The sequence below is a fragment of the Streptomyces coffeae genome (assembly GCF_016741875.1).
In the GTDB taxonomy this organism is placed as follows: domain Bacteria; phylum Actinomycetota; class Actinomycetes; order Streptomycetales; family Streptomycetaceae; genus Streptomyces; species Streptomyces coffeae.
In genome coordinates this window covers 1-57,671 of the sequence record NZ_JAERRF010000007.1, presented here as the reverse complement: position 1 = coordinate 57,671, position 57,671 = coordinate 1, and the positions used below count along the sequence as shown (strand labels likewise).

The following is a 57,671-nucleotide window of genomic DNA, read 5'->3' as shown; positions in this document are numbered from 1 at the left end:
CACCCAGCCGGGAGTGGGCCGTGCAGCAGGCACGGAATGTCGCCGCCGACCTCGGCGTCCGCACCGAGTCCCTGCGGTTCCTCCTGCGCGACCGCGACGGCAAGTACGGGTCGGCCTTCGACGCCGTCTTCCAGGCCGAAGACATGGACGTACCACTCAGCGCACCCCGGGCTCCCCGGATGAACGCACATTGCGAGCGGGTAATCGGCACCATCCGGCGCGAAGCGCTGGATCACGTCCTGATCATGAACGAAGCCCACGCCCGGCACGTTCTGGCCGACTTCCAACGGCTCTACAACACCCATCGGCCCCATCGGTCCCGGAATCAACGGCCGCCCGATGCCCAGGATCAACCCGCCACCGTGCACGACCCGGGCAGCCGCAGGCTCTTGCGCACCCGCGTCCTCGGCGGCACCCTCAACGAGTACCGCTACACCGCTTGATGATGGCCGCGAACAGCGTCTCACCAGGCGTGTCCTGTGTCCCACCGCCCTGCGATCGCACCTGCGAGGGCGGGATCAGCCGCTTCGCGAACCCCCACAGTCCGTCCGGAACAATCCAACTTCACGTACCCGCCCCATGAACGGCCCGACGAGCACCTCACCGCATAGGCCACGGTCTAAGATCTCGTTGGCAGGCAGGCAGGCAGGCAGCGAGAGTTGAGCTCGATTCCGCACCGGTTGCCCTGCCAAGTGTTCTCGACAAGGAACTGCCGGGGAACTTCCGACTCAGGTCACTTCTGACTCAGGTCGCCAGGGCCGGGCGGTCGGCCCCACGGCGCCTCCAGCGTCGTACGCAGGGCGTCGACCTGCTCCCGGCCGATCCGCTCGGCGAGCTGCTCCTCCAGTCGCTCGAGGATGGTGCTGGCCTGGCGGTGTGCGCGTTCTCCTTCACGGGTGCGCCGGATCAGCCGCTGTCGGGCGGAGGCGGGGTGGGGAGCTTGTGCGAGCAGGCCGGCGGCGACCAGGCCGTGCACTGCCTGGTGCGCGGTCTGCCGGGTGACGCCCATGTGCCGGGCCAGCTCCGCCACCGTGCTGCCCTGGTCGTCCAGCACGGCGAAGAGCTGCACCTGCGTCGGGGACACCGGTGCGGCTCCGGCTGCTTCCAGGGCTGTCAGCAGCCCTTCGTCGAACCAGCGCCGGGCATCACCGAGCAGCTGGGGGAGGTTGCGGCGGGTGGAGTGCATCTGTTCCTCACGACGGCGGACGGCGGGGGATCGGGCTCGCCTCCGTGGCTTGCTCACCCTCACTCTTCCGTGTCAGGCTACCTGACATTCCGCTGGCCTGACCCGCCGGAAGTCGATCCGAGGAGCTCGCATGACCATCGAGTACGCCACCCGCTACCGCCGCGCCTCACGCATACCGGCGGAGCCGGGCAAGCCCTACTTCATCGAGAAGGGCGAGGGGGACCGCGCCCACCTCTTCGGCGACCTGATCACCATCTACGCCGGCGGCGAGCAGACCGAGAACACCTTCAATTTCTTCACGGTCGAAGGCCCCAAGGGCGACCTCATCCCGGCCCATCTGCACCCTGACACCCACGAGGTCTTCTACGTCGCCCAGGGCGCGGTGCGGCTGTTCGTCGAGGACACCGAAGGCAACCAGCAGGAGAAGCTGCTCACCCCCGGCGACTTCGGCTTCGTACCCAAGAACTGCCCGCACGCCTACCGCATGGAGCGGCATCACAGCCAGGTCGTCGGCGTCGCCGCCGGCCCCGGCGGCACCTTCGAGCGGTTCTTCGAGAACCTCGGCGCGCCGGCCGAGCGGCTCGGCCTTCCGCACGAGCCCGTCGTCCCCGAGGCCGCCAAGTTCACATCTGTCCCCGATCGGTACGACGTACGCTTCCTGTCCGGCCACCAGTGGCGGACCCGATGACGGCCACCGAGCCGTCGCTGAGGGATCTGATGACCACGCCCCATCCCGACCACGCTGCCCTGCCACGGCGGCGTTGAGTGGCATGAGTGAGCCGCCCGGTGTGCGCGAATTGCGCGGCGTGCCTTACAGCGAAGCCGAAGACAGCCGCCCCCTCAAACTTGACCTGTGACTGTCCGAGACCGACCAGGCGACGCGGCCCGTTCCCCTGGCGCTGTCCGGCCTCTCGAAGTCCGCTGCCGACCGCATCATCGATCACCTCGGCGCCGGACGATCCAAAGCTACCGCTACTCCACCAACGACCAGGCCGTCATCGACGCCGACACCCGCTTGGCTGTTGTGGTCGGACAGCCGCTTCCAGGCAAACATCGATGCCGGCGCCGCGAGATACTTGGCGGACTACTCAACGAGTACCACACCCTGCCACCCCGGCTGCCTCACCATCCACAGAAAACGCCCAGCTCAGCAGCCTGATCGGAATATTGACACCCTTCACGGCCCGCATAGCGCTGAACGTCGGCCCGGTAGTGGGCATTCAGGGCTTGCCATGCACGGAAACGGCATACTTCCCGTCGGTGTATGGTTCGCGGGACCACGTCGCGTACCTGGCTTCCATGGTGAGTCCCACCGCACGGCAGTGCGCGTCGTAGTCGTCCAGCGTGTAACCGCGGTCCAGGGCGAAACCCGCGACGAGACGGCCCGCCGGACGCACGTGGGCCGCCGCCCCAGCCACCAGGGCCGGTTCCGTTCCCGGCGGGGTGAACAGGGGGACATTGCCCGCCAGCACCACGACATCGAAGGACAACCCCAGGTCGAGGTTGATCAGATCCTGCTGGTACCAGCGGATCTGCGGGGCCAGCCGCCGGGCAGTGGCGAGCATCGACTCGTCGATGTCCACACCCGCCACCTCGATCCCGTGACGGACCAACTCGATGGCCACCCGGCCGGTGCCGCAACCCGCATCGAGGACCGTCGTGGGCCCGAAGGAGCGAACCAGCGCGGCTTCACCGTGGATGTCCCCTCCTCTGGCGGCGATGCGGTCAAACCGCGACTGGTACTCGTCACCGTTCCACCTCATGCGGCCAGAGTGTCACATGCATGGGTGCGCGCGACGATACGGGCAGCGAACGCCTCCGACCGCTCCCGGAACCCGCCTGAGGAAGCTACGGTCAGCCCGTCTCCCCTCGATGGACACATCGCCGGATTCGCTCACACCCAGCTCGCCGCAGGCCGCGGCCAAGTGACCGTCTACCGGTGCCTGGCCACCCTCTCCAGCGCCCTGGGCGACGCCGTCCGCCAGCACCGCCTCACCCACAACCCCGCACGCCCCGCCGTCCTCCCCCGACCACCCACCGCCGAGCGACGGATCTGGACAGCCGAGGAAGCAACCCGCTTCCTGCGCTACTGCCACCACACCGACCCACTCATCGCCGACCTGTGCGAACTCCTCATCGGCACCGGCATGCGCAAAGAAGAAGCCCTCGCCCTCCACTGGCACGACGTGCACCTCAACGAACAGGTGCTCTACGTCCGTTACACCCTCTCAGCCATCAACAACGCCCGCCTGGTCATCACCTCACCGAAGACACGCAGCAGCAAGAACTGGGTCGCCATATCCCCGCGCGTGGCAGCCGGCGCCTGGTGGTCACAGGGCCCCCGGGATCGGGGAAGACCCTGCTGGCGCTCGAGCTGGCCGTACGACTGCTGGAGGACCGCGAGGCCGAGGATCCCGTACCGTTCAAAATCTCGCTGGCCACCTGGGACACGGCTGTTCCCTTCGCCGACTGGCTGGTGGAAGAGCTCTCCCGATTGCCGGGATGCCCCCAGTCGCTCGCCGCCATGCTCGTGCATGACAGATCGGTCCTCCCCGTCCTCGACGGTTTGGACGAGATGGTGGATGAGAATGACACGAACCAACGTTCCCGGGCAGCCCTTACAGCGCTCAACCAGGCGGAGCGCGGCGAAGCTCTCGTGCTCACCTGCCGCGGGGACGCGTACGACGCCATGCGAGCGTCGCGCTGCTGGCTGCAGGACTGTGCTCCGGTCGAGCTTCATGACGTTCCGCCACACCACGCTCGTGAGTACCTGGAAGGCCGAGCACACGACGCCGGGCTATGGCGCGATGTGCTGCGCGATATCGATCGGCGGCGGTCGGGTGTACTGGCCATGACGCTGACCACTCCCTGGCTGTTGACCATGGTGTCCACCGTCGCCGAAGCCGACAGGGACACGGCCTTCCTCCAGCCGTTCCTCGATCAACTGGCGCGGCCGGCCACTGTCTCGGCGTTCGAACGCGAGCTGCTCTCACGCTACCTGTCTTCTGTCACCTCGCTGCATGCTCTTCCGGGCGGACGGCATTACGACCACGGTGATGTCCACCGCTGGTCGTCGCGGCTCGCCGACTACCTGCGGGAGACGGGCGGGCGCGTCTTCGGCGGACGGCTGATGTCCGGCAGGGAGATCACCCTTCACGAGCTGTGGCCCGTTGCAGGAAGTCGTCTGCCGCGGGTGGTCACCGCTGCGCTCACGGTGGCCCTGTGGGTCCCGGTCTTCATCTCCCTGGGAGTGTGCCTGGACCGGCAGAGTTTCTTTCCGCAGCCGGGTGCCGGGATTCTTCTGCTGCTGTCGTTATTACCCTTGGCCGCTGTGCTCAGCAGTCTCGGCCACTGGCCCCAGCCCCGGCGCGTCATTCTCGGCAATCTCGTCACCGCTCGCGGCGCCGGCCGTGTCGCCTGCGCGGCAGGGCTGGGGACAGTGCTGGCAGTGAACGCAGCGGCGGTCTTCTCTGCCGGGTTCGGCTGGATGTACGGCGTGGGATTCGCCCTGGTCTTCGGTCTCGGTCTGGCGGTGTCCGTGCGCTCGGACATCCACCTCAAGGCAGCCGTGTCGGCAGCCCTTGCCGTGGGACTGGCCGGAGGTGCCGCTGCGGGGGCAGCGCTCCAGGGCTTCGGCGCGTTCGCCGGCCTGGTAGCGGGGCTCGCCGGAGGAGCACTGGCGCTGGCTGTGGCAGTACATGTGGGAATCGCTCTGGCCCGCAGAAGGGGAGGCGGCCTCCCCGACCAGGATGAACCCGGGCTCCCGACTCCCGACAGTGCGCTGCACAACGATGTCGTGGCGGGTGTTGTCGCGGGAGCGATCACAGGGGTCATCGCGTTGATCGTGGCCTGGCGCGCGTCGTGGATGTCCGTCCCGCTGCCTCTTGCGGTCGTCGTGGGTGCCTCGGCCTTCCTCGCCGCCGGCCCCGGATTCACCTCGGCTGTGTCACGACGCTACGTGGCCCTGCTCCTGTGCACCAGGGGGCATCTTCCCTGGCGCCTTGCCCGTTTCCTACGGTGGGCGCGTACCGCAGGCATCATGCGCATCGCCTCCACGGCATACCAGTTCCGCCACGACCGCCTACTCCAATGGCTCGGACGGTGAGGGGTCAAGAACACAGCGAGCGCATCGCACCGATTCCCGCGATCACGCTCGGCCTCGCCCAGTGTGGTTCACACTGTGCGGACTTGTTGCCATACCTTCGGCTGACGATCAGACCGGCTTCCCGGAGAGCCGAAATCTGTCGGCTGGCGGTGGAAGGCAGGATTCTCATGCGGCGGGCGATGTCGGTGGTGGCACCCGGAGTCTCGGCGATGGTGTGCAGGAGTCGAGCTCTTGCTGTACCGAGCACGGCGGACAGGCTCGCATCGCCCCGGTGCGTCCCGGCCTCGGGAAGTGCCCAGTTGGCGTCGTTGATTTCTAGGAACAGCGTTTATCGACGGATTCCGGAGGCAGTTGGTGATCAACCGGTTCTGGAAGATCGAGGAAAAATGACAGCGCTGCCGTGCCCCAACGTGGACGGCCGGCCCCTGTCAGGGCGGCTGGCCGTCGAAGCAGGTAGGACCCGTCCAGCGGATCAAGGTGGGCGGTGCGGATTGCCCCTGTCCCCGTCCAATGCCGCCTTGCGAGAGACGAAGTGGAGCTGCCGTCACCGCCGACCGCTGTCCCGTTGTCCCTCAAGGCCGTCGAGGAGGTCGTCGAGGGCCTTGTCGAGGGCTTCGGAGTTGGCCGGGGTGAACCATGTGGTGCGGATGCGCTCATTGCTTCCGTTCGGGGTTTCGTGGTCGGCCGCGAGCTGATGCAGGGAGCGGGTCTGGTCGCCCAGGGCGCGGCCGACGCCCTGGAAGAGGCCGCGAACGTAGCTGTCTGCATTGTCGGAGGCGATGCCGTGGCCGATGGCCCACGATGTGAGGGTGGCGAGATAGGCGTAGTGGGTGGTCAGCGTTCCCGTCAGCGCGGAGAAGGCATTGAAGGCCGTCTCGTCCTCGGCCGGGAGCACCCCGCCCAAGCGCTCGAAGAGGGAGTTCGCCGCCGAGTGCGACGGGTACGTCACCGTGACGGAGCGGCGTTCGCGTACGGCGGGCAGGGGGATCGCCCGTACCACCGGGGCATCGGTGGCCAGCGTCTGGCGCAGATCGTCGATGCCGACGCCGGCCATCACATTGACCACCAGTTTGCCGCCGTCCACCCGCAAGCCGGCGAGTGCTTCGTGCCGGTCCTGACGGCTCACGGCGATGATCACCATCTCGGAATGGTCCACCACCTCCTGATTGTCGGCGCACACCCGCACGCTCTCAAAGCGCTCGGACAGTTCCGCGACCGTGCCCGCTCCCCGAGGGGAGAGGAACACCTCCGGAGACTTGTCGTCCCCGTCGCACAGGCCCGTCACGATGGCCCGGCCGATCTCGCCCACTCCGATGATGCCGATGCGCTTCACTGCGTCTACCTCCATGGTGCGTGGTGGTCCTAGCCCAAACCGGTCCGGGTCAGTGACGATGAGTCGGTACTGCTCGGGTCCGTGTCGCGGGAACCGCGATGTCGGTCCCGCCTGAGCTGGGTATCGGGGCCTGCAAGCAGGAACCCTGGGTATTCCGGACCCAGCCGACGCTAGTCGAATACCCGATCGACTCGATTGCGAGTTTTTGCGCCAAAACGCAATAATCTTGCATGCCCGAACCGCAGCCATCCCGCCTGGACGAGATCGACGCGCAACTCCTGGATCTCCTCCAGCGCGACGCCGAACGTACCCTGCACGAACTCGGCGAACGAGTCGGGCCCTCACCGAGCGCCGTCCAGCGGCGGATCGCCCGCTTCCGCAAGGACGGCCTCATCACCAGGCAGGTCGCCGTCCTCGACCCGCACCGCTTCGGCCCCACGTCCTGGCCGCGGTCCTGGTGACCCTCAACCAGGAATCGTTCGGGCACCACCGCGCCTTCGCCGAACGGATGCGCTCCGACCCGCAGGTCCAGCAGTGTTACCAGGTCGCGGGAGCGTGGGACTATGTGGTCGTCCTGGCCGCGCGGAGCATGCGCGAATGCAGCCGCCTCGGCAACCGCCTGTTCAACTCGGACGACAACATCAGGCGTTACGAAACCCTGCTGGTGTTCGACACCATCAAGACCGGCCTGACTCTCCCGCTTCCCGCGCCACAGCCCTCTCGACCACAAGATGGGCGGTCGTGAGTGGGGAGGGGTCCAGAGCACTCGCCCGGGGCGGGAGCTCGCTTTCGCAGGAGGGCTCCCTTCTGATCGCTGCTAGGCGTCACGAGGTGCTCGTGCTGGCCTCATCCGCTGGGCCGTGGTGGTGCCAGGCGGCAGCCCGCCCAGCTGCCGGTCGACATCACCGTGGGAGGGGTCGAGCGAACGGCGTGCGGCGTTGGCGGAGTCCATCATGTCCGCCCAGGGATTGACGGGTACCGGGCTGGTACTTCGACCGTGACCGTCGAGTAGCCAGCCCATGCGTTTGCTCATGCGCAGGACGATGGCGCGTTCGGTCAGTGTCAGCGTGGGGAAACGTTCGGCGAGTCTGGTCTCCAGACGCTGGCTGTCGCCAAGGGAGCGCAGCCAGACGATGACGAGCAGGTTGTCCGTTCCGGTGATCGCGGCGCACATCCTGATTTCCGGCAGGGTCAGCAGCGTCTGAGCGATCCTGTCGAGTTCGTGGGCGGGGACGCGAGCCCAGAAGTAGGCGTGCACGGGCCAGCCGCTGATGATGTCGGACACTTCGCAGCGGAAGGACACCAGGCTCTCTCGGACCATGCGTTCCAGGCGCCGGCGGGTGGTGGACACGCTTGTCGAAGTGAGGGCGGCAAGTTCGGCGGCTGTCCGGCGGCCGTCGGAAGACAGAGGAAGCAGAAGATCGCGGAACCCTTCGTGGGACGACCGGCTTCCTGCAGAGGTCTGCGGGTTGTGGCGGGCCAGGTGGGCGCGCTGGTCGGGCGAGAGGGCCTGGAGCCGCCACTTGTTGCCTTCGCTGTAGAAGCGGGTTGCGGTGCGGGTACGGGTGCCGCGTACTCCGGGCAGCTGGCTGACGTAGTCCAGTACGAACCGCGACAGCGCCTGAAGGTCGGTGAACAGGGCCACAAGGAACAGGTCGCGGCCGCTGGCGACCTGGGAGACCGAGGCGATCTGCGGCACGCCGGCGAGCACGTCCACCACCTGCTTCCGGGCGGTGGGTTGGCAGTCGACTTCGATGAAGGCCAGACAGCACTGTTCGGTCCACAGCGCCAGGTTCGGGTAGGCGGTCACCCAGACGACGCCCTGTTCGGTCATGCGCTCCCAGCGCCGCGCCACGGTGGCCGAGTGGAGGCCGAGAACCTTTCCCACTTCGGTCCAGGTAGCCCGCGGCGCTATCTGCATCACATTGATCAGCGACAGATCATCTTCGTCGAGGCTGAACGAATCTTGCATTGGATCGCATCCTGTGAACGTTCCTGCCTAATTCGGCGCTGCTGTCGCGCGCCTGTCCACCCTAGGGACATCCGCCGTTCGGCACCATGCCCAAGTCTCTGGAGGTGCACCCGCTGTCATGGCGACCTGTGAGGATGCGACTGCGCTGCGCGATGAGCTGGTCAGGCTGCGCCGCAGCCTGCACACCGATCCCGAGGTGGGGCTGAACCTGCCGCGCACCCAGGAGAAAGTGCTGGGGGCGCTGGACGGCCTGCCACTGGAGATCTCCACGGGCAGCCGGCTGTCCTCGGTTACGGCAGTGCTGCGCGGAGGGCGGCCAGGACCCGCCGTGCTGCTCCGGGCGGACATGGACGCCCTGCCGGTGACGGAGCGCACCGGTCTGGAATTCTCCTCCGCGACACCGGGCGTCATGCACGCCTGCGGCCACGATCTGCACACCACGATGCTGATCGGTGCCGCCCATGTGCTCGCCGCGCGGCGGCGGGATCTGACCGGCGACGTGGTGCTGATGTTCCAGCCGGGCGAGGAGGGGTGCGACGGAGCCGGCGCGATGCTGGCCGAAGGCATCCTGGAGGCGGCGGGACCCCGGCCGGTCGCGGCCTACGCACTGCACGTGTTCACCACCGACTTTCCCACCGGCATCTTCATGGCGCGCAGCGGTGCGACCATGGCGGCGACCAACGACGTGGATGTCACCGTCATCGGGGCCGGCGGACACGCCTCGGCGCCGCACCGTGCCAAGGATCCGGTGCCCGCGGCATGCGAGATGGTCACCGCGCTCCAGACCATGGTCTCCCGAACCTGCGACCCCTTCGACCCGGTCGTCCTGACCATCGGTTCCTTCCACGCCGGCACCCGCCGCAACGTGATCCCCGAAGCGGTGCGACTGGAGGGCACCGTGCGCACGTTCTCCACCCGGGCGCAGAACCGGATGCAGGACGCGGTGGTGACCCTCGTACGCCAGATCGCCGCCGCCCACGGTCTGCGGGCGGAGGTCGAGTTCACCAAGCGCTACCCGGTGACGGTCAACGACGAGCGCGAGACCGCCTTCGTCCGGTCCACCGTCACCGAGACCTTCGGCGAGCACCGCTTCCGGCCGCTCGCCCACCCCCTCACCGGCGCCGAGGACTTCTCCCGCATCCTGGGCGAGGTGCCCGGCAGCCTGGTCATGCTGGGCGCCGCTCCGTCCGGTGCAGACCCCTCGACCGTGGCGAACAACCACTCGCCGTATGCGGAGTTCGACGAGGGCGTGCTGTGCGACGGCGCCGCTCTCTACGCCGATCTCGCCACCCGCCGACTGTCAGCACAGCCAGCCGGAGGACTCGCTTCGACTCTCGCCTGCTGACCGCCCCCGCCGCTCACCTAGGAGGTCCCCTTGTCACCCGCACCCTCCACCTGCCCGGTGCCCGTCACCGAGCCGGGCCACAGACACTCCGGCCGAGAACAACGTCGCGCCCTCATCGGCACCGGCATCGGCAACGCGCTCGAGTGGTACGACTGGCACGTCTACGGCATCTTCGCGCCGTTCTTCGCCCAGCAGTTCTTCAATCCGGACAACGAACTGTCGGCCTTGCTGTCCACGCTGGCCATCTTCGCCGTGGGCTTCGCGATGCGGCCGATCGGCGCCTTCGTCTTCGGCCGGCTCGCTGACCGTAAGGGCCGGCGCCTGGCCATGCTGCTCTCGATCAGCATGGGGTCGGCGGGCAGCCTGGCGATAGGACTCGCCCCCACCTACGCGAGCGTCGGCGCCGTGGCCTCGCTGATTCTGCTCCTGGCCAGGCTCATACAGGGCATGGCACATGGCGGCGAACTGCCCTCTTCCCAGACCTACCTCGCCGAGATAGCCCCACCCGAGCGCCGCGGCCGGTGGACCAGCGCCATCTACGTCTCCGGGGCCTGCGGCATGCTGATCGCCACCCTGCTGGGCGCCGGCCTCGCGACCCTGTACGGCACGGAAGCCCTGGAGGCATGGGGCTGGCGAGTACCGTTCGTCATCGGCGGGCTGCTCGGCATCTACGCCCTGTTCCTGCGGCGCAAACTCACGGAGACGCACGCCTTCAACAAGGAGCACACCTCCCACGGTGCGGCCCCGCAGCGCCTGTCCGTGCTGCGCGGCATGTGGCAGAACCGTGCCGCTGCCGGGCGGGTGATCGGCGTGACCGCAGGCTTCACGGTGACCTACCAGGCCTGGACCACCGCTGCCCCCACCTACGCCATCAGCGTGACGAAGCTGGACTCGACCGCAGTGCTGCTCGCCGAGGTGGTCGCACTCTTGATCTTCATTGCGGCGCTGCCGCTGTGCGGATCACTGTCCGACCGGCTCGGACGCCGACCCAACATGCTGATCTTCGCTCTGGGTATGGCAGTGCTCGCCTACCCCCTGCTGCTCCTGGCCCGAGCGGGCCAAGTCTGGCAGCTCGGCCTGGCCATGACCATCGCCCTGCTCTTCACCGCGATGTGCGCGTCCATCGCGCCCGCGATCTTCGCCGAACTGTTCCCCACCCACGTGCGTACCACCGGCACCGGCGTCCCCTACGCGATCGCCGTGGCACTCTTCGGAGGAACCACCCCCTACCTTCAGACCTGGCTCGCCAGCCACCACGCACAGAACTACTTCACCGGCTACAACATCGCTCTGCTGCTCGTCGGCGCCCTGGTCGTCCTCACCGGCCCCGAGACACGAGCCAAGCCACTGGAGTAGGCCCCAGCCAGACCAACGGCGGACGGCGTCCTCATCACTGCCCCGGTCACCCCAACCACGGGGCCCCGATAGCCCCGGTACTCGCCGCGGGGTCGGTGCCGTCAGCCACATGCCGGCCCACCGGGATTCATTCCCTGCCCGCAGTCCGTGAACTCCGCTCGGTTCAAGCACCGTTGCCCGAGCGATACCCGGCCCCGGCTGCCACCACCCGAGGCGGCCGGGGCCCCTCTCCCCACGGGACTTTTCAACGAACAACGGGAGCCCCTTGCCTGTAGGCGTGCCAAGTCCAGGCCGGGCACGCGAGCAGTTCCTTGAAGAGGATGCGCTCGACATTTTCCTGGGTCGGTGCGAGATAGTGACGCCCCGGCGCATCCTGCCGGCTCCGGTCAAGGGGTGAGAGCAGCAGGTTCATCTAGCTGCCTGGTACACCGGCGATGTCGGTGAGCCATTCAGTGATCTGCAACGCATCGCGAGCTGCACCCGGAAGATCCCAGTCGTGGCTGATTTCGTATGGCTCGATGCCCACCCCCAGCGCGAAGACGCGGTGTGGATCAATCCCTTCGGGCCCGGCAGTACTCACTGCGGCTTCTCGACTTCCTCCACGATCCGGTCATACGCCGCATCGAGCTTCCCGTACGCGCTGTGGCTCAGGGGGAACGGCTGCCGACTGCTCACCTCGTGATGTATGACACGGGGGTCGTCCGGGAAGATCGGTTGCGCCCGGTATGCGAGAAGGTTCGTACGGTCGAATATGTTGAGCCACCGAGGAAAGTGGAGGGGCAGTCCAGCAGCGGACTGCGGTCCGGTCAGGGCGCCCAGCTCATGTAGAAACGGTGCCTGTGAACCGACTGTGACCAGTAGGTACGCTCATGACAGCGGCCTTCCGTCGGCGGCCGTCAGAGCACAGAGGTCCACCAGCGCGATGCCGCCCAGGCTGTGCCCGATCACAACAGTCGGCTCGGAACTCGCCGTGATCACGCCTTCCAGGTGGTTCCGCAAGGCTTGGCCCCGGGCTTGGTAGCGCAGGATGTCACCAAGTACTGGCACTGTCCGCGTGGTTAGTGATGCGCGCCAACGATTGAGAGCAGGCCGGGCGGTCAATCGTAGGGCGGGTTTTCCAAGTACCGCTGCCGGCCGACTTCCCGGGAACCGTATAACGCTCCAGAATGGCTTCACTGTGTCTGATCTCGGGTAACGCGGTCGCTGGATAGCTCTGCCCTTGCCAGAAACCTCATCCGCCCTGGTAGGGGCCGGTGCATCGGGTTTCCCGAAATCTGGCCGCGGTCGTCTGAGCCGGCGCTCTCGCGCAGCTGCCGTCGGCACGTCATGATGATCGATCGTGCTGCTGCGACTGGCTTACCTGGGTGTGTCGAACGCGTTCGCGATGCTTCGCCTGCTGCCGATGACCGACCGGGACAAGGACGCGGAGATCCTCGCCCTGCGCCACCAGATCACCGTGTTGGAACGCCAACTCGGCAAGGACAAGGTCCGGTTCACGCCGAGCGATCGGGCGTTCCTGGCGGCGCTGCTGCACCGGCTGCCACTGCACGTCCTGCGAAGATTACGGCTGCTCGTCCGCCCTGACACGGTGCTGCGTTGGCACCGCACCCTCGTCGCAGGTCGCCATGCCGCGTCCTGCCGACCCTACGCCCGGGATGCCCGCGCATCGTGCGCTCCATTCGCATCCTGGTTCTGCGCCTGGCGAAGGAGAACCCGAGCTGGGGGTACAGGCGTCTGCACGGCGAGTTGCTTGTGCTGGGGGTGAAGGTGGGCGCGTCCACCGTCTGGGAGATCTTGAAGGAGGCCGGCATCGAGCCAGCACCCGAGCGGAACTCCAGTACCTGGGCCAACTTCCTTCGCAGCCAGGCTGATGCCCTGCTGGCCTGCGACTTCATGGAAACAGTCACCCTGTCGGGGATGCGGATGCACGTGCTCGTGGTGATCGAACACGGCAGTCGCCGGATCCGCGTCCTGGGCGCCACCGCGCATCCGAGCACATCCTGGGTAGCGCAAGCGGCGAAGAACCTCGTCATGGACCTCGAAGACCTCGGCTGCCGCGCACGATTCATGATCCGGGGACAGGGACGGGAAGTTCCCCGACCTCTTCGATGCCGTCCTCAAGGACGCGGGGATCGAAGTCGTCCTCAGCGGCATCCAGATGCCACGAATGAACTCGATCACGGAAAGGTGGATACAGACCTGCCGCCGCGAGCTCCTGGACCGGACATTGATCTGGAACCAGCGACATCTCCTCCACACCCTGCGCGAGTTCGAGCAGTTCTACAACGGACACCGACCACACCAGGGCATCGCAATCGCCAGACCGCTCCACCCCTTGCCCCCGCCGATCGACGATCCCGACGCGTCAGCCCGCCTCGACATACGCCGACACGAACGCCTCGGCGGCATCCTCCACGAATACCAACATGCGGCGTAACCTGCACGGATGAGGTTTCCGGCAAGGGCAAGGTCGGGCAGTTCCCACTCCTCGCGGACTTCGTCGAGCATCTCCAGGGCCAGGCGCCACCGCTCCCGGTGCCGCACCTGCTCGGGGATACCGGTTCTCGCCCGACGCCGCCGGATCGCCCCGGCCAGCAGCCCGTCAGCGTTGTTCTTGGCGTCGTCCCAGCTCTCGGGAAGGAACAGCCGCCAGTCCACCGCCGAGGACGCTGTGTCGCTGACCAGGTTGATGCTGACCGCGATCTGGCAGTTGCCGCGTTTGCCCAGCACGCCGCAGTACATCCGGGCCACCCCCGGCGAGTCGTACCCGTCCTGGGGAAAGCCCACGTCGTCGATCGCGTACGCCTCCGGAGCGATATGCGCCGCGGCTCAGCGGGCCACCCGGCGGCGGACCTCGGTGTAGTCCCAGGTCGAGGAGGACACGAACCGTTGCAGTTGTTGGTGGTCCACGCCCAGGCGCTCGGCCATCGGCTGCATCGACTTGCGCTTGCCGTCCAGCATCAGCCCACGCACGTACAACTCGCCCTTGGCCCGCTGGTCCCGGCGCTTGAGCGAGCCGAGCATCTCCGCAGCGAACGCCTCCAGACGCGGGCGCACCACGTCCATCTCCTGAGGTGTCACACCCGACAGGACATCACACCGTAGTCTGAAACCACCAAGGCCACCTAACAAAGCCCTACTACCACTACAGCGAACAACCCGAGCAGTACCAGCAGTTCAACCGTGACCACGCACGACTCCGAGCCCCCGGCGAACGCGCCTTCGCCCAGCTCAAGACATGGCGGCTCCTGCGGCGAGCCCGCTGTTCCACCCGCCGCATCAGCACAGCAGTCCAAGCCGTCCACACCTTGCTGACCTGCAATGGCGCCGGTCAACGTGATGCCGAAGAATCCTTCGACGTATTCGATGGTGTTGGACGCCAGCAAGCGCACCCGGCTTCCCCGGCCGATACCGAGGGCCCATCAGGACGCGCGCCACCCGCACGGCGCGCTCGTGCAGTTCGGCGTAGGTGTGCCGTGAGCGGAGGAAGACCAGCGCGTCTTGCGCCGGGTGCCGGACGGCTGCCCGAACCAGTAGGTCGCCCATCGTGCTGACCTCGGTGCACTGGACGCGCTCGGTCACGAGGTGCTCCCGGCGCGGTTCACCGGGGTGCTGGGTATCGCCCCGGGATTAGCTAGGCGGGACTGCAGCTGTACTCGTGAGCTGACCCCCAGTTTGCGGTAGGTCCGGGTCAGGTGCTGCTCCACCGTGCTGGTCGTGAGGTAGAGCTTGCCGGCGATCTCCCGGTTGGTCAGGCCCTTTGCCGCGGCCTTGGCGACCTTCCGCTCCGCATCGCTGAGGGCAAGCATGTCGACTTCCGTCTCCTCCAGCACGTCCGGCGCGCCAACCCGCCGAGCGGGTTGTTCTGCGAAGCACGCCTGCCTGATGCTGTTGGTCTTGCGTGCCACTGACCGCGCCCGGCCAGCATCACCAAGTTGGGTGTATGCATCGTGCAGGGCGGCGAGCGCACTCGCCAACTCGAACTTATCCCCGCTTCGGTGCAGCACATCCACAGCCTCGCACAGCATAGGTGGTCGGAGGTGCAGTTCGCGGGTCGCCGCCAGCAGCCGCATGGTGCGCCCGCGCACCCGCATGTGGCCGTCTGTGCCGATCCGGCGCAGCTGCTCGCGAGCGTAGCGCGCGGCTATTTCGTGGTCCCCGAGTTGCAGGTGAGCGGCGGCCATCTCCGTGCGCCACGGCAGTGTCTCGGTTTGGGCCATCCCCCACTGGTCGAGCAGGTCAGCGACGGCCTGGAAATCGTCGAGGGCGACCTGGGCGAGACCGCGCTCGACGTAGTGACGGCCGCGCGCCAGCAGGTAGGACAGGCCGAACGGCGTCTCGAACATCACGTCCGGCACTCGCAGGGCGAGCGTGCGTGCCGCTTCGTCGTGTTTGCCCTGCAGCGTTTGCGCCGTCAGCAGGGTACTCAACGGTTCAGCGGCCAGCACGCCCCATTCGGCGACCGGGATGAGTTCGAGCGCGGCGGTCGCCCGGGAGATCGCGACGCTGAGCGAGCCCCGGCGCAAGGCGATGTCCGCTGCGATCGCGCAAAACAGCGCACGCCAGGTGGGTGCCTGGAGGTCGAGACAGGTCTGCATCAGTTCCCGGCACCGCTGCTCGGCTTCCTCCAATCGCTCGGCATACACCATCGTGTGCAACGCGAGAATGAGCGGCAACAGATTGATCTCGGTCAGCGGCTGTTGCCAAAGCGCCTCGTCGGCTTGGACCAAGCGTTCCGCGGTTGCCCCCTGGTGGTGGGAGCTCTGGAAGTGTTCGAGCAATCGATAACCGATAGCGCCCGGAGGCATGATCGGCGTGCCGTTCGTCCTGCTCTCGCCGGCCACGCGCCGGAAGATGCCCGGATACATGTCGGCCAGCCACATCCGTACCATCTCGAACTCCCATGAGGGCCGGGAGCCCGGCGGCACGTCGGCCGCCAGCCGGGAGAGCACGGAGCAAGCATCCTCCACCCGCCCCTGGAGCAGCAGCATGATGATGGGCATCGTCGCGTGCCGACCCCGAAGTCGACCGCTCAGCATCGCCTCGGTCAACTCGGGCAGATGCCCGACCGAGGCTCGCAGATCGTCCCGCCACTCCGCCCGCAGCAGCAAGGCCAGAATCTCCACCCGACGCCGGCCGTCGGTTTCGACCTGGTACGCCAGCCGCAGCAGCTCTGTGGCCCGCCGCGAGTGGCCCTCCTCCAGCGCCTGCTGCGCCCCCTCCACCAGGTTCAGCACGGCCGAGGGGTCGTCGAGACGGCCGGAGGCGACGAAGTGCTCCGCGATCGTCAAGGAGTCCGCACCGCACGCCTTGAGCAGATCCACAGCGCGCCGGCTCAGCTCGGATCGATCCGCGGCCGAGAAGGCGTTGAGCACGGCGCCGGCCATGATCGGGTGCCGCATCCGGCCGGCCTCCACCAAACCGGTCCGGGTCAGTACCTGCATCGCGACAGCGACCCGGTCCGACGCGACGCCGACCAGCCGGTCGAGGTACGCGAACCGCGACGGCTCACCGATCACCGAGATCGCACCCGCGACCCGCAACGTCACCGGATCGCACCGGCGCAGGACGAGCTGGACCGCCCGCTCGAACTCGGGCCCGGTGTTCAGCTCGGCCGGCGGGCCATCGCCGCGGGTGGCAGCCCGACTGTCCTCCAGCAACGCATGCAGCAGCAGCAGATTGCCACCGGTGAACTGGTGTGCCTCCGCGGCCAGTTCCGTCGAAACGGACTCGAGGAGTCGCTCGGTCATGAGCTCCGCGACGCCGCTCGACGACAGTGGAGCCAGCAGCAGCCGCCGCAAGTAGGCCTGCTGGTAGAGTTCGGCACACAGTAGCCGGGAGTTGCTCGGAGACATCTCGATGTCGTCGTCGCGCCAGCCAAGGACGATTAAGATGCGGGCGAGCCCGGCACGGCGGATCAGATAGATCAGCCAATCCTGGGAAAACGCGTCGAGATACTGTGTGTCGTCAATGGCGATCACCACCGAGCTCTGCTCGGCCAACTCCAGAACCGCCGTCGCCAACCCGTCCAACACCCGAGAGCGACTGACCCCGTCGCACTCCGCATCGGCGAGCAGCTGGTGGTCGAGCAAACCACGCACGATCGCCGCCCTGTCGCGGTCGAAAACCTCACCAGCAAGCAACTGACGCACGATGCCCAAGGAAAGCGAGCACTCGGTCGGCGCCCCACTCGCCCGGAGTAGTCGCGCCCCCGCCCCACCAGCCCGGCTGCCGAACTCCTCGATTAACGCTGTCTTACCGGTCCCGACAACCCCCTGAAGCACGACAACCCGCACACCCCCAGCCGCGGACTCGGCAAAAGCTGCAGCCAGCTCAGCGAGCTCAGACTCTCGCTCGATCATGCACGATACCCTGTCCCTCATGGAGCGGTTCCTACGTCGCACGCACCGACAGACCGCGCGGAAGAAGGATCGGAAATACGGAAATCGATCGATTAAGACTAGACATCAATGCCACAAAACTGATTCGACCATCCGTAGGGCTGACATTGGCCACACCCATGTCCACCCCAGTCGATCACGCCGTTGAACCTGTGGGCAGAATGGTGAACCGCCCCTGGTTCGATCTCAGTTGGTGGCTGCGAGGTGGGGGTTCGTGGTTGCTCGGTAGTAGTTGGCTTCGTATGCCACAGGCGGTATTGCCCTATCTCACCGTGGAGCCGACGGTGGTTGTACCAGTCGACCCACTTGGCGGTGGTGAGCTCGACGTGCGAACGCGGTGCCGGCATCGAGGGACAGACCGAGGGCGGCAGTCGCCGTCACTCCGAGTCGCAGCAGGTTCTTGCGCAATGTGGTCATACCTTTCAAGACTCTGGCCGGGCCCGCGAGGCCGACAGAGTAGAACATTCATTCTCAAATAGAATGCGCAAGGAGGGTCGCAACGTCAATAACGAACGTTCTGCCTCTAGTTGGACTGCTAGACCTCCTTGATCTGTTCCTTGATCTGTTCCTTGATCTGTTCCTTGAGTTCTTCGTCCCGCACGGTTCCTGGCGAGGGCGCCAACTCGCGTTTCCTGGCTGCGTAGTAGGTGGAGGGGGCGATGCTGATGCCGTGTGCTGCCCGCACGGTGCAGCCGAAGCAGTCCCGCAATCTCGTCGATGAACACTACGAGCGCGTGTGTGGCCGGTCGAGCTCGGCCGCGAAAAAGGCCGAGGCCGCCTTGCGGATCCCGTTCGCCCGCTTCAGCTCGGCGATCTCCTTCTTCAGGGCCTTGACCTGCGCGGCTTCCTCGGTCGTCGTTCCCGGCCGCTGCCCGGTGTCGATCTGGTCCTGGCGGATCCACTTGCGCAGCGTCTCGCGCGAACCGATGCCGAGCTTCTCCATCACCGCGTTCAGCGCGGCCGTCTCAGTCGGATAGTCGTCGCAGACCTCCGCGACCATGCGGACCGCGCGCTTGCGCAGCTCGGGCGGGTACATCGAGGGTCGTGCCATGCCTCGGAATCCATACACGGAATCGAGTCCCCACCTCACCCGGGGCAGTTCACCGACCTCGACCCCGAACTCGTCGCTCACGGCCACGCCTGCCTCCGCGATGCCCAGCGAGTCCACACCCGCCCGGCTCAACGGCTCGGCGGGATCCATGTGCTCGAGCCGGGCACCCTGTTCGGCCAGCACATCGATCAGGAAACGCGCCACAGTGTCGCGCGTCACCGGCCGGAATCCCGGTGCACCTGGCGGAATGCGTTGATGCTGCCGAGGTGCCGGGCACGCTTGTCCTTGTCCCGCACGCCGAGGCCCTCTTCCGGCGCGAGGCACAGCACGCCGACCTTGCCGTGGTGCGCGTTGCGGTGCACGTCGAGCGCGGCCTGGCCGGTGTCCTCCAGCGCGTAGGACTTCGACAGCGTCGGGTGGATGAGCCCCTTGTCGATCAGCCGGTTGGCTTCCCACGACTCCCGGTAGTTCGCGAAGTGCGATCCGACGATCCGCTTGAGGTTCATCCACAGGTACCGGTTGTCGAACTGGTGCGTGTACCCCGAGGTGGACGCGCAGGTCACGATCGTGCCGCCCTTGCGGGCCGCGTAGACCGAAGCGCCGAACGTCTCCCGGCCCGGGTGCTCGAACACGATGTCCGCGTCGTCGCCGCCGGTCAGCTCCCTGATTCGGGCGCCGAACCGCTGCCACTCCTTCGGGTCCTGGGTGTGCTCGTCCCGCCAGAACCGGTACCCCTCGGCGCTGCGGTCGATGACCAGCTCCGCACCGAGGCGGTGGCAGATCTCCGCCTTCTCCGGACTGGACACGACGCACACCGGGATGCCGCCGCCGTTGAGCACGTATTGCGTGGCGTACGAGCCGAGCCCACCGGAGGCACCCCAGATCAGGACCACGTCGCCCTGCTTCATGTTCGCACCGTTGCGCGACACCAGCTGCCGGTACGCGGTCGAGTTGACCAGCCCGGGGCTTGCCGCCTCCTCCCACGTCAGGTGCGCGGGTTTGGGCATCAGCTGGTTCGCCTTCACCAGGGAGATCTCGGCGAGGCCACCGAAGTTGGTCTCGAAACCCCAGATCCGCTGCTCGGGATCGAGCATCGTGTCGTCGTGGCCCTCGGGGCCTTCCAGCTCGACGCTGAGGCAGTGCGCCACGACCTCGTCGCCGGGCTTCCAGCGGTGCACCCCGGGCCCGGTCCGCAGCACGACACCCGAGGCGTCCGAGCCGACCACGTGGTGGGGCAGGTCGTGCCGCTTCGACAGCGGGGACAGCTTCCCGTAGCGCCGGAGGAACTTGAAGGTCGGCAAGGGCTCGAAGATCGAGGTCCAGACCGTGTTGTAGTTGATCGCGCTCGCCATTACCGCGATCAGCGCCTCACCGGGCCCGAGCTCCGGTGTCGGGACCTCCTCCACGTGCAGCGACTTGCGCGGGTCCTTGTCCGCGCTGGCGATGCCCTTGAACATCTCGGTCTCCTCGGCGTGCACGGTCACGCCGCGGTAGCTCTCCGGCACCCGCAGCCCGGCCAGCGCGCCCGGGTCCCCGGCCACGACGGCCTGCTGGATCTCCTTGAGCTCTGCGTTCGGCACGGCTTTCCTTCCTTCGCTGGTCCGGTTCACGGCAGGAGGCCCGCCTCGGCCTCGTCGTCCTCGCCGGCGGTACGCTCACCCGGGTGCCACCAGCCGTTCCCGTTCGCCGGCGGTCGTCCGGCCGCGGAGTCGAGGAGGTTGTCACCGGGCCTGATGAGCCACTCCCGCAGCGCTTCGGCCCACCAAGCCGTGTCGACGACCCATTCGAGCGCCGGCTGGTCCGCCAGGTGCACCTGTCCCGCGCGGACGCGCGCCAGCTCTTCGGTCCAACCGGCGACGGCGGGTCCGAGAACGGCCTCCGGGTCGGCGACCCCGAGCGCCTCGCCGATGACCGGCCAGCCGATCCCCTCGGCCCGTGCGGCCACGACGGCCCTCTCCACGTAGCGGGAGACCAGCTCGGTCAGTGCTCGCCCGGCGCGCAGCGCGGCGAGATCGGTTTCGTGCGGCCAGTAGTGTTCCGGGACGACCGTGTGCCGCGCGCAGCGAGCAACCGCCCACGCTGCCTGCGCGGCGGCGACTTTCGCATGCAGTGCAACGGGAAGCCCGTCGAGTTCAGCGTCCGCGCGCGCGTCGGCCACGGCTCACCGGTCCCCGGTCCGGATCGTGCCGACCAGCAGCCGTTCCGCCACCGAGACCACACCTCGCTCGCTGAGAACCAAAATGTGCACACCTCCGTTGCCACTGCTCACGGGCTCACAGGCCCGACTTCCGGATCACGGACTCGACCACGTCCACCCCGCCGGCCCGGGCGGCACGGCCGGGGGACGTTCGCGCCGTGGGGCCGAGCAGAGCCCGGCCCTGCGGCGCGATGCGAAACGGTCAGGCTCAGTCGCGGTGCGCGGTGGCCAGCGCCTTGCTGCGCCACGGGGCGATGTGCTCCGCAACCATCGCGTTCTTGACCTCGAGACGCTCGTAAGCGTCGCTGCCCACCAGCAGGTGCGAGGGCAGCGTCTCGCCGTCGGTCACCTCGACGATCAGCGCCGCGCCCTTGACCGGGTCCCCGGGCTGGGCGTGGTTGGCCGCGTCGACCCCGTCGCGCACGAGGTGGGCGGGGGTGCCGTCGTAGGCCGCCAGCCGCGCTCCGGAGACCGACAGGGAGCTGGCGTCGAAGAGGTCGGTGCGGAACGCCCCGGGCTCGACGACCATGCTCTGGATCCCCAACGGACCCAGCTCGGCGGCGAGGGCTTCGCTGATGCCGGCGACCGCGAACTTCGAGGCGCTGTACAGGCTCACCCCGGGCTCGCCCTCGAACCCCGCCCGGGAGCCGATGTGCACGATCTTGCCTTTGCCGGCAGCACGCATCGTCGGCAGGACCGCTCGCGTCACGTTGATCAAACCGAAGACGTTGACGTCGAACAGCGACCTGGCCTCGGCGTCGGTGACCTCCTCCAGTGCACCCACCAGCACGCGACCCGCGTTGTTGACCAGCACGTCGATCGTGGCGAACCGATCGACGACCTGCGCGACGGCACGGTCGATCTGGGCCTGGTCGGTGACATCGAGGGTGACCGGATGGCATCGCTCGGCGCCGCGCAGGTCGTCGGGCAACGCGTCGACACGCCGCACGCCGACGGCGACGTCGTGTCCCGCCTCCAGGGCGTGCCGGCCTATCTCAGCGCCCAGCCCTCGGGCGGCTCCGGTGATGAACCATGTCGCCATGACGGAAACATCTCCTTCTGCAGGCATCGGTGCTCGCTGCCGGACCGCGGTCCACGGTCCGGCGAAGTTCCTTCTTGATCTGGCGGTGTCGCTCGCGGTGGGCGGTGGCTGTTCGGCCGACGTCGCCGTTCTGCGCGGGACCCGGAAAGTGTTCGGCCCGGTCGCGTCCGATCCGACGGTGTCCCGGCTGCTCACTGCGCTGGCCGGCGACCCGGTGCGGGGTCCTCGCTCCGGGGCGCCGGCCAGCGCCGCGGCCCGCAAGACCGTGTGGCGATGCGCCGGTGCCACAGCCCCGGACCACGAGATCCCCTGGCCGCGTTCGTCGACCACGGACAGGCGTGTCACGACGGCACGGTCAGGCTCCCCCGGCCACCTCGTCGGCGTACTTGCGGTTCATGTGCTCGAGCGCCGCGCCGGCTGCGATGCTCGCCTCCTCGCGCCGCGCGAGAATCCGGGCCCGGGCGTCGTGGGACGCCTGGGCGTGGGTCGTCCCTGATCCCTGGAAGTGCGGGGCGACCTGACGGGCGACGAGTTCCCACGAGCGCCACTTCGCCGTCGGGCCGGCCCAGTCGTGCGCCAGCAGCAGCACGGTGCCGAACCCGCCGGACTGGTCGACCATGCGCTGGATCTGGCGGCGGACGTCGTCGGCCGTGCCAATCGCGCCCAGGCCCGATTCGTTGACGAACTCGATCAGCTCCCGCGTGCTGCCGTCGGGCAGCGCGAGCCCAGGCGTGGCCGCGTTGTCGTTCAGGTGCCTCACCCAGTCCCGCAGCCCGAACTCGACGTCGCGGTATGCCTGCTCCCGGGTCTCGGCGACGTGCACGTTCGTGACCAGCCGCCAGGTCGCGCGGTCGGGCGCCGGCCGTCCCGCGTGGGCGGCGCGCTCGGTGGCGATCCCCCAGTGGTACGCCAGCGCGTCGAATCCGTCCTGGCTCATGGTCGCCCCGAGCGAGATCAGGCTCACACCGCGGCTGCCGGCCAGGCGCGCGCCGGTCGGCGACGCCGTCGCGGCCACCGCGATCTCGAAGCACGGCTCGGTGAACGGGCGCAGCTGCAGCGTCGCGTCGACCAGCGTGTGGCTCCCGACCGTCGTGGTGACCGACTCACCGGCCAGCAGCCGCTGGATGACGTCGAGATGGGTCTCGAGGAGCTCGCGGCTCTCGGTGGGGGTCATGCCGATCATGGCGACGTCGGAGGGCAGGGAGCCGGGACCGACCCCGAGCATCACCCGGCCCTGCGTGAGGTGGTCGAGCATCACCATCCGGTCGGCCACCCACAGCGGATGGTGGTACGGAAGCGAGGTCATGCCGGTCCCGAGGCGGATCCGGGTGGTGCGCTCCGCTGCCGCCGCGATGAAGATCTCGGGCGAGGCGATGAGGTCCCGACCGGTCGAGTGGTGCTCCCCGATCCACGCCTCGTCGAAGCCCAGCCGGTCGAGGTGCGCCATGAAGTCCAGGTCGTGGCGCAGCCACCATGTCGGGCTCTCCCCCAGCGGGTGGATCGGGGGCAGGAACGCACCGAAGCGCAGACTAGTCACAAGTTCTCCACAAGGTCGGCGTCCACATCAGTCACTCGCGGCCGCAGCGCTTCCACACGACGGGCGGTGAATGCGCCGGCGATGAGCCAGCGCGGACGGGTGTGCTCGGGCGAGTCGGTCGGCACCTGGCGCACGTCCTCGTAGCGCGTGACCAGCCAACCGGTCTTGCCGTCAGCGAGCCGGAACCGGGTGACCGGACGGTCTCGTTGCAGCTCGTTCAGCTCCGGCGGGGGATGGAAGAGTGACGGCGCGGGCGGAAAAGGGGTCAAGACTGGCGCTTGGTCGGCGTGAACCATGAATTAGCCTCCGGAAAGCTGCGTGCGCCCCACGGTAGGCTCTGCGACTCGGCGAGCCATCCCCTAGTTTTCCCGGTGAACCATCCCCTAGTTGTCACAAGGCATCTCTGGGGTCTCTGGGTCACCCTCCCCATGCCCGACCTGGCGGCGGGACTCGACATGCAGGGGCCGGCAGGCCCGACGTGGACGGAGCTGGTCTGCAGCGTCGTGGCGACCACACAGAGCCCTTGGGAGATCGTGAAGCCGCCCAACAGCCCGAGCATCGTCGCGGCCAGGTCCGCGGGCTCCTGGACGTGGCGATATCGGCGGCGTTGGCGCCGTGGCGCAAGCCGCGTGCAGTACACGATCCGGGCAAGATCCTGCTGGATGTCGCCCTGGCGGTGGCGCTGGGTGGGGACTGCCTGGCCGATGTGGGCATGTTGCGGGCCGAGCCGGCCGTGTTCGGGCCGGTGGCCTCCGACCCCACGGTCTCCCGGCTGATCAGCAAGCTGGCGTCGGGCGGACAGCGGGTCCTGGCCGCGCTGCGCACCGCCCGTGCTGAAGTACGCGAACACGTATGGCGGTTGGCCGGTGAAGCGGCACCGGACGCGGGCGGGCAGGTGATCGTGGACATCGACGGCGTCCTCGTCCTGGCGCACTCCGAGAAGCAGGACGCCGCCGCGACCTGGAAGAAGACGTTCGGGCACCACCCACTGATGGGGTTCGTCGACCACGGCCGCGGCGGGTCCGGCGAACCGGTCGTGGGCATGCTGCGACCCGGCAACGCGGGATCCAACACCGCCGCGGACCACATCGAGGCCACCAAGCCGGCCCTGGCCCAGCTGCCGAAGCGGTTGCGGCGCGGCCGGCAGACACTCATCCGCACCGACTCCGGCGGCGGCACCCACGAGTTCGTCGCCTGGCTCGCCCAGCGCGGAAGGTGGCTGTCGTACTCGGTCGGCATGACCATCACCGACGCCATCCACCAGACCGTCCTGAAGGTCCCGGCCTCGGCGTGGACACCGGCCGTGGAACCCGACGGCGACATCCACGACGGCGCCTGGGTCGCCGAACTCGCCGGCGACTGCTTGACGGGCTGGCCGAAAGGGCTGCGGCTGATCGTGCGCAAGGAACGGCCGCACCCCGGCGCCCAACTCCGCTTCACCGATGCCGACGGCATGCGGCTGACCTGCTCTGCCACCAACACCAACAACGTTACGACCGCGGCTCTGGAGCTGCGGCACCGCCAGCGGGCCAGAGCCGAGGGTTGCATACGCGCCGCACGGGCCACCGGCCCGCGCAACTTTCCCCTGCACGACGCCGCGCAGAACCAGCTCTGGCTGGAGATCGTCCAGATCGCTCTGGACCTGCTGGCCTGGATGCCGATGCTTGCCCTCACCGGCACCGCCCGCCGGTGGGAGCCCCGCCGACTGCGCCTGCGGCTGTTCTCCGCCGCCGCTCAGCTCGTCACCACCGGCCGCCGCCGCATCCTCCGCCTGGCACAGCACCGGCCCTGGACCGACGTCATCACCAACGCCCTCGCCCGGCTCGATGCCCTCCCAAACCCTGGCTGACCAGCAGTGTCCCGCCCCTACGAGCAGCACCACCTCGGAGCCGTGGAACCCGACGCCCACCCGACGCGACAGCCGGGCCATCAACCTGCCCGCAAGCGGATTCTCCGCTCTGGACAAGCGGTGAGTGTCCGTCAGCAAGCTGACAGACCCCCATGCAAGCTCGAGGCTAGAGGGCGTCTGGAAAGCTGGTCAGCGGGCAAGTGAAGCGGAAACTTGCGGCTGGAGTACTGGAAGGAGGTGCACCTCGCCAACCAATGAGACAGATTGCCGCTCTCTGAAGATCAATCATGCCGCTTTGATCGGGATCCCCCGAAGGCCCCGCAGCGTGAAGTCAGGGCCGAATTCTATTTCGCCCGCGATCTCGTAATCCGGCAACTTGTCCAGCAGCCGATTCAACCAGATGCGCATCTCCATCCGAGCCATATGAATTCCAAGGCAGATGTGAGGCCCGAAACCAAAGCCAATATGTGCTTTACGGAGACGGAAGATGTCGAAGGAGTGTGGGTTGTCCCAGCGAGCGGGATCGCGATTCGCGCAACCCAGAAGAGCCACGACTGCGGAACCCTCGGGGATCGTAAAACCCTCGACCTGCGACTCGTCGCTACAGGCAAAGCGCAAAACCGACTGCGTGAGAGTCGACCAGCGGTGGACCTCCTCGAGCGCGGCCGGAACAAGCGACCTGTCGGCGACCAGCGCGCGACGTTGGTCAGGATGGCGTCCCAGCGCATACAGCATCATCGCCATCACCTGCGCCGTACTCTCATTCGCCGCAACCGTCAGCATCGTCCCGTTTGCCAATATTTCCCGATCAGGCATGGACGGCGCGAAATCGTCGAACACCATCTGGGCCATCAGCGATCCATCACTCACCCCCAGCGCACGGTGCTTTTCGATGAGGCCGGCGATGTACGAGTTCAGAGCAACTGCTGCCGCAGCGCCGTCGGCCATAATCTCTTGACCCCTCGGAGTCGGGTCCAGCCGTGCGCCGAGAACCGCCGCCGTTGCGTCACTCCATTTGATGAAGTCTTCGTACACATCCTCTTCGGCGCCCATCAATTGGGCAGTGACAACAGTGGGGATAATTCGCGTCATCTCCGCGAGAGCGTCGAGAGATTCGCCGGAGCGAAGGCGTTCAACGAATTTATCCACGTATACGTCCACAACGCGCTCTATCCGCGCCGCCCAGTCGGCTTCGACAGCCCTGCGCTCGAATCCTGGCTCCCAAATTCTGCGGACCGTCTGATGCCGTGCACCATCAGTGCCGAGAAAAGTCGGTCCGCCGAACGCTTTCTCCATCTCCGGGAGCACGTTTGCAGAGTTGAAATGGCGGATGTCACCAAGCACTCGCGCGCAGTTGTGATGCGACGTGATCATGTACTGATCGTGATGAGAGTTATAGACAACCGGCCCCAAGGCTCGCCATGCAGCCATGGTCTCATAGGGGTCCTGCACGAAGTCAGGATCAAGCATGTTCAAGTCCACGGTGGGACATTCCGCCGCTGCAGAGTTCATTGCGCGTCCTCTCCCTGATGGGGATCGATACCACCGGGCGTCATTGCGGCCAACACGTGTTCATCGGGAACGTTATAGCGGTGGGCATCAATCGTGTGTAGCTGGGACAAGCGGATGAGCTCATCTTTGTCAGTCGCCTCGATGAGACCTCCGCACATCGGGCAGCTCACTTCAAGTCCGACGTCCATGGCCGCACCCTCTTCCGGTTCGTCGCTGAACAGACCCTGGCGTTCCGCCGTGACGCCTCATGAATGACCTCGACTCTGGGATGCCACATCGACGCGCAGCGGTCGAGTGCGTTCGGAACGGAAGCCGAAGAGCACACGCCTCACACAGTCGGCTATCTCGGCGACGTGCTCGTGTATGAAGAAGTGACCTCCGGTCAGGACCTCTATCTCGAATGATCCCGCTGCATGTCCTCGCCAAGCACTCGCTTCCTCGAGCGACACGCTCGGATCGCGATCGCCGGTTATTGCCGTGATCGGCACGTTCAACATCGTCTCTGTTGTTGGCGCACGATAAGCCTCGACGGCCCGATAATCGCCACGGATAACGGGAAGGATCACGCGTCTCATCTCGTCATCGTCGAGAAGAGCCGGGTCGGTTCCACCCAGCGATCGAAGATCGGCAATGATACTGTCATCATCGGCCGCATGAAAATCCTCATCACGATGACACGACGGGGCGCGGCGCCCAGACGCGAACAATGCGAGCGGCGCGCGTCGATGATCTCGCTGGAAGCGACGCGCTACCTCGAACGCCACCACCGAACCCATGCTGTGACCGAAGAATGCGAGTGGCTGCGTTTCCCACGGGATCAACGCCTCACAAATCTCATCGGCGAGCCGACCAATGTCCTCGATCAAAGGCTCGTGACGCCGGTCCTGTCGCCCTGGATACTGGACTCCGAGCACCGATATGTCCGGTTCGAGCGAGTTTGCCAGCGAGCGGAAATACCCGGCGGAACCGCCCGCGAACGGAAAGCAAATGAGGTGTACTTGACCGCGCTGAGGTGAGCTTCGCAGCGGCCTGATCCATGATCCGCCACTCGTGGTTGATGCGTGCACGTTCCTTCTTTCTCAGGCCACGCGACCGGCAATACTTCTGATCGCCGAGAATTGGAATCTAGAGCAATCGATGCACGACCACGTGGTCAGCACCGGCCGCGGGGAGTCCTGCGATCCGACACGCGACGGCAGCCTCAGACCGTGGCTGTCCAGTCTACTGATCGAATGGGTTCTGCCCTGCCGGAAATTCGAAGGTGCCGACTTCCGGTCTGGTCAACGGGATCACTTTGCGACTGGAGAACTTCCAGACCCCATCCTCGCGAACGTATTCATCCTTGTAGTACGCGGTAGCCCGAGAAGTCCCGCCGGCCCGCACATCACCCTGGGCGAAGACATGGCAGTTACCAGACGCTCGGGATTCGAGAATCTCGTTGATGACATGGTTGACCGTCATGTGGCAAAGATTCTCCATCTGTCCGTAGATATCGACTTCGAAGTGATGCCGGATCTCGTCCTTCCCCGTGAACTTTCCCAGCCCGAAGCCTTCTTCGTCGAAAACCGGGCTGTCGTCGCTCCACAGCTCCATCAAAGAATCGAACTGGCGAGTATCGAGTCGATAAGCATATTTGGCCGTCAACTCAATGATATCGAGTCGATCGACCATGAGAGAGAATGCGTTCTCCGTCATCATGAGAAAGCCTCCGGTAACTTGTTCGCGCGCCTGAGACGCTGACAGGATTTCGGTTGACCAATGAGCGACGTCTTATTCGTGGATCGGCACCAGCTCCTATCGCATTTTATTGGGAAGCATCATTCCAGCGTCCACGGGAAGAGTGATTCCAGTAATGTGACGTGCCTCTTCCGACGCCAGATAGACCACGGCGTCGCTGACCCCTTGCGAGTCCAGCCAGCCGGTGGGCAACGCGCTCATGTCTTTCATCACTTCGTTTGCGTCCTCCGGTGTCGGATCGGAGACTTCGGGCAGGTAGATTTTTCGCATCGGAGCATTGTTGACCATCGGCGTGTCGACATTTCCGGGATTGACCGAATTCACGCGTATGTTGTGTGGTGCCAGCTCTGCTGCCAAGGCACGCATCAACCCGACCACGCCGTGCTTGGATGCGGTGTAGTGCGCCATGGTCGGCACGCCGATCAACCCCGCTGTCGAGCTGATGAAGACCAGTGATCCGCCTTCATTCCGTTCGATCATGTGGGGAATCACCGCTTTTACGGTTTTCCACGATCCTGTCAGATTGACGTCGATAATTTCTTGCCAGGCTTCATCGGTAAGTTCCCACGAGAACCCGAAGCTGGACATTCCAGCATTTGCGCACACGACGTCGATATGACCGAACTCAGCTATCGCCTCATCGACGACACCCTGCAATTCGTTGAAGTTGCGCGTATCCGCCCGGCGTGCAAGGATCCGTCGGCCCAGCTGTTCGACGAGTTGCGTCGTCGAGGCAAGATCTTGACCGTTCGCTCCTGGATACGGCGCGGTTTCGAGGTCTGTGCACAGGTCAACAGCTACGATGTCTGCCCCTTCTTGGGCAAGTCGCACCGCATGCGAACGTCCCATTCCACGCGCAGCGCCAGTAACCAATGCGACTTTCCCGGCGACCCGGCTCATTTCTCAACCTCCACGTCAGAAAACAGGGGTGTCAAATTCGCGGCGAAAGAAATACCCTGAATATTGAACCTTGAGTACCCTCGCCTCATCGCGGCACCGCGGGATCGTTCACTCAGCAGAGGCAAACATAATCAGTTTCACGTCGGCTCCTTCCACCTTGCCCAGATCGTAAGGGCGCCAAGCCATGAAACCTGTTTGGCCGAGGTACCGGCCACTGGTACCCACACTCGGGTAGTAGGCCCAGTCCCCTGACAGGAGTGAGCCGAGATCGATCCAACCGGCAACCCGGATCGTTCCGGACCCGTCCTCGAAGACGACTTCGTTGGTCAGATAGGCCATGAACTGCTTGTCGGATTCTCGCTGATAGAGAATCTTGTAGCCACCTGAGGTGGTGGCCACTTTTTCACCGGACTTGGTGAACAGGGCGTGCTCGTAGCTACCACCCTGGCCAACCTGGATGTTCTGAAAGTCCTCGATGTCAGTGGTGGCACTGATCGTTGTCTCGACCAGTTCCTCGTAGCTGTTGATCATGGCTTCGACCCCTTCTTGATTGAGTTTTTCAGGCCTTGCGGTAGACGTCTTTGAGCACGATCTTCCCGTCGCTCAGGATGAAGAGGTCAACACCACGATTGACCACCTTTCCGTCATCGGTCTCCACGGTCCACCGAACCAGCCCCATGTTCTCGCCGAACATGATCGGCGATTCGAACTTCCCGTCGACCCCAGAGGCGACCATCTTTTCGCGCATCGCGTTCATACTGGTGATCAGATCGCCGATCTGATCCTTGGTGTGGACCGTCCCGAGTCCGTCTCCGTCGGGCGTGATCCACTGCCCGTCATCGGCAAAACATTCGACGGCGGTCTCGATGTCGCCGGCACCCGAGCTCTTGAAGAATCGGTCGATCACTTCTGCTGACATGGGTCCGCTCCGTTCTCGTCGTTGACGGTGTTCATGAATCATGCGTGCAGCCTGACCGGTAGCCGCTCCAAACCACGGAACTGCAAGGTGTAACGCCAGGTGAGTCGTTCCAGTGGCTCGGCCGCCTCCCACTGCGGGAACCTGTCCAACAGCCGGGCCAGCACGATTTCGCCCTCCAGTCGTGCCAGCGGCGCGCCGACACAATGATGGATACCGTGACCGAAGGCCAGGTGCGTAGCAGCATTACGGCGAATGTCCAGCCGGTCCGGCTCCGCGAACCGATCCGGGTCTCGATTCGCCGAGGACAGCGCCAGAAACACCACTTCGCCGGCGGGGATAACAGTATCGCCGACCTCCACCGGTTCGGTGGTGTAGCGCAGTGTAGAAAGGTTCAACGGGCTTTCATAGCGCAGGAATTCCTCCACTGCGTTGGGTATGAGGGTGGCATCCCCGCGCAATAGCTCCAACTGTTCGGGATGCTTCAGCAGAGCGTAGACCGAGCTGCTGATCAAGTTCGCGGTGGTCTCGTACCCCGCGTTCATCATCAGGAAGATGGTGGAAAGCAGCTCGGACTCTTCGAACCGCTCCTCGTTGTCGGGATCGATCATCGCGTTGATCAGGTCGTCTGCGCCGTCATGACTGCTCGCTTTCTGGGCAACCAGGGTCCGGAAGTGGTCGAGCGACGCCATGTAGGCCTGATACTTCTCCGACGGCTCCGAGTCGACGCTGGTCAGCGCGCGGTTCCACCGACGAAGATCGTGGTGGGCGGCGCGAGGTACGCCGAGCAACTCGCCGATCACCGCAATGGGGATGGCCATCGCCACCGACTCCACCAGGTCGATCTCGGTTCCCGCCGGGATCGAATCAAGTAGCTCGTCGGTGAGTTCCTCGATGCGCGGCCGCAGATTCAGTGTCCGGCGCATCGTGAAAACCCTACTGAACATCCGCCGCAACCGCGAGTGTTGCGGCGGATCGCTGAATAGCATGCTGTCCGACGTGATCGACGCGCCCGAGACCTCCTCCGTGCTGTGCTTGGCGATGATCGGTGCGGCACCCCCGGCCGCCTTCGAGAGTCTGGGATCGGCCAGCAGCCGACGCACATCGCTGTATTCGGTGACCAGCCACGAACGCAGACCTGTGCTCAATGTCTTGATGACGAGCCGCCGAGGACCCGTCCCGGCGCGCATCTCCTGGTAGGTCAGGTACGGGTCCTGGATGAAGTCCCAGTTCAACAGGTCGGCCTCGGCTGTCTCGGTGCCGGAGGTGTAGGGCTTCGTGGAGTCAGTCATGAGGGGGCGTCCCTTGTGCTCAAGTGGCGAAACGAGGGAATCAACTGGTCTGGACTGGTCTCGGTTCACTGGCTGGGACCGCCCAATTCTCGATTGATGAAGTCGAACAGTTCGTTGTCGTCGGCGTTCGCGATGAGCTGGCTCTGCTCGGAATGGCCGCCTTGATCGGCGAGCGCGGCGGCCATCTTCTGGACTCGCCGCAGCACCTGGTTCTTGGCCGCCTCGTCGATGCCGTCGTCTGCCGTCACTGCCGAGAGCACCTCCTCCAGCCGGTCGAGCTCGGCCAGCGCGGACTCGGCCTGGTCGGCGTCCGCGCCGAACATCGCCGTCCGCAGGTGGTCACGGAGCGCCAGCAAGGTCGGGTGGTCATAGGTGAGGGTCGCCGGCAGCGTCAGCCCGGCCGCCGCGACGAGCCGGTTGCGCAGCTCGACCGCGGCGAGGGAGTCGAAACCCAGTTCGACGAACGCCTTGGTCGGCGACAGGGCCTCGGTCGAGCTGTGACCGAGCGCCTCGGCCACCTGCGCCTGCACCAACTCCATTAGCACGGCGTCACGTTCGGCGCCGTCCAGAGCGTCCAGCCGCGCCCAGGACCGGGACCCGCCGTTCGGCTCGGCGAGCCGATCCCCCGCGGCGGCCACCGGGAACGCCGCCCGGTACTCGGGCAGGTCACTGATGACCGTGCACTTGACGGTGCCTGCGGTCGCCTTGATGAATCGGGTCCAGTCCACGTGCGTCATGGCGATGTAGGTCTCGTCGTGGTCCAGTGCTCGCCGCAGTCCGGCCAGCGACTGGCCGGGATCCATCGGGTGCAGACCCCGACGGCTCGCCCGGTCGGTCGCGCCGGTGTCGTCGGCCATGCCTCCGCCGGCCAGCAGGCCCCAGCCGATCGTCGTGGCCGGCAGACCGCGCGCCCGCCGGTGGTGGGCCAGGGCGTTGAGGAAGGCGTTCCCTGCCGCGTAGTGCGACTGGCCGGGTGAGCCGATGAGGCCGGCGGCCGAGGAGAACAGCACGAAGGCCGAGAGGTCCAGGTCCTGGGTCAGCTCGTGGAGGTTCCACGCTCCCTCCACCTTGGGCCGTAGCACGTTGTTCAGCCTGTCGAGAGTCAGCTCGGTGATGACGCCGTCGTTGGCCACCCCCGCGCTGTGGAACACGGCGGTCAACGGCAGGTCGTGGGGAAGGTTCGCGAGCAAGGTCTTCACCTCGCCCCGGTCGGCGACGTCGCAGGCGGCGATGGTCACCGAGGAGCCCAGGGCGGTGAGGTCGGCTTCGAGCTCGATGGCGCCCGGCGCTTCACGCCCCCGGCGGGAAGTGAGCACGAGGTGAGGCGCGCCCTGCTCGGCCAGCCAGCGCGCGGTGCGGGCGCCCAGGCCGGTGAGGCCGCCGGTGACCAACACGCTGCCCGACGGTCGCCATTTCCGACGCGGCGGCTCATCCGGGTCGGCGCGGACCAGCCGGCCGCCCAGAACGGCGCCGTCCCGCAGCGCTGCTTGCTCCCCGGTGCCGCCGTCACCCAGCAGGCGGATCAGCCCCGCCGCCGAGGCGTCGTCGGGGGTGACCGGCAGGTCGACCAGACCGCCCCAGCGGTCGGGGCGTTCCAGTGCGAGGGTCCGTCCGAAGCCCCACAGCAGGGCTTGGTCGGGATGGTCGAGGTCGTCGCCGGGGACGACGTTCACCGCGCCCTGGGTGAGACACCACAGGGGCGCGTCGATCTCGCGGTCCTCCAACGCCTGGACCAGGCTCACCGTGGCGGCCAGACCGACCGGCACGCCCGGGTGTCCCGGGACGCGGGACTGCTCCACCGCCAGCAACGAGACCACCCCGGCGAGCGGCGGCTCGCCGAGCCGGGTCGCCAGCGCGGCCCGATCCAGATTGTGCTCGCCGACCTCCAGGCCACGGACCTCGGCCCCGGCGGCGGTCATCGCCGCTTCGATCGGCGCGACCCAGGCATCGTCGCGGTGGCCGGCGGGCACCACCAGCAACCAGGTGCCGGTGAGCGTGCCCTCGGGCCGGGTCGGCACGGGCCGCCAGCTCAACCGGTACCGCCAGCTGTCCACCACCGTCTTCTCACGCCGGCCGAGGCGCCACCGGGTCAGTGCGGGCAGCACGGCGCCGAGGCCGTCCCGTTCCTCGGTGTCCAGCTCGGCGCTCAGCGCGTCGAGGTCGCCCTGTTCCACCAATCCCCAGAACCGGCTGTCCACGGCGTCCGGGTCGGCTGTTGTCGTGGCCGGTGTCTCCGGCGTGTCCGGCCAGTAGCGCGTGTGTTGGAACGCGTACGTCGGCAGCGGTGTCTGGCCCGCGCCGGCCGCGGGGAACAGAGCCGGCCAGTCGACCTCGACCCCGGTGGCGAACAGGGTGCTCAGTCCGGCGAGCACGGATTCGGTCTCGGGACGGCCTCGCCGGAGGCTTGGCACGGCGACGACATCCCCACCCGTCACGCATTCGCGGACCAGACCGGTCAGGGTCGCGTCCGGCCCCAGCTCCAGGAAGCGGGTCGCCCCGCCGGCCCGGAGTTCGGAGACCGTGTCGGCGAACCGCACCGCGTTCCGGACGTGCTGGACCCAGTACTCGGGGGTGGCCACTTCGCTGCTGGTCATCGGTATCCGCGGTGGCTGGAACTCCAGACCGTCGAGCGCGGCCCGGAATTCCGCGAGCATGGGGTCCATGAGCGGGGAGTGGAACGCGTGGCTGACGGCCAGCTGCTTCGTGCGGTGTCCGGCGTCGCGGAGGCGTTGTCCGATCTCGCTGACGGCGAGTTCGGTGCCGGAGATGACCACCGACTCCGGGGTGTTGACCGCGGCGATCGATACCCCGGCGCCCTGCTCGGCCACGAGCGGCGCCACCACGTCCTCACCGGCGTTGACGGACATCATGATCCCGCCCGGTGCGAGCCCCTGCATGAGCCGGGCCCGCGCGGTGACCAACGCGCAGGCATCGGTCAGCGACAGCACGCCCGACACGTGGGCGGCGGTGATCTCGCCGACGGAATGGCCGGTGACGAAGTCGGGCCGGATGCCCCAGGACTCGAACAGCCGGAAGAGAGCCACTTCGATCGCGAACAGCGCGGGCTGGGCGAACTCGGTGGTGTTCAGCCGGGCCTCGCCCTCATCGAAGATCATGTCCCGCAGCGACGGGTCCAAAGCCGCGCACACCGCGTCGAACGCCGCCGCGAAAACCGGGAAATCGCGGTGGAGTTCCCGGCCCATCCCACCTCGTTGTGACCCCTGGCCGGTGAAGACAACGGCCAGACCACCGCTGCCGGCCACACCGGTGGCCTCCGCGCCAGGTGCGGCGGTGTGGTCGGCGAACGCCGCGAGTCGCTCGCGCAGTTGCTCGCGGTCGGCAGCGAGCACCACCGCCCTGTGATCGTGCATCGCGCGGTCGGTCACCAGCGACCGCGCGATGTCGGCCGGCGTCAATTCGGGCCGGTCGGTCACGTGGGCGTGGAGGCGCGCCGCCTGGGCGTGCAGGGCTGCCGACCCCCGGGCCGACAACACCACCGGCTGCACCCGCCTGCTCGCGGAGCCCTCGTTCGGGGCCGGCGCCGTCGGCGGTGTGCGGAAATCCTCGGGCGGTTGTTCCAGGATGATGTGCGCGTTGGTTCCACTGAGGCTGAACGCGGACACGCCCGCCCGCCGCGGATGGCCCTGTTCGGGCCAGTCACGGGCCCGGTCCAGCAGTGCCACCCCACCGGAGGACCAATCGACCTCAGGGGACGGGGTCTCGGCGTGGAGCGTCCGGGGCAACAGACCGTGCCGCATCGCCATGATCATCTTGATGGTTCCGGCGGCGCCGGCGGCGGCCTGCGAATGCCCGATGTTCGATTTGATCGAACCCAGCCACAGCGGGGTGCCGGACTCACGTTCGCGTCCGTAGGTGGCCAACAGGGCCTGCGCCTCGATGGGATCGCCGAGCCGGGTCCCGGTGCCGTGTCCCTCCACCACGTCGACCTCGCTCGCCGACAGGCCGGCATTGGCCAGCGCGGCGCGGATGACCCGTTGCTGCGACGGGCCGTTGGGCGCGGTGAGGCCGTTCGAGGCGCCGTCCTGGTTGACCGCCGAGCCGGCCAGGACAGCCAGCACGCGATGGTGGTTGCGGCGGGCCTCGGAGAGTCGCTCCAGCACGAGCAGGCCCACGCCCTCGGCCCAACCGGTGCCGTCCGCTCCGGCACCGAAGGCCCGGCACCGACCGTCCGGGGACAAGCCCCGCTGCCGCGCCATCTCCACGAACATGGCGGGGGTGGCCATCGTGGCGACCCCGCCGGCCAGCGCCAGCGAGCACTCGCCGGAGCGCAGCGCCTGGGCCGCCAGGTGCATGGCCACGAGCGAGGACGAACACGCCGTGTCGATGGAGACGGACGGCCCCTCGAATCCGAACTCGTAGGACAACCGCCCGGAGATGATGCTGGCCGCGTTGCCGGTCAGCACCCGGCCGCCGAAGTCACCGGAGTCGCGGGTCAGCAGTGCGGGGTAGTCGCTCCCGTTCGCACCCACGAACACCCCGACCGGGCCGCCGCGCAGGACGGAGGGGACGATGCCGGCGTTCTCGAACGACTCCCAGGCCGTCTCCAGCAACAACCGCTGCTGTGGGTCGATGGCGATGGCCTCGCGCGGCGAGATGCCGAAGAAGTCGGAGTCGAACTCGGCCAGGTGGTTGAGGAACCCGCCCCCCTGGGAGTACGTCGTGCCGACCTGGTCGGGATCCGGGTCGTAGAGGCCGGCCAGATCCCAGCCGCGGTCGACCGGGAAGCCGGTGATCCCGTCGCGGCCCTCGGCCACCAGCCTCCACAGTTCGTCCGGCGAGTTCACCTCGCCCGGGTACCGGCAGGCCATGCCGACGATCACGATCGGGTCGTCACCGATCGCGGTGACAGGCCCGGCCGGAGTGACGTCGACGGTGTCGACCTCGTCGCCCACCAGCTCGGACCTGACGAATGCGGCCAGCGCCTCAGGGGTGGGGTGGTCGAACACCAGCGTCGCCGGCAGCCGCAGCCCGGTGGCCGTGTTGAGCCGGTTGCGCAGTTCGACCGCGGTGAGCGAGTCGAACCCGACGTCGTGGAAGGCGCGGGTCATGTCGACCGAGGCGCCGCTCGGGTGGCCGAGCACGGCGGCGACCTGCTCGCGCACCAGTTCGCCGATGGCCTTCACCTGGTCGGCCACGGAGGAACCGGCCAGTCGCACCGCCTCCCGTCCCGCCACCGACAATGTTGCCGCGCGCCGGGCCGGACGCCGCACCAGGCCACGCAGCAGGGCGGGCACCGTGCCGGCCGACCGCACAGCGGCCAGGTCGAGGCGAGCGGCCATCACGTTCGGGCGAGCCAAATCGGCCGCTTTGCCCAGCAACTCGAGGCCCTGGGCGGTCGCCATCGGCAGCATCCCGCCCCGCCCCATGCGAGCCACGTCGGTCTCGTTGAGGTTCTCGGTCATACCGCTGCTCTCGCCCCACCAGCCCCAGCTGATCGAGACCGCGGGGAGGCCCTGCCGGTGTCGCTCGACGGCCAGCGCGTCGAGGAAGGCGTTGGCGGCGGCGTAGTTGGCCTGGCCCGGTGCTCCGAAGGCCGTGGCGGAGGAGGAGAACAGCACGAACGCGGAGAGGTCCAGCTCCCGGGTCAGTTCGTGCAGGTGCCAGGCACCGTCGACCTTGGGGGCCAGCACCGCGTCGACCCGGTCGGTGGTCAGGGAGTCGAACACGCCGTCGTCCAGCACTCCGGCGCAGTGCAGCACCGCGGTGAGCGGGAACTCGGGCTCCACCGAGCGCACCAGGGCCGCGACCTGCTCGCCGTCGGCGACATCGCAGGCGACGACGCGCACCGCGGCGCCGAGCTCCGCCAGCTCGGCAGCAAGCCGGACGGTCCGGGGCGAGTTGTCGCCCTGTCGGGAGGTCAGCAACACATGTCGCACGTGGTGGTCGGTGACGAGGTATCGAGCCACGTGCCCTGCGAGCGCACCCGAGGCACCGGTGATCAGTACGGTTCCGGCCGACCACGAGGTGGCTTGCACGGGGTCGGTGGTTCCCAGGCGGGCCAGCCGCGGGGCCCGGAGCACGCCGCCGCGCACCGAGACCTCCGGCTCACCCGATTCCACGGCCGCGTGCAGCGCCGCGGTGGTGGTCGCGTCGGCGCCACCCTCGACCAGGACAATGCGGTCGGGGTTCTCCGACTGTGCCGAGCGCAGCAGGCCCCGCACGGCCGCGCCGGTCAGGCTGTCGGTCGTCACCACCACCAGCCGCGAGGACTCCCAGGCGGGATCGGCCAGCCACGTCTGCACCGAGCGCAGCACGCTGTTCACCGCCGCGTGGACGTCGGCGGTGACGGCGAGCCCCTCCCCCGGTACCGACACCGCCACGAGGGCCGGAACCTCGGCTACCTCGTCCCGCCCGGACATCAGCTCCGCGAGCTTGAGCGGGCCATCCAGCACGGTGGCCTCGGAGCGGGGCGCGATGTCGTCGACCCGGCCACACTCGACCCAACTGATCTCGAACAGCGAGTCGTCGCGGGACGCGGCGGCGCGGAGCTGGTCGGCGGACACCGAGCGTGAGGACAGCGCCGCCACACTGAAGACGGGAGCGCCGGTGTCGTCGAAGGCGTCCAGGGCGACCGTGTCGGTGGCCACCGGTCGGACCCGGATGCGCAGCGCGGTGGCGCCCGAGGCGAACAGCCGCGCTCCGGCCCAGGAGAACGGCACCAGACCCTGGGGGGTGTCGGAGGTGAGGGCCCGGAGCACGCCGCCGTGCAGACCGGCATCCAGCAACGCCGGGTGAACGCCGAAGCGCTCGGCGTCGGTCCCGCTCGGCGGCAACGCCACCTCGGTGTAGAGCTCCGCACCGCTCCGCCAGCAGGCCACCAGCCCCTGGAACGTCGGCCCGTAGTCGTGGCCCGCCTCGGCGAACAGGTCGTACGCGCCGTCGACGTCGACGACGTCGGCTCCCCGCGGCGGCCATTCGGTGAGCGGATCGGGTTCCGGCAGGCTCCCCGTGCCGGACACCGTTCCGGTGGCGTGCCGTGTCCAGGGGGTGTCGTCGGCGTCGCCGTCGGGGCGGGCGGAGATCGTGATCTTCCGACGGCCCCCCTCGTCGGCCGCTTCCACCAGAATCTGCAGCGCGACCGAGCCCGCCGCAGCGATCAGCAGGGGCGCCTCGATCGTCAGCTCGTCGAGCACGGTGCAGCCGACCTGCTCGGCCGCCCGCAGCGCCACGTCCACGAAGGCGGTGCCGGGTAGCAGGGCCTGCTCGAACAGCACGTGCTCCCCCAGCCAAGGCTGGGTCTGCGGCGCCAGCCGGCCGGTCAGCAGCACGGCCTCGCCGCCGGCGAACTCCACGCCGGCCAACAGCAGTGGATGGTCGAGCGGGTCGAGGCCCACCGCGGCGAGATCGGCCGGCGGCTCGGGGATGTCGAGCCAGTACCGCTGGTGCTGGAACGCGTACGTGGGAAGCGGGGTGTGCCGAGCTCCGGTGCCGTCGAACAGGGCCGGCCAGTCGACCTCCACTCCGGCGGCGAACAACGTGCCGAGTGCGGTGAGCACCGTGTCGGCTTCGTCGCGGTGCCGACGCAGGCTGGGGACTGCGACGACGTCCGGCTCGACGAGACACTCGCGGATCGCGCCGGTCAACGGCGCGTCGGGGCCGATCTCGAGGAACCGGGTGACGCCGGCGCCGTGCAGTTCGGACACCGTGTCGGCGAACCGCACCGTGTCTCGCACGTGCCGCACCCAGTACTCCGGGTCCGTCACCTCCTCGCCGCCCACCATCGGAATGCGGGGCGGCTGGAATGCCAGGCCATGGACCAGGGCGCGGAACTCGTCGAGCATCGGGTCCATGAGCGGCGAATGGAACGCATGGCTGACGACGAGCTGTTTCGTGCGGTATCCGTCCTCGGTCAGGCGCCGCACGATCTCGGTGACGGCCGGCTCGAGCCCCGAGAGCACCACCGAACCGGGGGTGTTGACCGCCGCGATCGACACCGATTCGGCGTACTGCGCGACCAGCGGGGCGACCACCTGCTCGCCGGCGGTCACCGAGACCATCACACCGCCCGGGTCGAGCCGCGCCATCAGCCGGCCACGCTCCGACACCAGCCGGCACGCATCCGGCAGCGACAGCACGCCGGCGACGTGCGCAGCCGCGATCTCGCCCACCGAATGACCGGTGAGGAAGTCCGGCCGGACACCCCAGGACTCGAACAGCCGGAACAGCGCGACCTCGACCGCGAAGAGCGCCGGTTGGGCGATCTCCGTGGCGTCGAGCCGATTCTCCCCGTCGCCGAGGATGGCCGCCCGGACGGCAGGATCCAGCTGATCGCACACCTGGTCCAACGCGGCCGCGAAGACCGGGAACTGCCGGTGCAGTTCCGAGCCCATGCCGGGGTGCTGCGCGCCCTGACCGGTGAACACCATCGCCAGCGGGCCCCGCCGGGCCACATCGGCGACGACCCCGGCTCCGTCGCCCCCGTGCGCGTACTCCGCCAACCGCTCCAGGGCCTGCGCGCGGTCGGAGGCGAGCAGTACCGCCCGGTGGTCGTGGCCGGCCCGGTCGGCCACCAGGGAGTAGGCGACGTCCGCCAACGCCACGTCGGACCGGTCGCGCAGGGAGGAGCACAGTCGATCCGCCTGACCCCGCAGGGCCGCAGGCCCGCGAGCGGTCAGCACGAGCGGCCACACCGGCAGGGTCGCCGCGGGAGGCGGGGCCGGGGCGGTGAACTCGGCCGGGGGCTGTTCCAGGATGACGTGTGCGTTGGTCCCGCTGACGCCGAAGGAGGACACCCCCACCCGGCGGGGCCGACCACGATCCGGCCACTCCCGAGCCCGGTCGAGCAGCGCGATCGTGCCCGACGACCAGTCGACCTGCGGCGACGGGGTCTCCGTGAACAGGGTCTTGGGCATGATCCCGTGCCGCATCGCCATGATCATCTTGATCGTGCCGGCGATGCCCGCCGCCGCCTGCGTGTGACCGATGTTCGACTTGATCGACCCCAGCCAGAGCGGCGCGTCCTCGGTGTGCTCGCTGCCGTAGGTGGCCAGCAACGCCTGGGCCTCGATCGGATCGCCCAGCCGGGTCCCCGTGCCGTGTCCCTCGACGACGTCCACGTCGGAGGCGGACAACCCGGCGCTGGCCAGGGCCTGGCGGATCACCCGTTGCTGGGACGGACCGTTGGGGGCGGTCAGCCCGTTCGACGCGCCGTCCTGGTTCAGCGCCGAGCCGGCCAGCAGTGCCAGCACCTGGTGTCCGTTGCGCCGCGCGTCGGACAGCCGCTCCAGTACCACCAGGCCCGCGCCTTCGGACCAGCCGGTGCCGTCCGCGTCCGCGCCGTACGCCCGGCACCGACCGTCCGCAGCGTTCGCGCGCAGCCGGCTGTACTCCACGTACAGGTCGGGCGTCGCCATCACCGTCACGCCGCCAGCCAGCGCGAGCGAGCACTCCCCCGACCGCAGCGCCTGCGCCGCCAAGTGCATGCTGACCAGCGATGACGAGCACGCCGTGTCCACCGTCACAGCGGGGCCCTCGAAGCCGAACTCATAGGCGACCCGGCCCGACGCGATGCTCCCGGCGCTGCCGTTGCCCAGGTAGCCCTCGAGCTCCTCGGGCTTGGTGTGCAGCCGCGAGCCGTAGTCGTGGTACATCAGCCCGACGAACACGCCGGTCGGGCCGCCACGCAGCGAGGTGGGATCGATGCCCGCGTTCTCGAGGGACTCCCAGGCCGTTTCCAGCAACAGCCGCTGCTGCGGGTCGATCGTGATTGCCTCGCGCGGCGAGATGCCGAAGAACTCGGGGTCGAACTGGTCGGCGTCGTGCAGGAAGCCACCCTCACGGGTGTAGGTGGTCCCGGGATGATCGGGGTCCGGGTGGTAGAGCTCGGCCAGGTTCCAGCCCCGGTCGGTGGGGAAGGCGCCGATCACGTCCCGGCCCTCGGCGACGACGTCCCAGAGCCCGTCGGGCGAACTCACCCCACCCGGGAAGCGGCAGGCCATGCCCACGATCGCGATCGGGTCGTCTCCGGTCCTGGCCGCGGTCGCGCTGACGGCCGGCCGGGCCGGGGCGGCCGCCTCGCCGCCGATCTCGCCCCGCACGAACTCGATCAGGGCGGCCGGGGAGGGGTAGTCGAAGATCAGTGTGGCCGGCAACCGCAGCCCGGTGGCCGTGTTGAGCCGGTTGCGCAGCTCCACCGCGGTCAGTGAGTCGAACCCCAGAGCGGTGAAGGGCTGCCGGTCGTCGATGGCGTTGCTTGCGGAGTGCCCGAGCACGGCCGCGGCATGGGTGCGCACCAGCTCGGCGACGACCTGGTCGCGCTCGGCCGGCTCCAGTGCCGCCAGGCCCTCGCGAGGTCCGGCCCCACCGGCCAGGTGGGGTTCGACGACCCGCCGCGCCGGACGGCGCACCAGCCCGCGCAGCAGTCCCGGGACCGTGGCCGCGGTGGACAGGCCGGCGAGGTCGAACGGGGCGGCGATGACCCGGCCCTGTCGGCGGGCGGCCGCGTCGAACAGGGTGAGACCGAAGTCGTTGTCCACCGGGCGGATGCCGGTGCGGGCCATCCGGGCCCGGTCCTGGGTTCCGAGGTGGCTGCCCATCCCACTGGCCTCGGCCCACCACCCCCAGGCGATCGACACCGCCGGTAGGCCGAGTGTCCGCCGGTGCTCGGCCAGCTCGTCGCAGAACGCGTTGGCCGCCGCGTAGTTCGCCTGGCCGGCGGCGCCGAACGCCGACGCGGCCGAGGAGAACAGCACGAACGCCGACAGCTCGGCGTCCTGGGTGGCCTCGTGCAGGTGCCAGGCACCGTCCACCTTGGGCCGCAGCACCGCATCGACCCGGTCGGGGGTCAGTGAACCCACGGTCGCGTCGTCGAGCACACCCGCGCAGTGCACCACGGCGCTGAGCGGGAACTCCGGCGGCACCGAGCCGACGAGGTCCATCACCTCTTGGCGAACGGCGAGGTCACACGCGACCATCCGCACCGAGGCACCCGCCTCGGTCAGCCGCTCGACCAGCTCATCGGCACGCGGAGCGGCCGGACCCCGCCGCGACACCAGCACCAGCCGTCGCACCCCGCACTCGGCCACGAGGTGCTCGGCCACCAACCCGGCCAACACGCCGGACGCCCCGGTCAGCAGCACGGTCCCCGTGCCCCACACCGAAGACCGCTCGTCCGGCGCCGGCCCGGCGGGCTCCGGGAGCGCCTCGGCGGCGACCCTGTTCAGGCGGGGCGACCACAGCCGTCCGTCGCGAACCGACACCTCCGGATCACCCGATTCGACCGCGGCGCGGGCGAGCGCCTCCACCGACCGCGCCCCGGCCGGCTCCGGATCGGCGAACGCCTGCTCGACGAGAACCACCCGCTCCGGGTTCTCCGACTGTGCGGAGCGCACCAGACCACCGACCGCCGCACCCACGAGTCCGCCGTCGGTCACCACGACCAGTCGCGACCGCTCCCACCGGGCATCGGCGAGCCAGTCCTGCAGCACCCGCAACGTGCCGTTCACCGCGGTGTGCACCGAGTCGACCGTCGACTCGGGTGCCCGGCGGCCGGGAACGCGCAGCACCACCAGCTCGGGCAGCGGCGCGCCACCGTCCACCGCCGAGCCGAGCGCGGCCAGGTCGGGGTGGAACCACACATCGACCGTGTGCTCGTCCTCCGACGGCGCGGTCTGCGCCGGATCGGACGGCACCACCCAGCCGATCGGTCCTTCGGCGCTCGCCCCCGGACCGGCCTCGGCCGGTCCGCACTGCACCCAGCCGAGCTCGAACAGCGCGTCGCGGTGTGCGGTGTCGACGTCGCGCAGTTGCTCGGCGGAAACCTCCCGGGCGACCAGTGAGTCCACCCTCAGTACCGGGCGACCGGCGCTGTCGAACCCGTCCACCGACCACGAGGATGGCCCCGTCGGGGAGAACACGAGCCGCAGTGCCGCGGCGCCCGAGGCGAGCAGCCGCACCCCGGACCACAAGAACGGCGCTCGCACGCCGGGGTTGTCCGGGTCAGCCCCCCGCGAGTCGAGCTGGTCCAACGCCAGGCTGTGCTGACCGGTGTCCATCAGGGCCGGGTGCAGGCCGAAACGCACCGCATCGGCCGCGAGTCCCTCGGGCAGCTCCGCCTCGGCGAAGACCTGGTCACCCATCCGCCAGGCCCGGCGCAGCCCGGTGAAGGCGGAGCCGTAGTGGTAACCGAGCGCGCTGAGCCGCTCGTACGATCCGGCGACGTCCAGTTCGGTTGCCCCGGTCGGCGGCCAGGTCACGTCTGTCGGCCACGGCGCCGGCTCCGGACTGTCGCCGGGCACCGCGCTCCCCCACGCGTGCCGCGTCCACGAGGCACCCACGGCCTCGCCGGGTTCCGCCGACTGGGAGTAGACCTCGACGGTGCGGCGGCCGTCGCCGTCGAGAGCCCCGACGAGCACTTGGACCAGCACGTCGTGCCGGCTCGGCAGGATCAGCGGCGCCTCGATGGTCAGCTCCTCCAGCCGGCCGAGGCCCGCCTCATCGGCTGCGCGGATCGCCAGCTCGAGGAACGCCGTACCGGGCAGCAGCGGTCGATCGAAAAGCGCGTGGTCGACGAGCCACGGGTGAGCGTGCAGCGAGAGCCGGCTGGTGAACAGGAAGCCGGCGCCACCCGCCAGAGTCATTTTCGCCCCGAGCAGAGGGTGATCGACCTGTTCGAGGCCACTGGCGGCCAGGTCGCCGGGCGCGGACGCCGACGCAGTCGGCCAGTAGCGCTGCCGCTGGAAGGCGTAGGTCGGCAGGTCGACCCGCCGCGCCCCGGTGCCGGCGAAGGCCGCGGACCAGTCCACGGTGAGCCCGGCCCGCCACGCGGCAGCCACCGATCGCAGGAACATCTCCGGGTCGCCCTCGCCGCGGCGGAGGGTCGTCAGCACGGTCGCCTCGACGCCGCGCTCCTCGGCGGTCTCCTCGATCGCGGGAGCCAGCAGCGGGTGCGGGGCCACCTCCAGCAGCACGCGATACCCGTCGGCCAGCAGCACGGCGGCGGTGTCGTGGAACCGTACCGGCTGCACGAGGTTGGTGAACCAGTACCGGCCGTCGAGCTCGTCGCCCTCCACCCGGCGGGCGAACGTCGTGGAGTAGTACGGCACCGAGGCGGTGGCCGGGCGGATGTCGCTCAGGAGCGCGAGGAGCTCGTCCTCGACCATCGCCATGTCCGGGGAGTGCGTCGGGTAGTCCATCGGGATGGGACGCGCGCGGACACCGGCGGCCTCGTACTCGGCCCGCAGCGCGGCGACTCGGTCGAGCGGACCGGTCACGACGACCGATCGCGGACCGTTGATCGCGCTGACGTGCACGTCGGTCAGCCGTGCGACCTGGTCGCGCACCTGCTCGACCGGCAGCCCGACCCAGAGCGTGGCGTACCCGGTCACCTGGCCGGACACGCGCGCCCGCGCGGTCAGGACCCGGGCCGCGTCGGCGAGGGTGAGGATGCCGGCGATGTGCGCGGCCGCGACCTCTCCCACGGAGTGCGCGATGATCGCGGAGGGCACCACCCCTCGGGAGATCCACAACCGGGCGAGCGAGACCATGACCGCGAACAGCATCGGCTGGACCTGCTCGGCGTGCTCGAGGTCCACGCCGTCCGCGCCGGCCAGAAGATCGCGCAGGGTGTGGCCGTGCCAATCCACGTACGGCGCGAGCGCCGCCTCGCACTCCGCCATGGACGCGGCGAAGACCGGCGAGGAGTCCCACAGCCGCAGGGCCATCCCGACGTACTGCCCGCCCTGCCCCGGGAACACGAACACCGGATCGGTGTTGCCGGAGCTGACGGGTCCGGTGACCGGGGTGGTGCCTGCCACCAGGTCATCCAGCCCGGACAGGAGTTCGGTGAGGTCAGCGCCGAGCACCACGGCCCGGTGATCCAGCGAGGAGCGGGTGCTGGCCAGTGAGAACGCCACGTCGGCCAGCTCCGCCGGGCCGGTGGCCCCGAGTGTCAGGAGGTGCTCGCGCAACCGCACCGCCTGACCGCGCAGCGCGGCTTCGCCGCGGCCGCTGAGCAGCAGCGGCAGCGGCAGCGGCAGCACCTGCGGCGCGTGGGACCGATCCGCCGGTTCGACCTCGGGTTCAGTGTCCGGAGCCTGCTCCATGATGACGTGCGCGTTCGTCCCGCTCGCCCCGAACGACGACACCGCTGCCCGTCGGGGACGCCCGGTCGTCGGCCACGGCCGGGCGTCGCCGAGCAGCCGGACCGTTCCGCTCTCCCAGTCGACGTGCTCCGAGGGCCGGTCCACGTGCAGGGTCTTCGGCAGCACACCGTGCCGGATCGCCGTGATCATCTTGATGACGCTGCCGACCCCGGCCGCTGCCTGGGAGTGGCCGATGTTGGACTTGAGCGAGCCCAGCCAGAGGGGCTCACCCTCCCCTCGGTGCCGGCCGTACACGACCTGCAGCGCCTTGATCTCGATTGGGTCGCCGAGCACCGTGCCGGTGCCGTGCCCGTCCACCGCGTCCACCTCGTCGGGGCGCACGCCGGCGTTGGCCAGTGCCTGTCGAAGGACCCGCTGCTGGGCAAGGCCGTTGGGCGCGGTGAGGCCGTTGGAGGCACCGTCCTGGTTGATCGCCGAGCCACGGAGCACGGCCAGCACGGAGTGGCCGTTCCGGCGGGCATCGGAGAGCCGCTCCAGCACCAACAGGCCGGCGCCCTCGGCGAAACCGGTCCCATCGGCGCCCGCGCCGAACGCCTTGCAACGACCGTCGGCGGACAGCCCTTGCTTGTCGAACTCCTGCAGGTCGACCGGGGTCGCCATGACGGTGGCCCCGCCGGCCAGTGCCAGCGCGCACTCCCCGGAACGCAGCGCCTGCGCGGCCAGGTGCATCGCCACCAGCGAGGACGAGCAGGCCGTGTCGACCGTCAACGCCGGCCCCTCCAGGCCGAACTGGTAGGAGACCCGCCCGGCGAGCACCGCGGCGGAAGTCCCGGTGAGCAGGTAACCGTCGGCCAGCTCGGCGCTGCCGCGGAGCAGGTCCGCGTAGTCCTGGTCACTGGTGCCGGCGAACACACCGGTCTGGCTGCCCCGCACCGACTTCGGGTCGATCCCGGCCCGCTCCAACGCTTCCCAGGTCAGTTCCAGCAACAGCCGCTGCTGCGGGTCCATCGAGGCCGCCTCGCGCGGCGAGATCCCGAAGAACCGCGCGTCGAACTGCGCCACGTCGTCGAGGAAGCCACCGCCCCGCACGTGGGTGGCGCCCTGACGCATCGAATCCGGGTGCAGCAAGGTGTCGAGGTCCCAGCCTCGGTCGGTCGGCAGCCCCGACACCGCGTCGCGCCCGCCGTCCACCAGCTCCCACAGCTGCTCCGGCGAGCCGACCCCACCCGGGTAGCGGCAGGCCATGCCGACCACGACGATCGGGTCGTCGGCGAACGCGGCAAGGGGGACGGCCGTGCCGGGTTCCTCGTCAGTCGCGTCGGTCACCAGTCCGACCAGGTACGACGCAAGGGCCGCGGGGGTGGGGTAGTCGAAGGCCACGGTGCCGGCCAGCCCGAGATCGAGCGCCGCGTTCAGCCGATCCCGCAGCTCCACCGCCGCGAGCGAGCTGAAGCCCAGGTCCTGGAAAGTGCTCTCGAGGTCGACATCGGCCGGCGAGTCGAGGCCAAGCACCAAGGCGACCGAGGTCCGCAACAGATCGTTCACGACGCGACGCTGGTCCACGACGGCCAGCACGTCCGTGACCCGGGCGTCGGTGCTCGGCTCGGGCGTGGCGGCCGAAGGCGGGTCCGAGGGAGCCGGGGCGACGGAGCCGTCGCGCGGCAGCCAGTGCCGATGCCTCTGGAAGGCGTAGGTCGGCAGGTCGACCCGCCGGCTCTCGTCGGGGAACAGCGCCGCCCAGCTCACCTCGCCGCCGCCGGTGAAGAGGCGAGCGACCGCGTCGAGCAGGGCAACGGCCTCGGGCCGGTCACGGCGGGACGCGGCCACCGCCGTCACCCGCCGGTCGGTGGACAGGCATTCCCGGACCATGGCCGAGAGCACCGCGTCCGGTCCCAGCTCCAAAAAGCGGGTGACGCCTCGCTCGTGCAGGGTGGCCACCCCGTCGGCGAAACGCACCTGCTCGCGTGCCTGCCGGACCCAGTACTCGGGCTCGCCGAGCGTGGCCGCATCGGCCAGGGCACCGGTGAGGGTGGACACCACCGGGATGTCGGGCGCGCCGAAGGTGAGTCCGGCGACGACGGCCCGGAAGTCCTCGAGCACCGGGTCGATCAGTGGCGAGTGGAACGCGTGGCTGGTCGTGAGCCGACGGGTCCGGTACCCGGCCGCGGCCAACTGGGCCACGACCTCTGCCACCGGTTCCTCCGCACCGGACACCACGACCGAGTCAGGGCTGTTCACCGCGGCCACGGACACCCCGTCCGCGGCCGCGACCAGCGGGGCCACCACATCCGGGGCGGCGTTCACCGCGACCATGGCACCGCCGTCGGGCAGCGCCTGCATCAACCGGCCGCGCGCCACGACCATGCGACCGGCGTCGGCAAGGGACAGCACGCCGGCCACGTGCGCGGCACTGATCTCGCCGATCGAGTGACCGGCGACGAACTCGGGCCGGATGCCCCACGACTGGACGAGCCGGAACAGTGCGACCTCGAAGCAGAACAGCGCCGGCTGGGCGAATTCGGTGCGGTCCAGCAGTGGACCACCCTCCCACATCAGCTCACGCAGCGATCGGCCCAGCAGCTCGTCGACCACTCCGCAGACCTCGTCCAGCGCCGCGTCGAACACCGGGTACCGCGCCGCCAGCTCTCGCCCCATTCCGGCGCGCTGGGCACCCTGGCCGGTGAAGACCATCGCCAGGCGGCCTTCCCTCGCCCGATCGACGTGCACCGCGGGACTGTCCGTGCCGGCGGCCAGTGCGGACAGACCGGCCAGCAGGGCCGCCCTGTCCTCGGCGACCACCACGGCACGGTCAGCCAGCACGGCGCGGGTGGTGACCAGGCTTCGTCCGACGTCGGCCGGCTCCAGCTCCGGGTGGCGCTCGACGAAGGAGCGCAGCTCCTCGGCCTGACCGCGCAGCGCGGCGGCGCCCCGGCCGGTCACCACGAACGGCCACGGACCGGTGCGGGCCCGCCCCGTCGGCACGGACGCGGCCTCGACCGGGTCATCGGGAGCCTGCTCCAGGATGACGTGCGCGTTGGTCCCGCTGATCCCGAACGACGACACCGCGACACGCCGGGGACGGCCCCGGTCGGGCCACTGCCGCTGGTCGGTGAGCAGCCGGACCGTCCCCGCCGACCAGTCCACGTGGGAGGTCGGCCGCTGGGCGTGCAGCGTCCTGGGCAACTCCCCGTGGCGCATGGCCATAACCATCTTGATCACGCCGCCGACGCCGGCCGCCGCCTGCGAGTGTCCGATGTTCGACTTCAGCGATCCGGTCCACAACGGCGTGTCCGCCGTTCGCTCCCGGCCGTAGGTGTCCAGCAGGGCCCGGGCCTCGATCGGGTCGCCCAGCCTGGTGCCGGTGCCGTGCGCCTCGACCGCGTCGATGTCGGTCGAGGCCACACCGGCGTTGGCCAGCGCGGCCCGGATCACCTGGCGCTGAGCCGCGCCGTTCGGCGCGGTGAGGCCGTTGGAGGCGCCGTCCTGGTTGAGGGCGGAGCCTGTCACGAGGGCCAGCACCTGGTGGCCGTTGCGCTGGGCGTCGGACAGCCGCTCGACCACGAGCACGCCGACGCCTTCCGCCCAGCCCATGCCATCGGCCTCGTCGCTGAAGGCCTTGCACCGGCCGTCCGGGGCGATCCCGCGCTGCCGGGCGAACTCGATCAGCGAAGCCGGGCCCGACATGATCGTCGCCCCGCCGACCAGGGCGAGCGAGCACTCCTGCGAGCGCAGCGCCTGGGCGGCCAGGTGCAGCGCGACCAGCGAGGAGGAGCACGCCGTGTCCACGGTGACCGCGGGCCCCTGCAGACCGAACGCATAGGACAGCCGTCCGGAGACGACGCTGGCGATGTTGCCGGTCAGCACGTAGCCCTCGTAGGTCGACGGCACGGTGCGCAGCGAGATGTGGTCCTGGTAGCTGACGCCGACGTACACGCCGGTCTGGCTTCCTCGTACCGCGTCGGCGCTGATCCCGGCTCGTTCAAAAGCCTCCCACGAGGTCTCCAGGAGCAGCCGTTGATGCGGGTCCATCACGGTCGCTTCCCGAGGGGGGATGGCGAAGAACTCGTGGTCGAACAGGTCCGGCGACCGCAGGAAACCGCCGCCCCGGGAGTACGTCCGGCCCACCTTCTGGGGGTCGGGGTCGTAGAGCTCGTCCAGGTTCCAGCCGCGGTCCGTCGGGAAGCCGGACACCGCGTCGGTACCGTCGGCCACGAGCTGCCACAGGGCTTCGGGGCTGTCGGCGTCCCCCGGGTAGCGGCAGGCCATGCCGACGATGGCGATCGGCTCCCGGTTCTGCGCCTCGACGTCGCCGAGCCGCTGCCGGATTCGCTCGTTCTCCTTGAGTGCGTTGCGCAGCGCGTCAACGAGCTCGTTCATGGACGGGGTGGTCATGAGGTCGGCCCCTCCGCTCGGTCGCTCGCGTCGGCTTGGCCGTATGCGGCGCGTATGAGATCAGCCATGTCCATCGAGTCGATCGCGGTCGTGGACCCGGCGCTGTCGGCCGGCTCGCCCCCGGGAGCGGTCTCAGCCAACCGGAGCAAGGCGTCCACCAGCCCGGCCTGCCTCAGCGAGGCGATCGGAATGCGGTCGATGATCTTCTTCAACCCTGCGTCGTCGACGCCCTCACCGGTCTCGCTCCCGTGGGTCCCGGTGTCCTCGCCGAACAGCTCGGCGTACACCAGCTCCGCGACAGAGGCGGGCGTCGGGTAATCGAAGATCAGCGTGGCGGGTAGCTGCAAGCCGGTCGCCACGCCAAGCCGGTTCCGAAGCCGCAAGGCGGTGAGCGAGTCAAAACCGGTTTCCTGGAAACTGCGCCCTGACTCGACCGAGCTGACGTCGGTATGTCCCAGCACGGCCGCCACCGTGGCCCGGACGAGGTCGGTGATCGCATACGTCCGCTCGGTGGCGGGCAGGCCGACGAGCCGCTCGCGAACACCGGTGTCGGCCGCTCCGTCCGCCGACCCTTCGGGGTCGTCCTCCCTCGCCTCGAGCAGCTCGGCGAGGAGCGACATCGATCGAGTGCCGACGAGCTCGGTGGCGAACGAGGACCACTCGACGTCCACCACGACCACGGCCGTCTCATCGCGGTCGATCACCTGGCCCATGGCCTGGACGGCGCCGCGCGGGTCCATCGCGCGCAGGCCGCGGGCCGCCAGCCGGTGCTCCACTCCGTCGCGGTCGGCGATCCCTGGGCCTTGCCAGAGTCCCCAGGCGATGGAAGTCCCGGTCAGACCGAGAGCCCTGCGGTGCGCGGCCAGTGCGTCCAACGAGCTGTTCGCGGCGGCGTAGTTGGCCTGGCCGGCCGGGCCGACCGTGCCGACGAACGACGAGAACAGGACGAAGTCGACGAGGTCGCGGTCTCTCGTCAGCTCGTGCAAGTGCCACGCGGCGGCCACCTTCGGGCGGAACACCCGCTCGAAGCGTTCCGGGGTGAGCCGGTCGATGATGCCATCGTCGAGCACGCCCGCGGTGTGCACGACCGTGGTCAGCGGATGTTCGACCGGCCAGTTGGCCAGCAGGTCGGCGAGCTGCGCCCGATCGGCCACGTCGCAGGCGACCACCGACACCGAGGCACCCCGCTCGGTCAGCTCGGCAGCCAGCTCGGCTGCGCCGGGTGCGGCCGGGCCACGACGGCTGGCCAGCACAAGGTGTCGCGCGCCGCGCCGGACGAGCCAGCGCGCCGCCTCCGCCCCGAGAGCGCCGGTGCCGCCGGTGACCAGAGCGCTGCGCTCGAGCGGCTGATTCGTCCGGAGCGCGGGTGCGGTGACCCGGGTCAGCCGGCGGCAGAACACCGCGCCGCCTCGCACCGCCAGCTCACTCTCGCCGTCTCCGAGCGCCCCGGCCAGCGCCACCAGGTCCGCTTGGCCGACCTCGCGTGGCAGGTCGACGACGCCACCCCACGACACGGGTTGCTCCAACCCCGCATGCCGGGCGAACCCCCACAGCGCGGCCTGCCGGGGCTGGGTAACGGCGTCTCCCGGCCGGACGGCGACCGCATCCTGGGTCACGCACCAGATCGGGGTCGACAAGCCGAGCTCACTCACCGACCGCACCAACGCGAGCGTGCCGCTCAGGCCGACCGGCAGGGATACGGCGTCGGTGTCCTCGGCTGTGTCAATCGCCAACAACGACAAGATACCCCCGGCCGGTTCGCCGTCCAGCGCCGTGACGAGCTCGTGACGGACCGCCTCGACATCCGCCGCTCGGGGGACATCGACCCGGCTGACCTGAGCCCCTCGGGCGCTCAGCACTGCGATGACCTGCTCAAGCCACGTCGGCTCGGCGATGTCCGCCGGCACCACGACCAGCCAACGGCCGGTGAGCGTTCGGTCCGATCCTTCGGTGGGGCGCCAGGCGACGCGGTACTGCCAGCCGGCCAGCGTCGCCTGCTGCCGGCTGCGCTCACGCCACGACGACAGGGCCGGGAGCACGGTGCCCAGCGAGGATCGGCCGGCGTCGTCGGAGAGGGCGAGCGCCGTGGTCAGTCCGTCGAGGTCGCCCTGGTCGACCATCTTCCAGAACCGGGTGTCGACTTCGGTGCCACGAGACGAGCGGCTGGGCGGCGTCTCGATCCAGTAATGGGTGTGCTGGAAGGCGTAAGTGGGCAGCTGCACCGGCTGCTGACCCGAGGGGAACAGGTCGGACCACCGCACGTCGACGCCACCCACGAACGCCTCGGCGGCGTTGCGCAGGAATTCCCGCGCGCCGCCGTGGCCGCGACGGAGCGTTCCGACCGTCGTGACCGACGTCCCCTTGGCCTCGGCGAGCTCCTGTATCGAATTGACGAGTACCGGGTGCGCGCCCACTTCGTGGAACGATCGATGCCCGTCGCTGAGCAGCTGGTCAACCACCTCCGCGAAACGCACCATCTCGCGCAGGTTCCGGTACCAGTAGTCGGCGTCGAGCTTCCGGCCGTCGAGCAACGAGCCGGTCACCGTCGAGTAGAACGGAACCGTGCCGGGCGAGCACTCGACCACACCCAGCGTGTCGGCCAGCTCAGCCCGGATGACCTCTACTACCGCCGAATGCGACCCGTAGTTGATCGGTACGCGCCGGACCCGCGCTCCCTCCGACTCCCAGACCGACAAGAGTTGATCGAGCTCGGCGGTGGCCCCGGAGACAACTGTGGACATCGGTCCGTTCACCGCGGCGACGCCGAGCGCGGGATAATCGGCCAGGCGTTCGCACACCTCGTCTGCCGATCGGTTCACCCAGCCCATGCCGCCTTGCGTTGCCAGACGCCGAAGCACCCGAGATCGCAGAGACACGACGCGTGCGCCTTCGGTCAGCGACAACGCCTCCGCCGCCACGGCAGCAGCGAACTCACCTTGGGAGTGCCCGACGACAGCCGAGGGTCGAACGCCGAGTGATGCCCACAGCCGGGACAATGAGACCCCGACCGCGAACAGCGCCGGCTGGACGACGTCGTCCCGGTCGAGGCTCGGCGCACCTGGCACCCCGGCGAGCACGTCCCACAGCGAGAACCCGTCCCAGTCGACCCATGGCGCCAACGCCTCGTCGCAGGTCTGCATCAGCTCCGCGAACGTCGAACTGCTCCTCCACAGCTCGATGCCCATCCCGAGCCACTGGCCCCCCTGCCCGGGGAACACGAAGACCGGGCCGTCGTGGTCGGCTTCACCGGCTCCCGCCACCACCAGGGCCGAGTGCTCCGACTGGCCCGCCGCGATCGCGTCAAGGCCGGCCAGCAGCTCATGGCGGTTCTCCGCGATCACCACAGCTCGGTGGGAATGCGTGGCCCCGCCGTTGGTCAGACCCGCGCCGAACCCGGCCACGTCGGTGTCCGGTGAGTCAGCCAGCGCGGCCCGCAACCGGGTTGCCTGGCCGGCCAACGCCGCCAATCCCCGGCCTGACACCGGGAAGGCGGAGACTCCGAGCCGCGTCACGGCGTCCGACTGCCCGGCCGCCGGCTGCTCCGGCGCCTGCTCGAGGATGACGTGCGCGTTCGTGCCACTGATACCGAACGAAGAAACGCCGGCACGGCGGGGCCGACCGGTCCTCGGCCAGTCGTGGTTCCGGTCGAGCAGAGCGACGGCTCCCTGCGACCAGTCGATGAACGGCGAGGGCTGCTCGGCGTGCAACGTCTGCGGCAGGACGCCGTGACGCATCGCCATGACCATCTTGATGACGCCGCCGACCCCGGCGGCAGCCTGGGTGTGCCCGATGTTCGACTTCAGCGAACCCAGCCACAGCGGGGTTTCGCGGTCCTGGCCGTAGGTGGCCAGCAGCGCCTGGGCTTCGATCGGGTCGCCGAGCTTCGTGCCGGTGCCGTGCCCTTCGACCACATCGACGTCCGACGTGGACAGACCAGCCGAGGCCAGCGCCTGGCGGATCACCCGCTGCTGCGAGGGACCGTTCGGGGCGGTCAGGCCGTTCGACGCGCCGTCGGAGTTCACCGAGGAGCCCTTGAGCACCGCGAGTACCTGGTGGCCTTGTCGGCGTGCGTCCGACAACCGCTCGAGCACCACGAGGCCGACGCCCTCGGCCCAGCCGGTGCCGTCCGCGCCCGCGCCGAACGCGCGGCACCGGCCGTCCGGGGACAAGGCTCGCTGGTGACCCAGGTCGACGAACGTCATCGGGGTGGACATCACCGTGACCCCGCCGGCCAGCGCGAGCGAGCACTCGCCCGACCGCAGTGCTTGTGCGGCCAGGTGGAGTGTCACCAGTGACGACGAGCACGCGGTGTCGACCGAAACGGCAGGCCCCTCCAGGCCGAACTGGTACGCCACCCGCCCCGAGAGCACGCTGCCCGCGCTACCGGTCAGAACCGCTCCGCTGAGCTGGTCCGGAACCAGGTCCACTGCCGGCGCGTAGTCGTGGTACATGACACCGGAGAACACCCCGGTCCGGCTGCCGCGCAGTGAGTCCGCGTCGATACCCGCGCGCTCGAAAGCCTCCCAGGCAACCTCCAGCAACAACCGCTGCTGCGGATCCATCGCCGTCGCCTCACGGGGCGAGATCCCGAAGAACCCGGCATCGAACTCACCCGCGTCGTGCAAGAACCCGCCACCACGCGCATACGTCGTCCCCGGATGATCCGGATCCGCGTGATACAAACCCTCCACATCCCAGCCACGCAACTCCGGAAAACCAGTAATCCCCTCCCTGCCCTCGACCACCAGCGACCACAAATCCTCCGGAGAACCCACCCCACCCGGATAACGGCAAGCCATCCCGACAATCGCCACAGGATCATCGGGGTCGCTCGCCGGCGAACTGGTCGTGTCCGCTGTCTCACCGCTCGGGGTGAGCTCGCCGGACAAGTGGTCGGCAAGGGCCCGTGGGGTCGGGTAGTCGAACACGGCCGTGGTCCCCAAGCGCGATCCCGTGATCGCGTTGAGCCGGTTGCGCAGCTCGACGGCGGTGAGCGAGTCGAGTCCGAGTTCCTTGAAGGTGCGGTCGACACCGATCGAGTCCCACCCGTCGTAACCGAGTACTCGCTCCGCCTCTGCGCGCACCAACTCCAGCAGTCGCCCAGGCTGGGATGTCACGTCCTCGCCGACACGGCGCGGTCCGTCCGGACGGCCCGGTACGGCCGCTGGGCGAGCCGGGCGCGGCGCGCTCGTGATCAGTTCGCGGAGCAGCGGGTGCACGTTCCCGCCGTCCGTGGCGGAGGCGGTGTCCAGCCGCAGTGGCACGATCAGCGGCTCGCTCCGCCGAAGAGCGGCGTCGAAGAGTGCGAGCCCCTCGGTTTCGGACAACGTCGCTATTCCGGAGCGAGCCATCCGGTTGAGGTCGCCGGCGCTGAGCGCCGCCGCCATACCGCCCCGCTGATCCCACAGTCCCCACGCCAGCGACGTCGCCGGGAGTCCGAACTGGGCGCGATGGTGGGCGAGCGCGTCGAGGTAGGTGTTGGCGGCGGCGTAGTTGGCCTGGCCCGCTGCGCCGATCAGGCCCGAGATGGAGGAGTACAGCACGAACGCCGACAGCGGCATGTCGGCGGTGAGCTCGTGCAGGTTCTTCGCCGCCACCGCCTTCGGACCCATGACCGCGTCGAGCCGCTGCGGACTCAGCTCGGTGAACACGCCGTCGTCGAGCACACCGGCCGTGTGGACCACAGCGGTGAGGGGTCGATCGGCAGGCAGCCCGCGAAGCACCGCGGCGAGCTCGGCGCGGTCGGCGACATCGCAGGCTTCGGCTCGCACGTCCAGACCCAGCGCGGTCAGCTCGGCCACCAAGGCGCGCGCCTCGGGCGTGACGGGGCCGCTCCTGCTGACCAGTAGCATGCTCGTCACTCCATGCTCGGTGGCCAGGTGCCGCGCGAGCAGCCGGCCGAGTCGGCCGAACGCCCCGGTCAGCAGCACGGTTCCGCGCTCGGGTATCGGCTTCTCGGCGGCGGGGTGCGAGCCGGGATCCACGGGCAGGCGCGTGAGGCGCGGGACACGAACGCCCTCGGCGGACAGAGCCAGCTGCGGCTCCCCCGTGGCTACCGCGGCGGCGAGCCGTCGGGCCCCCTCACTGCCCGGCGCCACGTCGACGAGCACCATGCGGCCGGGGTGCTCGGACTGCGCGGCACGCAGCAGACCCCAGACCGGCGCGTTGTCGAGATCAATGCGCCCGTTGCCCCCCGTGTCGACGGCACCGGTGGTGACGACGACCAGTGGCGCGTCGGCCATCGTCTCGTCGGCCAGCCAGTCCTGTACCAGTCGCAGGATGCGGTGCGCGCCGCCGACGTCCGTGACGTCGGTCGGGGGAACCACGGTGATCACCGTGGACGGCGTCGGGGCCCCCGCCGCCATCGCGGCCCGCAGCGCGGAGAGATCCGAGTACCGGTCGAGCGGTGAGCTGTCACCGGCCAGCTCGGCACCGAGGTCGTGCGGGTCCTCCCCCACCATCGCCCAGTGACCGGTGCCGGGGTGGGCGCCGACCTCCTTCGGCAGCCACGACAACCGGAACAGCGCCGCCTCGCTCTGATCCGTCGATGGAGTGCGTGGAGCGTCGGGCGCAGGCCGCAGCACCAGCGAGTCGATCGACGCGACCGGGTTGCCTTCGGGGTCGGTGAGCATCATGGCCACCGAGTCGGCGCCGGTCCTCGAGATGCGGGCCCGCAAGGCCGGCGGGGCCGCGGTGTGCACGGTGACACCACTCCACGCGAACGGCACCAATGTCTCGCCCGCGGTCCCGAACAGGCCTACCAGCGCGGCCTGGATGGCGGCGTCCAGGAGGGCGGGATGCAGGTCGAACACCGGGCCGCTGTGTCCCGCCGCCTCGCCCAGGACGATGTCGGCGAACACCTCGCCGTCGCCGCGTCGGACGGCTTGCAGTCCTCGGAACGCCGGCCCGTAGTCGTACCCCCGGCGGGTGAGTTCCGCGTATGCGGTGGCGATGGCGATCGGCTGTGCGTCGGGACCGGCCTCGCCGTTCCAGCCGGTTCCGGACGCCGATCCGACCGGCGAGAGCCCGGCAGGTGGGGCAACGGTGCCTTCGGCGTGCCGGGTCCAGGTGCCGTTCCCGGCGGTGTCTCCCACTCGGGACAGCACGCGCAGCGCACGGCGACCGGTGCCGTCCGGCGCATCGATCACCACCTGGAGCTGGGTGTCGCCGTGCTCCGGCACCACCAGGGGGGCGCGCACGACGAGCTCTTCCACCGGGCCGGCGCCGGTTCGCTGCGCGGCGTGCAAGGCCAGGGCCAGAAATCCGGTTCCGGGAAGGATCGGAGTGCCCAGCACCACGTGGTCGGCCAACCACGGTTGCTGGTTCACGGACAGTCGGCCGGTCAGTACGAGCGCGCCGGCATCGCCCAGCGGCATCTCGGCACGCAGGAAGGGGTGATCGACCGGCTCCAGGCCGACGGCGGCGAGGTCGGTGTCCGGGAGGGAGGAGGGTTCCAGCCAGTAGTGTTGGTGTTGGAAGGCGTAG

At 68.9% G+C, this 57,671-nt stretch carries 32 protein-coding genes and 7 pseudogenes (1 of these 39 running past the window's edge); 11 read left to right on the top strand and 28 right to left on the bottom strand.

Features of this window, described 5'->3' with window-relative positions:
• Positions 1-443: the end of an integrase core domain-containing protein gene (locus JK363_RS13465; protein WP_307821714.1), read on the top strand. It extends 625 nt beyond the left edge of the window; 443 of the gene's 1,068 nt are visible here — the last part of the coding sequence; its start codon lies beyond the left edge, outside the window; it ends in the stop codon at positions 441-443.
• On the opposite strand, the pseudogene JK363_RS13460 reads toward JK363_RS13465, so the two are convergent.
• Positions 442-558, bottom strand: a pseudogene (locus tag JK363_RS13460) (IS5/IS1182 family transposase); the annotation flags it as partial. The gene JK363_RS13465 and the pseudogene JK363_RS13460 overlap by 2 nt on opposite strands.
• 175 nt (positions 559-733) lie before the next feature.
• The gene (locus JK363_RS13455; protein ID WP_201875102.1) at positions 734-1,186 is read right to left on the bottom strand and encodes a MarR family winged helix-turn-helix transcriptional regulator; all 453 of its coding nucleotides are present in this window, start codon (positions 1,184-1,186) and stop codon (positions 734-736) included.
• 130 nt (positions 1,187-1,316) lie between these two features.
• Here JK363_RS13455 and JK363_RS13450 point away from each other — a divergent pair, with 130 nt between their 5' ends.
• Together JK363_RS13450 and JK363_RS13445 are read left to right on the top strand one after the other, a co-directional pair.
• A complete protein-coding gene (locus tag JK363_RS13450; protein WP_201875101.1) occupies positions 1,317-1,874 on the top strand; it encodes a quercetin 2,3-dioxygenase in 558 nt (185 codons plus the stop codon).
• A gap of 211 nt (positions 1,875-2,085) precedes the next feature.
• A pseudogene (locus tag JK363_RS13445) lies at positions 2,086-2,249 on the top strand (IS5/IS1182 family transposase); the annotation flags it as partial.
• 157 nt (positions 2,250-2,406) lie between these two features.
• On the opposite strand, the gene JK363_RS13440 reads toward JK363_RS13445, so the two are convergent.
• On the bottom strand, positions 2,407-2,949 hold the full coding sequence (locus tag JK363_RS13440) for a class I SAM-dependent DNA methyltransferase (RefSeq protein WP_201875100.1): 543 nt from the start codon (positions 2,947-2,949) through the stop codon (positions 2,407-2,409).
• Between the two features lie 176 nt (positions 2,950-3,125).
• Between JK363_RS13440 and JK363_RS13435 the strand changes: the two genes are divergently transcribed.
• Complete coding sequence (locus tag JK363_RS13435; RefSeq protein ID WP_307821713.1) at positions 3,126-5,291, top strand: NACHT domain-containing protein; 2,166 nt, start codon at positions 3,126-3,128, stop codon at positions 5,289-5,291.
• 4 nt (positions 5,292-5,295) lie between these two features.
• Here JK363_RS13435 and JK363_RS44630 read toward each other — a convergent pair whose 3' ends face one another.
• Both JK363_RS44630 and JK363_RS13425 read right to left on the bottom strand, forming a co-directional pair.
• A complete protein-coding gene (locus tag JK363_RS44630; RefSeq protein WP_201875098.1) occupies positions 5,296-5,538 on the bottom strand; it encodes a winged helix-turn-helix domain-containing protein in 243 nt (80 codons plus the stop codon).
• A 297-nt stretch (positions 5,539-5,835) separates the two neighbouring features.
• The gene (locus JK363_RS13425) at positions 5,836-6,639 is read right to left on the bottom strand and encodes an NAD(P)-binding domain-containing protein (protein WP_201875097.1); all 804 of its coding nucleotides are present in this window, start codon (positions 6,637-6,639) and stop codon (positions 5,836-5,838) included.
• 215 nt (positions 6,640-6,854) lie between these two features.
• On the opposite strand from JK363_RS13425, the gene JK363_RS13420 reads away from it, so the two are divergent.
• Positions 6,855-7,085, top strand: a complete 231-nt coding sequence (locus JK363_RS13420) for an Lrp/AsnC family transcriptional regulator (RefSeq protein WP_201875096.1) — start codon at positions 6,855-6,857, stop codon at positions 7,083-7,085.
• The gene (locus JK363_RS13415) at positions 7,082-7,369 is read left to right on the top strand and encodes an Lrp/AsnC family transcriptional regulator (RefSeq protein WP_201875095.1); all 288 of its coding nucleotides are present in this window, start codon (positions 7,082-7,084) and stop codon (positions 7,367-7,369) included. The genes JK363_RS13420 and JK363_RS13415 overlap by 4 nt, the downstream gene beginning before the upstream one ends.
• A gap of 72 nt (positions 7,370-7,441) precedes the next feature.
• On the opposite strand, the gene JK363_RS13410 is transcribed toward JK363_RS13415, so the two are convergent.
• Complete coding sequence (locus JK363_RS13410) at positions 7,442-8,596, bottom strand: Lrp/AsnC family transcriptional regulator (protein WP_201875094.1); 1,155 nt, start codon at positions 8,594-8,596, stop codon at positions 7,442-7,444.
• Positions 8,597-8,714: 118 nt separating this feature from the next.
• Between JK363_RS13410 and JK363_RS13405 the strand changes: the two genes are divergently transcribed.
• Positions 8,715-9,941 carry a M20 metallopeptidase family protein gene (locus JK363_RS13405; protein WP_201875093.1) on the top strand — a complete coding sequence of 409 codons (1,227 nt, stop codon included), beginning with the start codon at positions 8,715-8,717 and terminating at the stop codon, positions 9,939-9,941.
• Positions 9,942-9,971: 30 nt separating this feature from the next.
• Positions 9,972-11,297, top strand: coding sequence for an MFS transporter (locus tag JK363_RS13400; protein ID WP_215910900.1), 1,326 nt, complete (start codon positions 9,972-9,974; stop codon positions 11,295-11,297).
• A gap of 244 nt (positions 11,298-11,541) precedes the next feature.
• On the opposite strand, the gene JK363_RS13395 is transcribed toward JK363_RS13400, so the two are convergent.
• Positions 11,542-11,709 carry a hypothetical protein gene (locus tag JK363_RS13395; RefSeq protein WP_201875092.1) on the bottom strand — a complete coding sequence of 56 codons (168 nt, stop codon included), beginning with the start codon at positions 11,707-11,709 and terminating at the stop codon, positions 11,542-11,544.
• Positions 11,710-11,877 (bottom strand): hypothetical protein, encoded by a 168-nt coding sequence (locus tag JK363_RS13390; RefSeq protein WP_201875091.1) that lies wholly within the window; start codon positions 11,875-11,877, stop codon positions 11,710-11,712.
• A gap of 759 nt (positions 11,878-12,636) precedes the next feature.
• On the opposite strand from JK363_RS13390, the pseudogene JK363_RS13385 reads away from it, so the two are divergent.
• Positions 12,637-13,734: pseudogene (locus JK363_RS13385) on the top strand (integrase core domain-containing protein).
• On the opposite strand, the pseudogene JK363_RS42325 reads toward JK363_RS13385, so the two are convergent.
• Positions 13,731-14,363, bottom strand: a pseudogene (locus JK363_RS42325) (IS701 family transposase); the annotation flags it as partial. The pseudogenes JK363_RS13385 and JK363_RS42325 sit on opposite strands and share 4 nt — an antisense overlap.
• A gap of 68 nt (positions 14,364-14,431) precedes the next feature.
• On the opposite strand from JK363_RS42325, the pseudogene JK363_RS13375 reads away from it, so the two are divergent.
• Positions 14,432-14,629 (top strand): annotated as a pseudogene (locus JK363_RS13375) (transposase family protein); the annotation flags it as partial.
• Between the two features lie 246 nt (positions 14,630-14,875).
• Here the strand turns inward: JK363_RS13375 and JK363_RS13370 are convergent.
• The 9 genes and pseudogenes from JK363_RS13370 to JK363_RS13335 form a co-directional block, all read right to left on the bottom strand.
• Positions 14,876-17,659: an AAA family ATPase gene (locus JK363_RS13370; protein ID WP_201875089.1), complete on the bottom strand. Its 2,784-nt coding sequence runs from the start codon at positions 17,657-17,659 to the stop codon at positions 14,876-14,878.
• A 225-nt stretch (positions 17,660-17,884) separates the two neighbouring features.
• Positions 17,885-18,024: pseudogene (locus JK363_RS45015) on the bottom strand (IS3 family transposase); the annotation flags it as partial.
• 209 nt (positions 18,025-18,233) lie between these two features.
• Positions 18,234-18,383 carry a hypothetical protein gene (locus JK363_RS13365; RefSeq protein ID WP_201875088.1) on the bottom strand — a complete coding sequence of 50 codons (150 nt, stop codon included), beginning with the start codon at positions 18,381-18,383 and terminating at the stop codon, positions 18,234-18,236.
• Between the two features lie 39 nt (positions 18,384-18,422).
• Positions 18,423-18,968 carry a transposase gene (locus tag JK363_RS13360; RefSeq protein WP_201875087.1) on the bottom strand — a complete coding sequence of 182 codons (546 nt, stop codon included), beginning with the start codon at positions 18,966-18,968 and terminating at the stop codon, positions 18,423-18,425.
• Complete coding sequence (gene ccrA / locus JK363_RS13355) at positions 18,965-20,305, bottom strand: crotonyl-CoA carboxylase/reductase (RefSeq protein ID WP_372444764.1); 1,341 nt, start codon at positions 20,303-20,305, stop codon at positions 18,965-18,967. The genes JK363_RS13360 and ccrA overlap by 4 nt, the downstream gene beginning before the upstream one ends.
• A gap of 50 nt (positions 20,306-20,355) precedes the next feature.
• A complete protein-coding gene (locus tag JK363_RS13350; RefSeq protein ID WP_236075756.1) occupies positions 20,356-20,907 on the bottom strand; it encodes a hypothetical protein in 552 nt (183 codons plus the stop codon).
• 247 nt (positions 20,908-21,154) lie between these two features.
• Positions 21,155-21,988, bottom strand: a complete 834-nt coding sequence (locus JK363_RS13345; RefSeq protein ID WP_201875085.1) for an SDR family NAD(P)-dependent oxidoreductase — start codon at positions 21,986-21,988, stop codon at positions 21,155-21,157.
• A 355-nt stretch (positions 21,989-22,343) separates the two neighbouring features.
• Positions 22,344-23,525 (bottom strand): LLM class flavin-dependent oxidoreductase, encoded by a 1,182-nt coding sequence (locus tag JK363_RS13340; RefSeq protein WP_201875084.1) that lies wholly within the window; start codon positions 23,523-23,525, stop codon positions 22,344-22,346.
• The gene (locus JK363_RS13335; RefSeq protein ID WP_201875083.1) at positions 23,522-23,821 is read right to left on the bottom strand and encodes a cytochrome P450 family protein; all 300 of its coding nucleotides are present in this window, start codon (positions 23,819-23,821) and stop codon (positions 23,522-23,524) included. Before JK363_RS13335 ends, JK363_RS13340 begins: the two co-directional genes overlap by 4 nt.
• A 287-nt stretch (positions 23,822-24,108) precedes the next feature.
• Here JK363_RS13335 and JK363_RS13330 point away from each other — a divergent pair.
• Positions 24,109-25,374 (top strand): annotated as a pseudogene (locus JK363_RS13330) (IS1380 family transposase); the annotation flags it as partial.
• Positions 25,375-25,659: 285 nt separating this feature from the next.
• Here the strand turns inward: JK363_RS13330 and JK363_RS13325 are convergent.
• The 10 genes from JK363_RS13325 to JK363_RS13285 all read right to left on the bottom strand — a co-directional run.
• The gene (locus JK363_RS13325; protein WP_201875082.1) at positions 25,660-26,886 is read right to left on the bottom strand and encodes a cytochrome P450; all 1,227 of its coding nucleotides are present in this window, start codon (positions 26,884-26,886) and stop codon (positions 25,660-25,662) included.
• On the bottom strand, positions 26,883-27,074 hold the full coding sequence (locus tag JK363_RS42310) for a hypothetical protein (RefSeq protein WP_236075755.1): 192 nt from the start codon (positions 27,072-27,074) through the stop codon (positions 26,883-26,885). The genes JK363_RS13325 and JK363_RS42310 overlap by 4 nt, the downstream gene beginning before the upstream one ends.
• 57 nt (positions 27,075-27,131) lie before the next feature.
• Complete coding sequence (locus tag JK363_RS13320; protein WP_307821712.1) at positions 27,132-27,953, bottom strand: thioesterase II family protein; 822 nt, start codon at positions 27,951-27,953, stop codon at positions 27,132-27,134.
• 154 nt (positions 27,954-28,107) lie between these two features.
• Positions 28,108-28,584, bottom strand: coding sequence for a nuclear transport factor 2 family protein (locus JK363_RS13315; protein ID WP_201875081.1), 477 nt, complete (start codon positions 28,582-28,584; stop codon positions 28,108-28,110).
• Between the two features lie 96 nt (positions 28,585-28,680).
• Entirely contained in the window at positions 28,681-29,523 is an 843-nt protein-coding gene (locus JK363_RS13310; protein WP_201875080.1) for a mycofactocin-coupled SDR family oxidoreductase, read from the bottom strand.
• A 108-nt stretch (positions 29,524-29,631) separates the two neighbouring features.
• Positions 29,632-30,054 carry an allene oxide cyclase barrel-like domain-containing protein gene (locus tag JK363_RS13305; protein ID WP_201875079.1) on the bottom strand — a complete coding sequence of 141 codons (423 nt, stop codon included), beginning with the start codon at positions 30,052-30,054 and terminating at the stop codon, positions 29,632-29,634.
• 28 nt (positions 30,055-30,082) lie between these two features.
• Positions 30,083-30,442 carry a nuclear transport factor 2 family protein gene (locus tag JK363_RS13300; RefSeq protein WP_236075754.1) on the bottom strand — a complete coding sequence of 120 codons (360 nt, stop codon included), beginning with the start codon at positions 30,440-30,442 and terminating at the stop codon, positions 30,083-30,085.
• A gap of 38 nt (positions 30,443-30,480) precedes the next feature.
• On the bottom strand, positions 30,481-31,731 hold the full coding sequence (locus JK363_RS13295) for a cytochrome P450 family protein (protein ID WP_201875077.1): 1,251 nt from the start codon (positions 31,729-31,731) through the stop codon (positions 30,481-30,483).
• A gap of 65 nt (positions 31,732-31,796) precedes the next feature.
• The gene (locus JK363_RS13290; RefSeq protein ID WP_201875076.1) at positions 31,797-50,186 is read right to left on the bottom strand and encodes a type I polyketide synthase; all 18,390 of its coding nucleotides are present in this window, start codon (positions 50,184-50,186) and stop codon (positions 31,797-31,799) included.
• The coding region (locus tag JK363_RS13285) for a type I polyketide synthase (protein ID WP_201875075.1) at positions 50,183-57,671 on the bottom strand (7,489 nt) is incomplete at its 5' end. The genes JK363_RS13285 and JK363_RS13290, both read right to left, overlap by 4 nt.

Bases quoted from the DNA above. Each gene is read 5' to 3' on its own strand.
- JK363_RS13410 (WP_201875094.1), bottom strand. From the start codon at position 8,596: ATGCAAGATTCGTTCAGCCTCGACGAAGATGATCTGTCGCTGATCAAT.
- JK363_RS13295 (WP_201875077.1), bottom strand. From the start codon at position 31,731: ATGACTGACTCCACGAAGCCCTACACCTCCGGCACCGAGACAGCCGAG.
- JK363_RS13300 (WP_236075754.1), bottom strand. From the start codon at position 30,442: ATGTCAGCAGAAGTGATCGACCGATTCTTCAAGAGCTCGGGTGCCGGC.
- JK363_RS13315 (WP_201875081.1), bottom strand. From the start codon at position 28,584: ATGATGACGGAGAACGCATTCTCTCTCATGGTCGATCGACTCGATATC.
- JK363_RS13325 (WP_201875082.1), bottom strand. From the start codon at position 26,886: ATGAACTCTGCAGCGGCGGAATGTCCCACCGTGGACTTGAACATGCTT.
- JK363_RS13310 (WP_201875080.1), bottom strand. From the start codon at position 29,523: ATGAGCCGGGTCGCCGGGAAAGTCGCATTGGTTACTGGCGCTGCGCGT.
- JK363_RS13290 (WP_201875076.1), bottom strand. From the start codon at position 50,186: ATGACCACCCCGTCCATGAACGAGCTCGTTGACGCGCTGCGCAACGCA.
- JK363_RS42310 (WP_236075755.1), bottom strand. From the start codon at position 27,074: ATGGACGTCGGACTTGAAGTGAGCTGCCCGATGTGCGGAGGTCTCATC.
- JK363_RS13455 (WP_201875102.1), bottom strand. From the start codon at position 1,186: ATGCACTCCACCCGCCGCAACCTCCCCCAGCTGCTCGGTGATGCCCGG.
- JK363_RS13450 (WP_201875101.1), top strand. From the start codon at position 1,317: ATGACCATCGAGTACGCCACCCGCTACCGCCGCGCCTCACGCATACCG.
- JK363_RS13425 (WP_201875097.1), bottom strand. From the start codon at position 6,639: ATGGAGGTAGACGCAGTGAAGCGCATCGGCATCATCGGAGTGGGCGAG.
- JK363_RS13395 (WP_201875092.1), bottom strand. From the start codon at position 11,709: ATGAACCTGCTGCTCTCACCCCTTGACCGGAGCCGGCAGGATGCGCCG.
- JK363_RS13370 (WP_201875089.1), bottom strand. From the start codon at position 17,659: ATGATCGAGCGAGAGTCTGAGCTCGCTGAGCTGGCTGCAGCTTTTGCC.
- JK363_RS13335 (WP_201875083.1), bottom strand. From the start codon at position 23,821: ATGGTTCACGCCGACCAAGCGCCAGTCTTGACCCCTTTTCCGCCCGCG.
- JK363_RS13405 (WP_201875093.1), top strand. From the start codon at position 8,715: ATGGCGACCTGTGAGGATGCGACTGCGCTGCGCGATGAGCTGGTCAGG.
- JK363_RS13305 (WP_201875079.1), bottom strand. From the start codon at position 30,054: ATGATCAACAGCTACGAGGAACTGGTCGAGACAACGATCAGTGCCACC.
- JK363_RS13440 (WP_201875100.1), bottom strand. From the start codon at position 2,949: ATGAGGTGGAACGGTGACGAGTACCAGTCGCGGTTTGACCGCATCGCC.
- JK363_RS13345 (WP_201875085.1), bottom strand. From the start codon at position 21,988: ATGGCGACATGGTTCATCACCGGAGCCGCCCGAGGGCTGGGCGCTGAG.
- JK363_RS13420 (WP_201875096.1), top strand. From the start codon at position 6,855: ATGCCCGAACCGCAGCCATCCCGCCTGGACGAGATCGACGCGCAACTC.